This is a genomic window from Actinomadura rudentiformis, from assembly GCF_008923185.1.
In the GTDB taxonomy this organism is placed as follows: domain Bacteria; phylum Actinomycetota; class Actinomycetes; order Streptosporangiales; family Streptosporangiaceae; genus Spirillospora; species Spirillospora rudentiformis.
In genome coordinates, this window is the sequence record NZ_WBMT01000012.1 from 1 (window position 1) to 56,218 (window position 56,218).

58 protein-coding genes and 1 tRNA gene (1 of these 59 cut by a window edge) are annotated in these 56,218 nt (G+C 68.1%); 34 read left to right on the forward strand and 25 right to left on the reverse strand.

The features are described 5' to 3' along the window. Both F8566_RS24510 and F8566_RS24515 read right to left on the reverse strand, forming a co-directional pair. Positions 1 to 634: SRPBCC family protein (locus F8566_RS24510; protein WP_318836438.1), on the reverse strand; the 634-nt coding region annotated here is incomplete at its 3' end. A gap of 38 nt (positions 635 to 672) precedes the next feature. After that, on the reverse strand, positions 673 to 1,476 hold the full coding sequence (locus F8566_RS24515; RefSeq protein ID WP_151563812.1) for an SRPBCC family protein: 804 nt from the start codon (positions 1,474 to 1,476) through the stop codon (positions 673 to 675). A gap of 382 nt (positions 1,477 to 1,858) precedes the next feature. Here F8566_RS24515 and F8566_RS24520 point away from each other — a divergent pair, with 382 nt between their 5' ends. Together F8566_RS24520 and F8566_RS24525 are read left to right on the forward strand one after the other, a co-directional pair. Continuing rightward, a complete protein-coding gene (locus F8566_RS24520) occupies positions 1,859 to 2,662 on the forward strand; it encodes an SAM-dependent methyltransferase (protein ID WP_225993486.1) in 804 nt (267 codons plus the stop codon). Between the two features lie 64 nt (positions 2,663 to 2,726). Further along, on the forward strand, positions 2,727 to 4,322 hold the full coding sequence (locus F8566_RS24525; protein WP_151563814.1) for a class I adenylate-forming enzyme family protein: 1,596 nt from the start codon (positions 2,727 to 2,729) through the stop codon (positions 4,320 to 4,322). A 91-nt stretch (positions 4,323 to 4,413) separates the two neighbouring features. Here F8566_RS24525 and F8566_RS24530 read toward each other — a convergent pair whose 3' ends face one another. Further along, entirely contained in the window at positions 4,414 to 5,586 is a 1,173-nt protein-coding gene (locus tag F8566_RS24530) for a serine hydrolase domain-containing protein (protein WP_151563816.1), read from the reverse strand. 179 nt (positions 5,587 to 5,765) lie between these two features. On the opposite strand from F8566_RS24530, the gene F8566_RS24535 reads away from it, so the two are divergent. Further along, a complete protein-coding gene (locus F8566_RS24535; protein WP_151563818.1) occupies positions 5,766 to 6,392 on the forward strand; it encodes a TetR/AcrR family transcriptional regulator in 627 nt (208 codons plus the stop codon). A 62-nt stretch (positions 6,393 to 6,454) separates the two neighbouring features. Here F8566_RS24535 and F8566_RS24540 read toward each other — a convergent pair whose 3' ends face one another. Next, positions 6,455 to 7,864: an LVIVD repeat-containing protein gene (locus tag F8566_RS24540; protein ID WP_151564347.1), complete on the reverse strand. Its 1,410-nt coding sequence runs from the start codon at positions 7,862 to 7,864 to the stop codon at positions 6,455 to 6,457. Positions 7,865 to 8,065: 201 nt separating this feature from the next. Here F8566_RS24540 and F8566_RS24545 point away from each other — a divergent pair, with 201 nt between their 5' ends. After that, the gene (locus F8566_RS24545; RefSeq protein ID WP_192809841.1) at positions 8,066 to 8,974 is read left to right on the forward strand and encodes an ABC transporter permease subunit; all 909 of its coding nucleotides are present in this window, start codon (positions 8,066 to 8,068) and stop codon (positions 8,972 to 8,974) included. A gap of 228 nt (positions 8,975 to 9,202) precedes the next feature. On the opposite strand, the gene F8566_RS24550 is transcribed toward F8566_RS24545, so the two are convergent. Continuing rightward, a complete protein-coding gene (locus tag F8566_RS24550) occupies positions 9,203 to 11,404 on the reverse strand; it encodes an LLM class flavin-dependent oxidoreductase (RefSeq protein WP_151563820.1) in 2,202 nt (733 codons plus the stop codon). 78 nt (positions 11,405 to 11,482) lie between these two features. On the opposite strand from F8566_RS24550, the gene F8566_RS24555 reads away from it, so the two are divergent. Further along, positions 11,483 to 11,860, forward strand: coding sequence for a winged helix-turn-helix transcriptional regulator (locus F8566_RS24555; RefSeq protein WP_151563822.1), 378 nt, complete (start codon positions 11,483 to 11,485; stop codon positions 11,858 to 11,860). Between the two features lie 132 nt (positions 11,861 to 11,992). Here F8566_RS24555 and F8566_RS50100 read toward each other — a convergent pair whose 3' ends face one another. The 8 genes from F8566_RS50100 to F8566_RS24595 all read right to left on the reverse strand — a co-directional run bounded on the left by F8566_RS50100 (position 11,993) and on the right by F8566_RS24595 (position 19,890). Continuing rightward, a complete protein-coding gene (locus F8566_RS50100; protein WP_192809842.1) occupies positions 11,993 to 12,133 on the reverse strand; it encodes a hypothetical protein in 141 nt (46 codons plus the stop codon). Positions 12,134 to 12,277: 144 nt separating this feature from the next. Next, a complete protein-coding gene (locus F8566_RS24560; protein WP_151563824.1) occupies positions 12,278 to 13,009 on the reverse strand; it encodes a choice-of-anchor P family protein in 732 nt (243 codons plus the stop codon). A gap of 82 nt (positions 13,010 to 13,091) precedes the next feature. Next, positions 13,092 to 13,865 carry a L,D-transpeptidase gene (locus F8566_RS24565; protein WP_151563826.1) on the reverse strand — a complete coding sequence of 258 codons (774 nt, stop codon included), beginning with the start codon at positions 13,863 to 13,865 and terminating at the stop codon, positions 13,092 to 13,094. Positions 13,866 to 14,528: 663 nt separating this feature from the next. Next, on the reverse strand, positions 14,529 to 15,737 hold the full coding sequence (locus F8566_RS24570; RefSeq protein WP_151563828.1) for a hypothetical protein: 1,209 nt from the start codon (positions 15,735 to 15,737) through the stop codon (positions 14,529 to 14,531). 401 nt (positions 15,738 to 16,138) lie between these two features. Next, on the reverse strand, positions 16,139 to 16,975 hold the full coding sequence (locus F8566_RS24580; protein ID WP_151563830.1) for an aldo/keto reductase: 837 nt from the start codon (positions 16,973 to 16,975) through the stop codon (positions 16,139 to 16,141). Then, positions 16,963 to 18,000, reverse strand: coding sequence for a GDP-mannose 4,6-dehydratase (gmd, locus tag F8566_RS24585; protein ID WP_151563833.1), 1,038 nt, complete (start codon positions 17,998 to 18,000; stop codon positions 16,963 to 16,965). The genes F8566_RS24580 and gmd overlap by 13 nt, the downstream gene beginning before the upstream one ends. Positions 18,001 to 18,014: 14 nt before the next feature. Further along, positions 18,015 to 19,226, reverse strand: coding sequence for a class I SAM-dependent methyltransferase (locus tag F8566_RS24590; RefSeq protein WP_151563835.1), 1,212 nt, complete (start codon positions 19,224 to 19,226; stop codon positions 18,015 to 18,017). Positions 19,227 to 19,338: 112 nt separating this feature from the next. Then, a complete protein-coding gene (locus tag F8566_RS24595) occupies positions 19,339 to 19,890 on the reverse strand; it encodes an NUDIX domain-containing protein (RefSeq protein WP_151563837.1) in 552 nt (183 codons plus the stop codon). Between the two features lie 336 nt (positions 19,891 to 20,226). Here F8566_RS24595 and F8566_RS24600 point away from each other — a divergent pair, with 336 nt between their 5' ends. After that, positions 20,227 to 21,432, forward strand: a complete 1,206-nt coding sequence (locus F8566_RS24600; protein ID WP_225993487.1) for an ROK family transcriptional regulator — start codon at positions 20,227 to 20,229, stop codon at positions 21,430 to 21,432. 116 nt (positions 21,433 to 21,548) lie between these two features. Here the strand turns inward: F8566_RS24600 and F8566_RS24605 are convergent, their stop codons facing one another. Next, a complete protein-coding gene (locus F8566_RS24605; RefSeq protein ID WP_151563840.1) occupies positions 21,549 to 21,959 on the reverse strand; it encodes a VOC family protein in 411 nt (136 codons plus the stop codon). Positions 21,960 to 22,011: 52 nt separating this feature from the next. Then, positions 22,012 to 22,860 (reverse strand): alpha/beta hydrolase, encoded by an 849-nt coding sequence (locus F8566_RS24610; RefSeq protein WP_151563842.1) that lies wholly within the window; start codon positions 22,858 to 22,860, stop codon positions 22,012 to 22,014. Positions 22,861 to 22,965: 105 nt separating this feature from the next. Between F8566_RS24610 and F8566_RS24615 the strand changes: the two genes are divergently transcribed. Next, the gene (locus tag F8566_RS24615; protein WP_151563844.1) at positions 22,966 to 23,448 is read left to right on the forward strand and encodes a MarR family winged helix-turn-helix transcriptional regulator; all 483 of its coding nucleotides are present in this window, start codon (positions 22,966 to 22,968) and stop codon (positions 23,446 to 23,448) included. Here F8566_RS24615 and F8566_RS24620 read toward each other — a convergent pair. Next, the gene (locus tag F8566_RS24620) at positions 23,405 to 23,701 is read right to left on the reverse strand and encodes an IS110 family transposase (protein ID WP_225993488.1); all 297 of its coding nucleotides are present in this window, start codon (positions 23,699 to 23,701) and stop codon (positions 23,405 to 23,407) included. The genes F8566_RS24615 and F8566_RS24620 overlap by 44 nt on opposite strands. A 302-nt stretch (positions 23,702 to 24,003) precedes the next feature. Next, complete coding sequence (locus F8566_RS24625) at positions 24,004 to 24,657, reverse strand: class I SAM-dependent methyltransferase (RefSeq protein ID WP_151563849.1); 654 nt, start codon at positions 24,655 to 24,657, stop codon at positions 24,004 to 24,006. A 58-nt stretch (positions 24,658 to 24,715) separates the two neighbouring features. Between F8566_RS24625 and F8566_RS24630 the strand changes: the two genes are divergently transcribed. The 3 genes from F8566_RS24630 (at position 24,716) to F8566_RS24640 (ending at position 27,885) form a co-directional block, all read left to right on the forward strand. Continuing rightward, the gene (locus F8566_RS24630; RefSeq protein ID WP_151563852.1) at positions 24,716 to 25,366 is read left to right on the forward strand and encodes a TetR/AcrR family transcriptional regulator; all 651 of its coding nucleotides are present in this window, start codon (positions 24,716 to 24,718) and stop codon (positions 25,364 to 25,366) included. A 324-nt stretch (positions 25,367 to 25,690) separates the two neighbouring features. Next, complete coding sequence (locus F8566_RS24635; protein WP_225993489.1) at positions 25,691 to 27,124, forward strand: alpha/beta fold hydrolase; 1,434 nt, start codon at positions 25,691 to 25,693, stop codon at positions 27,122 to 27,124. A gap of 2 nt (positions 27,125 to 27,126) precedes the next feature. Then, positions 27,127 to 27,885, forward strand: a complete 759-nt coding sequence (locus tag F8566_RS24640) for a LuxR C-terminal-related transcriptional regulator (protein ID WP_151563855.1) — start codon at positions 27,127 to 27,129, stop codon at positions 27,883 to 27,885. A gap of 698 nt (positions 27,886 to 28,583) precedes the next feature. On the opposite strand, the gene F8566_RS24645 is transcribed toward F8566_RS24640, so the two are convergent. Next, positions 28,584 to 29,267 (reverse strand): LysR substrate-binding domain-containing protein, encoded by a 684-nt coding sequence (locus F8566_RS24645; RefSeq protein WP_225993490.1) that lies wholly within the window; start codon positions 29,265 to 29,267, stop codon positions 28,584 to 28,586. A gap of 55 nt (positions 29,268 to 29,322) precedes the next feature. Between F8566_RS24645 and F8566_RS24650 the strand changes: the two genes are divergently transcribed. Continuing rightward, on the forward strand, positions 29,323 to 29,706 hold the full coding sequence (locus F8566_RS24650; RefSeq protein WP_151563858.1) for a DUF5997 family protein: 384 nt from the start codon (positions 29,323 to 29,325) through the stop codon (positions 29,704 to 29,706). Positions 29,707 to 30,278: 572 nt separating this feature from the next. Here the strand turns inward: F8566_RS24650 and F8566_RS24655 are convergent. Both F8566_RS24655 and F8566_RS24660 read right to left on the reverse strand, forming a co-directional pair. Next, the gene (locus F8566_RS24655; RefSeq protein WP_151563860.1) at positions 30,279 to 30,596 is read right to left on the reverse strand and encodes a hypothetical protein; all 318 of its coding nucleotides are present in this window, start codon (positions 30,594 to 30,596) and stop codon (positions 30,279 to 30,281) included. 143 nt (positions 30,597 to 30,739) lie between these two features. Then, positions 30,740 to 31,615, reverse strand: coding sequence for an imine reductase family protein (locus F8566_RS24660; RefSeq protein WP_151563862.1), 876 nt, complete (start codon positions 31,613 to 31,615; stop codon positions 30,740 to 30,742). Between the two features lie 95 nt (positions 31,616 to 31,710). On the opposite strand from F8566_RS24660, the gene F8566_RS24665 reads away from it, so the two are divergent. After that, entirely contained in the window at positions 31,711 to 32,064 is a 354-nt protein-coding gene (locus F8566_RS24665; RefSeq protein WP_151563865.1) for a MerR family transcriptional regulator, read from the forward strand. A gap of 195 nt (positions 32,065 to 32,259) precedes the next feature. On the opposite strand, the gene F8566_RS24670 is transcribed toward F8566_RS24665, so the two are convergent. Further along, the gene (locus F8566_RS24670; RefSeq protein WP_151563867.1) at positions 32,260 to 32,523 is read right to left on the reverse strand and encodes a hypothetical protein; all 264 of its coding nucleotides are present in this window, start codon (positions 32,521 to 32,523) and stop codon (positions 32,260 to 32,262) included. Between the two features lie 244 nt (positions 32,524 to 32,767). Further along, positions 32,768 to 33,082, reverse strand: a complete 315-nt coding sequence (locus tag F8566_RS24675; protein ID WP_151563869.1) for a hypothetical protein — start codon at positions 33,080 to 33,082, stop codon at positions 32,768 to 32,770. A 241-nt stretch (positions 33,083 to 33,323) separates the two neighbouring features. Between F8566_RS24675 and F8566_RS24680 the strand changes: the two genes are divergently transcribed. The 4 genes from F8566_RS24680 to F8566_RS24695 all read left to right on the forward strand — a co-directional run bounded on the left by F8566_RS24680 (position 33,324) and on the right by F8566_RS24695 (position 36,141). Continuing rightward, positions 33,324 to 33,758, forward strand: a complete 435-nt coding sequence (locus F8566_RS24680; RefSeq protein ID WP_151563871.1) for a nitroreductase family deazaflavin-dependent oxidoreductase — start codon at positions 33,324 to 33,326, stop codon at positions 33,756 to 33,758. 642 nt (positions 33,759 to 34,400) lie between these two features. Further along, on the forward strand, positions 34,401 to 34,955 hold the full coding sequence (locus F8566_RS24685) for a hypothetical protein (RefSeq protein ID WP_151563873.1): 555 nt from the start codon (positions 34,401 to 34,403) through the stop codon (positions 34,953 to 34,955). A gap of 228 nt (positions 34,956 to 35,183) precedes the next feature. Next, positions 35,184 to 35,387, forward strand: a complete 204-nt coding sequence (locus F8566_RS24690; protein WP_151563875.1) for a hypothetical protein — start codon at positions 35,184 to 35,186, stop codon at positions 35,385 to 35,387. 493 nt (positions 35,388 to 35,880) lie between these two features. Further along, positions 35,881 to 36,141: a hypothetical protein gene (locus F8566_RS24695; protein ID WP_151563878.1), complete on the forward strand. Its 261-nt coding sequence runs from the start codon at positions 35,881 to 35,883 to the stop codon at positions 36,139 to 36,141. Positions 36,142 to 36,229: 88 nt separating this feature from the next. Here F8566_RS24695 and F8566_RS24700 read toward each other — a convergent pair. Further along, a tRNA-Arg gene (locus tag F8566_RS24700) sits at positions 36,230 to 36,301 on the reverse strand. Positions 36,302 to 36,432: 131 nt separating this feature from the next. On the opposite strand from F8566_RS24700, the gene F8566_RS24705 reads away from it, so the two are divergent. From F8566_RS24705 to F8566_RS24770, 14 genes are all read left to right on the forward strand, one after another. After that, on the forward strand, positions 36,433 to 36,795 hold the full coding sequence (locus F8566_RS24705) for a response regulator transcription factor (protein ID WP_151564351.1): 363 nt from the start codon (positions 36,433 to 36,435) through the stop codon (positions 36,793 to 36,795). A 21-nt stretch (positions 36,796 to 36,816) separates the two neighbouring features. Further along, entirely contained in the window at positions 36,817 to 37,497 is a 681-nt protein-coding gene (locus F8566_RS24710; RefSeq protein WP_151563880.1) for a DALR anticodon-binding domain-containing protein, read from the forward strand. Then, the gene (gene lysA, locus F8566_RS24715; protein WP_151563882.1) at positions 37,494 to 38,885 is read left to right on the forward strand and encodes a diaminopimelate decarboxylase; all 1,392 of its coding nucleotides are present in this window, start codon (positions 37,494 to 37,496) and stop codon (positions 38,883 to 38,885) included. Before F8566_RS24710 ends, lysA begins: the two co-directional genes overlap by 4 nt. Before the next feature lie 206 nt (positions 38,886 to 39,091). Then, a complete protein-coding gene (locus F8566_RS24720; RefSeq protein ID WP_192809863.1) occupies positions 39,092 to 40,378 on the forward strand; it encodes a homoserine dehydrogenase in 1,287 nt (428 codons plus the stop codon). 128 nt (positions 40,379 to 40,506) lie between these two features. Continuing rightward, on the forward strand, positions 40,507 to 41,577 hold the full coding sequence (thrC, locus tag F8566_RS24725; protein ID WP_151563886.1) for a threonine synthase: 1,071 nt from the start codon (positions 40,507 to 40,509) through the stop codon (positions 41,575 to 41,577). After that, the gene (thrB, locus tag F8566_RS24730) at positions 41,574 to 42,611 is read left to right on the forward strand and encodes a homoserine kinase (protein WP_151563888.1); all 1,038 of its coding nucleotides are present in this window, start codon (positions 41,574 to 41,576) and stop codon (positions 42,609 to 42,611) included. The genes thrC and thrB overlap by 4 nt, the downstream gene beginning before the upstream one ends. 458 nt (positions 42,612 to 43,069) lie before the next feature. Continuing rightward, a complete protein-coding gene (gene rho / locus F8566_RS24735; protein ID WP_151563890.1) occupies positions 43,070 to 45,136 on the forward strand; it encodes a transcription termination factor Rho in 2,067 nt (688 codons plus the stop codon). 378 nt (positions 45,137 to 45,514) lie between these two features. Then, the gene (locus tag F8566_RS24740) at positions 45,515 to 46,858 is read left to right on the forward strand and encodes a sensor histidine kinase (RefSeq protein ID WP_225993491.1); all 1,344 of its coding nucleotides are present in this window, start codon (positions 45,515 to 45,517) and stop codon (positions 46,856 to 46,858) included. Between the two features lie 70 nt (positions 46,859 to 46,928). After that, positions 46,929 to 47,576: a response regulator transcription factor gene (locus F8566_RS24745; protein ID WP_151563892.1), complete on the forward strand. Its 648-nt coding sequence runs from the start codon at positions 46,929 to 46,931 to the stop codon at positions 47,574 to 47,576. A 212-nt stretch (positions 47,577 to 47,788) separates the two neighbouring features. After that, the gene (gene rpmE / locus F8566_RS24750) at positions 47,789 to 48,013 is read left to right on the forward strand and encodes a 50S ribosomal protein L31 (RefSeq protein WP_151563894.1); all 225 of its coding nucleotides are present in this window, start codon (positions 47,789 to 47,791) and stop codon (positions 48,011 to 48,013) included. A gap of 126 nt (positions 48,014 to 48,139) precedes the next feature. After that, positions 48,140 to 49,207 carry a peptide chain release factor 1 gene (gene prfA / locus F8566_RS24755; RefSeq protein ID WP_151563896.1) on the forward strand — a complete coding sequence of 356 codons (1,068 nt, stop codon included), beginning with the start codon at positions 48,140 to 48,142 and terminating at the stop codon, positions 49,205 to 49,207. After that, positions 49,204 to 50,064: a peptide chain release factor N(5)-glutamine methyltransferase gene (prmC, locus tag F8566_RS24760; RefSeq protein WP_151563898.1), complete on the forward strand. Its 861-nt coding sequence runs from the start codon at positions 49,204 to 49,206 to the stop codon at positions 50,062 to 50,064. Before prfA ends, prmC begins: the two co-directional genes overlap by 4 nt. A 20-nt stretch (positions 50,065 to 50,084) precedes the next feature. Then, positions 50,085 to 50,870, forward strand: coding sequence for an L-threonylcarbamoyladenylate synthase (locus F8566_RS24765; protein WP_151563900.1), 786 nt, complete (start codon positions 50,085 to 50,087; stop codon positions 50,868 to 50,870). 542 nt (positions 50,871 to 51,412) lie between these two features. After that, positions 51,413 to 52,114, forward strand: coding sequence for a hypothetical protein (locus tag F8566_RS24770; RefSeq protein WP_151563902.1), 702 nt, complete (start codon positions 51,413 to 51,415; stop codon positions 52,112 to 52,114). Between the two features lie 33 nt (positions 52,115 to 52,147). Here F8566_RS24770 and F8566_RS24775 read toward each other — a convergent pair whose 3' ends face one another. Next, positions 52,148 to 52,654, reverse strand: coding sequence for a hypothetical protein (locus tag F8566_RS24775; protein WP_151563905.1), 507 nt, complete (start codon positions 52,652 to 52,654; stop codon positions 52,148 to 52,150). Between the two features lie 735 nt (positions 52,655 to 53,389). Beyond that, complete coding sequence (locus tag F8566_RS50105; RefSeq protein ID WP_192809845.1) at positions 53,390 to 53,548, reverse strand: hypothetical protein; 159 nt, start codon at positions 53,546 to 53,548, stop codon at positions 53,390 to 53,392. 468 nt (positions 53,549 to 54,016) lie between these two features. On the opposite strand from F8566_RS50105, the gene F8566_RS52350 reads away from it, so the two are divergent. The 4 genes from F8566_RS52350 to F8566_RS24790 form a co-directional block, all read left to right on the forward strand. Beyond that, positions 54,017 to 54,151: a hypothetical protein gene (locus F8566_RS52350; protein ID WP_264159413.1), complete on the forward strand. Its 135-nt coding sequence runs from the start codon at positions 54,017 to 54,019 to the stop codon at positions 54,149 to 54,151. A 237-nt stretch (positions 54,152 to 54,388) separates the two neighbouring features. Continuing rightward, positions 54,389 to 55,078 (forward strand): AfsR/SARP family transcriptional regulator, encoded by a 690-nt coding sequence (locus F8566_RS24780; RefSeq protein WP_192809846.1) that lies wholly within the window; start codon positions 54,389 to 54,391, stop codon positions 55,076 to 55,078. 175 nt (positions 55,079 to 55,253) lie between these two features. Beyond that, the gene (locus F8566_RS24785) at positions 55,254 to 55,763 is read left to right on the forward strand and encodes an RNA polymerase sigma factor (protein ID WP_225993492.1); all 510 of its coding nucleotides are present in this window, start codon (positions 55,254 to 55,256) and stop codon (positions 55,761 to 55,763) included. Beyond that, on the forward strand, positions 55,760 to 56,218 hold the start of the coding sequence (locus tag F8566_RS24790; RefSeq protein ID WP_151563912.1) for a hypothetical protein. Its footprint extends 750 nt past the window's final position; the window shows 459 of its 1,209 coding nt (coding positions 1-459); the start codon lies at positions 55,760 to 55,762; its stop codon lies beyond the right edge, outside the window. Before F8566_RS24785 ends, F8566_RS24790 begins: the two co-directional genes overlap by 4 nt.

The following is a 56,218-nucleotide window of genomic DNA, read 5'->3' on the forward strand; positions in this document are numbered from 1 at the left end:
GTTGTTCGATGATGGTGGACTCCCAGGTCCGGCTGGACCAGAAGATCTTGGCCTTCCAGTTGAGCTTCTCCTCGGAGGGCTGCTCGACGCTGATGACCTTCTTCATGAACGTGGGGAAGTCCTGGAACTGCGTCCACTGGTCGTACACCAGCCGCCGGGGCGCACCGATGTCGATCTCCTCGACGATGTTGGTGGACTTGATCTTCTTGCCGCCGGCGCCGCCACCCCCGCCACCGCCGCGGTTGAACAGATTGGCGAGGACACCCTTCTTCTCGCCACCGCTCTCCTCCGGCTGGTCGCTCTGCTGCTTCGAGGTCTCCGCGGCCTCGCTGCTGGACGACTTGGACGCGGACGACTTGGGCCCGGATGACTTGGACGCGGATGACTTGGACGCGGATGACTTGGGCTCGGACGAGGACTTGTCGTCCGACGACGAGTCGCGCCGCCCGTTCTTGATGCGGCTGACGGCCTGGGTCGCCGCGACGGCCGCCCCGGCGCCGACCAGTGCGCCGCCCGCAGCACCGGTGGCGCGGCCACCCGGCAGGCGCTTGAGCGCGCCGGTGGGCATGTTCTTCGTGATGCGGCTCAGGGTCGACTGTTTCCGACCCGGCAACCGCTTTGCGATGTCTCCCACTGGGAGTCTCATTTGGTGTACCTCCGCCTCTCTAGGCGTCATGAAGTGTTCTGGGGGGCCGTGACGACCCGGCTGTCACGGATCTCGCCGCGCCAGCCCTGGATTTCTTCGGGATGTGACAGGGATTCGGTCATCACGTGGCGCCTGAAGTTCTTGAGCTCCAGCCGGGCGCGGCGTCCCTGCGCCCGCCACAGATTTCCGGTGCGCTCGAAAAGGCCCTTCGGGTGGTACTCGAGAACGAGCAGCACGCGGGTCATGTCCGGGGCCACTTCGTGGAAGCTCACGGATCCGTCGACGTGGCCTTTGGGCGCTTTGGATCGCCACACGATGTGCTCGTCGGGCCGTTGTTCGATGATGGTGGACTCCCAGGTCCGGCTGGACCAGAAGATCTTGGCCTTCCAGTTGAGCTTCTCCTCGGAGGGCTGCTCGACGCTGATGACCTTCTTCATGAACGTGGGGAAGTCCTGGAACCGCGTCCACTGGTCGTACACCAGCCGCCGGGGCGCGCCGATGTCGATCTCCTCGACGATGGCGGTTTGCTTGATCTTCTTTCGCCTGCCGAAGATGCCGGCGAGCACGGCCTTGAAGGCCGCCCACGCCGCGCTCAGCACCGCGCGGACCGGCGACTTGCCCTCCGCGAGCGCCCGTGCACCCGCGAGAGCACCCTTGATCAGTGGCCCGCCGGTCTCCGCCTTGGCGGTGAGCCGTCGCACCACCTGATCGAGCTTCGCCTCGTACCGGGCGACGAGTGCCGCGAGCAGACGCCCGCGCAGCCGCTGCACGGCGGCCCGGGCGGTCAGGTAACCGGTGGCGCCGACGACCACGCCGGTTCTGAATCTCATCGGTCCTTCACCTCGTCGTAACCGCTGGTCTAGCGCGGGTTACCCGCACAAACAGGGACAAAACGAAGGGCCGAACCCGGCCACCACCCGATCCGCGAGATCACCCATGGCATTTCCGGCAAGGCCGTCCGCCACATCCGCGACCGCACGCCTACTCAGTTGGCGGTAGGTCTTTCTGGGATTTCTGGGATTCCTGGGAAAGATGTGGCCGGCGATCACGTGCACACCTGCTTGGCTGAATAGCGGGGTGGACGACGGCTTCGTCAGCGTTCGCACTAGGGTTTCACCACGGGCTGATCGTGCGGTTTGGAATGTTCCGCACCGGGGTGCGGCGTACGCTGTGATGCCCGGACTCAGTAGGCGTGGCTGGTGAGGAGCAAGGGTGACAGGGGAACGGCCGCGGCCGAGCGAGTTCGACCCGAGCGTCCCGAATGTCGCCCGGATGTACGACTACTACCTCGGCGGTAAGGATCATTACCAGGTCGACCGCGCCCGCGCCGATGAGGCGATCCTGGCCGATCCCACGCTGCTGACCCTCATCAAGGAAAACCGGGCCTTCCTCGGACGTGCGGTCCGGTACCTGTCCCAGCAGGGCATCGACCAGTTCCTCGACATCGGCACCGGCCTGCCCACCCAGCAGAACGTGCACCAGATCGCGCACTCGGTGAACCCCGACGCCCGGGTGGTCTACGTCGACTACGACGAGCAGGTGGTCGCGCACGGGCGGGCGCTGCTCGCCGACGTGGGCGAGACCAGGATGGTCCAAGCCGACCTGCGCCGCCCCCAGGAGATCCTCGACCACCCCGACGTCAAGCGGACGCTCGACTTCAGCAAGCCGGTGGCGCTGCTGCTGGTGGCCACCCTCCACTTCGTGCCCGACGAGGACGACCCGGCCGGCGTCATGGCCGAGCTGCGCGACGCGCTCGCGCCGGGCAGCCATCTGGCGCTGACCCACGCCTCGGCCGACGGCGTCCCCGACGTGGTCGCCAAGGTCGTGGAGGTCTACAAGAGGACGTCCGCGCCCGGCACGCCGCGTACCGGAGACCAGGTGATGGGCCTGTTCGGCGACTTCGAACTGCTCGACCCCGGTCTGGTGTGGGCGCCGCTGTGGCGTCCCGAGCGCCCGGTGAGCCTGGAGGAGGCCCTGCGGGTCTGGTTCTACGCGGGTGTCGGGCGAAAGCCCTGAAGGTATTGGCAGGCCGTCCCGGATCAGTGATCGTTATGGGATCACCGGGGTGAGGGAGGGCCACATGAGGGCGATGACGGTCGGGGCCGCGCTTGACGACGCGGTCGCGCGGGACACGGTGTTCCTGCACGACGGGGACGACACCATCACGTTCAGGGAGTTCGGCGAGCTGGCCGACCGGGTCGCGGGCGGGCTGCTGGCCCGCGGGATCCGGCGGGGCGACCGGATCGGGCTGCTGGGCCTCAACACGCCGCAGTGGCTGGCCGCCTTCTTCGGCGCGGCGCGGATCGGCGCCGTCATCGTCCCGCTCAACGTGCGCTACCGGGAGCGGGAGCTGTCCCACATGCTCGGGCAGAGCGGCGCCCGGATGGTCATCAGCGTCGACGCCACGCCTGACTTCGACTTCGCGGCGTTCTTCAAGGAGTTCCAGGCTCAGGTCCCAGGGGTGAGCGACTACGTGTTCTTCGGCGGCGGCGACGCTGGCGGCGGCGATGCCGGTGGCGGTGGCGGGGGCCAGGCGGGCTCGTTCGACGCGCTGACCGCGACGCCGGCCGACCCCACGGCACTGGCGGCGGCGAGCCGTGCGGTGGGCCCGGCCGACCCGCTGGTGATCCTTTACACCTCGGGAACGACCGGGCGGCCCAAGGGGGCGACGATCACCCACCGCAGCATTCTGGCCTCGGCGTCGGCGCAGGCGGACCACCTGGGGATGAACGACGGCGACGTGCTGCTCGGGCACCTGCCGTTCAACCACGTCGGCGGCATCACCTGCACCGTCATGGCCGCGCTGGTCTGCGGCGGGTCGGTGGCACTGCTGCCCGCGTTCAGCCCGGACGCCGCGCTGCGCGCCATCGAGCGCCACAAGGTGACCTTCCTCGGGGCGGTGCCGACGATGTACGTGCTGATGCTCGGCCGGAAGGACTTCGCCGACCACGACGTCTCGTCGGTGCGGATGTGCACGGCGGGCGGGTCCAACGTCGAGCCGGCGCTGGCCGACGCGATCCGGCGAGGCTTCCCGGGAGCGCCGCTCTACGGGCTGTACGGGTTGTCGGAGTGCTCAGGGGCGTGCGTGCTGTCGAGGACGGACGACGACCCGGAGACGGTGTCCCGCACGCTGGGCGTGATGATCGGCGACTTCGAGGCCCGGGTGGTCGGGCCGGACGGGACCGTCCTGCCGCCGGGCGAGACCGGCGAGCTCCAGGTCCGCGGCGACTGCGTGGTCGCCGGCTACTGGGAGCTGCCGGCGGAGACCGCCGAGGTCTTCCTGCCGGACGGCTGGCTGGCCACCGGCGACATGGTCACCATGGAGAAGGACGGGCACCTCGTGCTGCGCGGCCGCAAGAAGGAGATGTACATCCAGGGCGGCTTCAACGTCTACCCGGTGGAGATCGAGAACGTGCTGGCCACCCACCCGAAGGTCGCCATGGCCGCCGGCATCGGCGTTCCCGACGAGGTGCTGGGCGAGGTCGGCCGGTTCTACGTGGTGCCGCGCCCGGAGGCCGAGCCCCCGACCGCCGAGGAGCTCACCGCCTACTGCCGGGACCGGCTGGCCGACTACAAGGTCCCCCGGCAGTTCGTCATCACCGTCGAGGTACCTCTGACGCCGGTTGGAAAGATCCACAAAGCCCTGCTGAAAGAACGCTACGAGTCAGACCGCTAGCAATCTCGGCCTCGACTCCGCACCCGGCTGAGGGCCGGCAGCCCTCAGCCGGGCATGGGCTGCCGGCCCTCAGCCGGGCATGGGCTGCCGGTCAGCGGTTGCCGCAGAGGGCGTGGTCGGTGAGGTCGTTGGCGGCGGTCAGCTGCGCCAGCTTGGCCTTCTCCTCACCGGGCTGGGTGGGCAGCATGATCTCCACGCTGGTCCGGCCGTCGGTGGAGACGGAGTTGACACTGGCGACGCCGAACATGCTGCCGCCGTGATACCAGGCCCACGTTCCGCACGCGGTCCGCCGTTTGGCCAGGCCGAGCCCGTAGCCGGCCTCCTTGTAGAGGATCTGCCATTCCTTGGCTTCCACGGTGTCCTTCATCTGCGCCATCAGAGCCGGGGACAGCAGCTTGCCGCCGAGGAGGGCCCTCAGGAACCGGTTCATGTCGTCCGTGGTGCTGATCAGCGCGCCGTCGGCATGGCCGTCGGAGAAGATCGACACGTCCACCAGGGGCCCGCCGGGCTTGAAGCGTTCGTAGAAGACGGGGCGCGGCTGCGGCACATAGGCGGAAGTGCCGGGACTGTAGGTGTGCCGAAGGCCGAGCGGCGCGATGATCCGCTCATGGACCTCGTGCTCCCAGGGGTTGCCGGTCGCCTTCGCAATGATCATCCCGGCGAGGACGTAGTTGGTGTTGGAGTAGTTCCAGCGCCGCTCGTCCGGTGGGAACAGCGGCGCGTGCCGCATCGCCATCCTGACCAGTTGCTGGGGCGGGTAGGACCGGAACCGCACCTTGCGGTAGGTCTCAGGCGTGTGGGACACGTCCTGCGGCAGGTAGTAGCTGTAGTCGTACAGGCCGCTGGTCTGCCGTAGCAGATGCCGCACCGTGATCTTGCTGCCGTCGTTCCCGTTGCCCTTGACCAGGCCGGGCAGCCAGCGCTCCACGGTGTCGGTCAGCTTGACCTTCCCCTCGCCGACCAGTTGCAGCATGACGGTGGCGACGAAGGTCTTGGTGTTGCTGCCGACCCGGTAGTAGCTGTCCCAGGGCACAGGTTGCCGGGTGCGAAGGTCCGCGACACCGCTACGCGCCTTCAGGCTCCGCCCATTGTGGACGACCTGCGCCAGCACTCCGGTTGTTCCCGTGTCCCTGATGGCGTCGACGTCGCGCTGCAACTGTGCCCGCGAATAGGTCGGCGCGCCGGAGGCAGGGGAGACGAAGGTCGGTGCGAAAAGCGCCGCCGCGCTGATCCCGACGGCGCAGAAGGCAAGTCTCTTGACCATGTGGACTCCGCATCTTGGATGATCGTCCACGCTAGGAATCCGCGCCGCTCGGGTCGATCGGGGCACCTCCAGAAACGCCGGTAGGGATAGCCTCACCCCGGCTCCGAGCACCCCGCGAATGCCGGATCCACTCGCTCGACCGCCGTCGCGATCACTCCGGTGACATCACTTAGAGTGACATGGTGAATGCAGAAACCAACGCGGACGGCGAGCGCGACAGGATCGTCGAGGCCGCGATGCAGCTGTTCTCGGCGCTGGGCTTCGACGCGACCACGACAGAGTTGATCGCCGATTCGGCCGGTGTCGACACCGCCACGGTACGGACGTCGTTCCGCAGCAATGCCGAGTTGTACCGGGCGGTGATGCGGCGAGCCGCCAAGGCCGAGCAAGCAGCGCTCAGAGAGGCCGTGGAGGACTTCACCCCGACCCGCCAGGCGATGAACCGGCTCCTGGACGACTACCTGGACCTCTACGCCGCCCGGCCCGACCTGCTGGGCCTGTGGCTGCATCGGCGCACCGGTGACGCCGCCGACACGGCCGACATCGACGAGCACCACGTCCAACCCCGCCTGAGCTGGCTCGTGGACTCTCTCAGAGAGCACGTCCTCGATCCCGGCCAGCTGGATTACGCGCTCTGGAGCTTCCCCTGGGTCGTCTCGGGCTTCCTGGGGCACGGCATGATCCACACCGACGAAAAGCGTTCGCGGGGCCCGGGCCAGCCCGTCACCGACCGCGAGCTGGAGGCCTTCCGCACGTACCTGCACACCATGGCGGACCGTCTGCTGGGCCTGCCCGACGCTCAATAGGTCCGGCATGCAACAGGGGCCCCCGCACGGGAGGCCCCTGTCACTTACGTCACTTACAGAAACTAATGGCGATCGAAGTAATCCGGCTGAGTCTGCGTGTTCAGCTCACGCAGCCGGACCTTCTTGCCCTTGTCGGTACGCGGGTCCCTGATGTCGACGACGTCAAGGCCCTTCTGGATGTCGCTGGAGTAGATGTAGCCGTTGTAGTAGTACGCCGACCAGGTGCCACCGATGGGGAAGCCGGCCGGGAGCGGCCCACGCTCAAAGAAGCCGATCTCCTTCGGCTTGCGCGAGTGGGTGAAGTCCCACACCGAGATGCCGCCCTGGTACCAGGACTGCACCATGATGTCCTTGCCCTTGACCGGGATCAGCGAGCCGTTGTGCGCGACGCAGTTCTCGGTGTCGGCGTTCGCCCGCGAGATCTTGTAGTAGCTGCGGAAGCGCAGCTTGCGCTTGTCGCCCTTGCCGACGATGTCGTAGATCGCGTTGGCGCCCTTGTTCGGGCCGACGGTCGGGTTGCAGGTCGCGGCCGAGCCGCCGCCGAGCTCGTCGGTGAAGACGACCTTGTTGGCGCGCTGGTTGAACGTGGCCGAGTGCCAGAACGCGAAGTTCTTGGTGTCCCGGACAGTCGTGATCACCTTCGGCTTCTCCGGGTTGCGGATGTCGAAGAGCGCACCGTCGCCCATGCAGGCACCCGCGGCGATGCCCTTGTCCGGGTAGGCCGTGATGTCGTGGCAGCCGGTGGTCGGCACCCAGGTGTCGTCACCCGGAACGGGGTTGTTCGGCTGGCCGGGGTTGCCCGGGTTGCCGCCGTCGGGGAACAGCACGGGGGTGGCCACCACGGCGGCCGTCGTGGGCGCCTTCAGCGGGACCTTGACAATCGAGATCTTGTCGAACGGGGCCTTGCAGTTGGGGCCCTCGTTGGGCGTTCCGACAAGCCAGGTGGGCAGGATGTACGACGACACGTAGATGTACATCGAGCCGCGCTTGCCCGGCACCAGCGTGTGGGTGTGCGAGCCGCACTGGGTCTGGACGGACTTGATGTAGCGCGGGCTGGCCTTGTCGCTGATGTCGAAGATCTTGATGCCCTCCCACGCGGTCGGGTCCGACACCGGCTTGGACGTGCTCTGGCACGAGTCGTCGCTGCGCGACGAGTCGGTCGACAGGAACAGCAGGTTCCCGTTGGCCGCCACGGACACGTCGTTCTGCGACCCGGGACAGTTCACCATGCTGACGATCTTGGGCGCCTTGGGCTTGCTGATGTCGTAGATCGTGAAGCCCAGGTAGTTGCCGGAGATCGCGTACTTTCCGGTGAACGCGATGTCGGTGCCGAGCGCGTTCGGCCCGGCGAACGGCCCCTGCTTGGGGACGTTCGCGAGGTGCTTGACGTTCGAGCTGGTCACGACTTCGTCGGTCCCGGGAATGTCCGCGGACGCAGCCGGCGCGGCGAACAGCGCCGACGCGACCATCATGAGGCCGGCCAGCGATCCCAGCAGTGTCCGCCTGTTCGATCTCTGTTTGAGGCTAGGGGCCACGTTCGCTCCTTCTCGTCACCTATGACGCTCCCCCGAAGATTTCGGTCATCGGAGTATTGCGTTGATATGTCGAGTAAGGCCAGACCTATGACCTCTTGCGGCGATTTTGCAACCGAAACCGGCCCCTGAACAGCGGTCATGGCGACGCAGCGTGACGGCGGCAACGCTCACGATCATGAAACCGCGGACCGGTGCGCCTCGGGCAACGAGCCGCGACTCGGGCACGAGCGCGGTGCGGCTCGGGCAAACGAGTACGGTGCGGCTCGGCTGCTCGGCGCGCTCTTCCAGACCGACGTCGACTACGCCTGGCTCGGCGACACGACCTGGACGCTCGTCGTCGCGGCGATCCACGCCTGGAAGTGGATGGGCCTGTCCATGCTGATCTACCTGGCGGGACTCAAGACGATCCCGGACGACATCATCGAGGCGGCCCGGATCGACGGGGCCTCCCGCATGCGGATCTTCTGGACCGTCAAGTGGCCGCTGCTCGCCCCGGCGGCCACGTTCAGCGTCGCGTCATCGTTGCTGGGCTCCATGAACGGGTTCGAGGCCGTCACCATCGGAGTGCCGTTGTGGCTGGTCGTGGCCACCGCCTCCAAGTCACGCGGTGAGGCGCTCAACCCGAACCTGACCCTCCCCACCGACTGGCAATTGCTCGACAATCTGCGCGAGGTCTGGAGGGACGGCGAGGTCGCCGCCGCCTTCTTCGGCAGCCTGCTCATCGTGATTCCGGCCGTGACCGGCGCCCTGATCGTCGGCTCCATGGCGTCCTGGATCCTCGCCCGCCGCTCCACCCGGCTCAGCGCCGTCCTGTACGCCCTCGCCATCAGCGGGATCGTGCTGCCCCCGGCGGTCGTCACGGTCGTCCTGCTCCTGCGCCAGCTGGGCCTGGCCGGCACCGCCGTGGGCATGATCGGCGTCTACATGGGCATCTACATGTCCACGGTGATCTTCTTCTACGCCTTCTTCGTCATCGGCGGCCGGATCGACACCCTTCCCCTCAACCTCTTCCACGTCGCCAGCGCCGGCCTCTACCTCAACAACTGACATCTCATCTTCGCCTACGTCATCCTGATGAGCCTGCCCTTGATCGTCGTCTTCGCGATGGCCCAACGAAGAATCATCTCCGGCATAACCAGCGGCGCAGTCAAGTAACGCACTCGAACGGCGGCGGCTGCGCAGGTGCTCTGACACCGGGTGCCCGGGCCGGGGCGGCACTGTGATGCGGTCGCGTGGCCGCCCCGAAGCGATCGCCTGATCTGGCAGACGCGAGGCTCAAGCGCGGGCCGACGTGATCGGGAAATTCTGGTTGAAGACGTTATCGGGGTCATAGCGGGCCTTGAGCTCGCGCAGTCTTGCCAGAGCCGGGAAGGCGTCGCCGAGCCGCTCGGGGCGGGTATCGGTCTCGAAGCTCAGGTACAGGCCGTCCAGGTGAGGGCGCAGCTCGTCCCAGTGCTTGCGGAACCGGCTCGGGTCGAAGCCCACCGACGAGACGTTGAAGTTCTGGTGCCGGTGCGCGTAGGCGGTCGCCGCCGGGTCCACGTCGTTGACCGCGCCGCCGACCGCGCGGATCGCGATCCAAGGGGCGGCGCCACGCAGACCGTCCGCGACGATCTCGTTGATCTCCTCATCGAGGTGCTCGGCGAAGCCGTTGCTGACCAGCGGTTGTCCCTGTCCGCCGTGATGCGTGGCGTCCGCGGGCGGGACGATCGCGGCGTACGGCACGAGCTGCGCCTGCTGCTGGAGCACGGGTGCGATCGACAGCAGCGGGGTCAGCGCGGCGACCGCCGCGTCGGCGTCGTCGGAAGCGTAGACCGAGAGTGCGCGCGCGAGCGGCGGCTGACCGCGCCGGGCCGCGGACAGGTACAGGAAACCGGTCAGCTCGCGGGGCGCGGCCTCGACGAGTTTGCCCCAGCGGCCGAGCAGGCCCACGGCATCCGTCGCGTCGAACAGCATCTGCGCGAAGACGACATCGGGAACGTGGTAAGCCTCCAGCTCGAAAGAGGTCACGATCCCGAAGTTGCCGCCGGCCCCGCGCAGCGCCCAGAACAGGTCTGGGTTCTCGCTCGCGTCCGCGCGGACGAGCCGGCCGTCGGCCAGCACGACGTCCACCGAACGCACATGGTCGATCGTCAGCCCGAACTTGCGGCCGAGGAATCCGATGCCGCCCGCCGTGGCCAGCCCTCCGACCCCTACGTCGCCGTAGTCGCCGCTGCTCATGGCCAGGCCGAAGGGCGCGAGCGACTCCGCCACGTGACCCCAGTTCGTCCCGGGTCCGACCCGGACGGTGGTGCCGGTGACGTCGATACCGTTGAGCCTGCCGAGGTCGATGACGACGCCGCCGTCGTTCGTGGAGCGGCCGCTGATGCCATGACCACCGGAGCGGACGGCCAGGGGCCCTTCCTGCGCCCTGGCGTAGCTCAGCGCCTCCGCGACCTCGGCCGCCGTGCCCGGGCGAAGCACGAGGCCGGGCGACCCGGCTCGGAAATAGGTCGAACGCACCTTGGGGTAGGCCTTGTCGCCTGGTTCGACCGCATGGGCCTTCAGCGCGGACGGCACCGCGTCGTAGTCGATGCCGTCACGACGCTGAGCCAGGGCTTTTGGGCCCCGGACCACCGCCTGCGGTGTGTCGCGCTCTTCGGCTACCGCTTCTCGTAGCGCCGGGGCGATCTCCTGACCCCAGGCCTGGATGGTCCCAGGATCGTCGGTGGCGAGGATGAAGGTGGAGATGCCCTGTTCGATGACCAGCGGAACGAGTGTGTCGAGCGTGGCGTCCTGCGGTCCGATGTTGAGCAGGCGGCGGATCTCGCGCGGGTCGCGGCCCGCCTGCGCCGCCGCCTCATCGATGATCGCGTTGCCGCGTTCCAGGTCGCCCGGCTTCAGGTAGGCCAGGCTGGGCAGCCAGCCGTCGGCTTTGTTCCCGATGAGTCGCAACATCCGTGGCTTGAGGGCGCCGAGCCAGATGCCGATGTCGTGGGCCGGCTCGGGGCCCCGTTTACCGCCTCTGACCTTGTAGTGGACGCCGCTGCTGAAGACACCGCCGCGGGTGGAGGCGTCCCAGGTGGCGCGGATGACGTCGATCGCCTCGGCCAGCGCGTCGACCGCCTCGGCCGGGGTACGGCGCGGCCCGCCCATCGCCTCGATCGCGTCCCAGAACCCGCCTGCGCCGAGCCCCAACTCGAACCGGCCGCCGGACAGCAGGTCCAGGCTGGCCGCCTGCCTGGCCAGATGTGCGGGCACGCGGAGCGGAAGGTTGATCACGTTACCCGACAGCCTCACCTTGGAGGTCTGTGCCGCGACGTAGGACAGCAGGGTCCAGGTGTCGAGGAACGCGGGCTGGTACGGATGGTCCTGGAAGGTCACCAGGTCGAGGTCCGCCTGTTCGGAGAGCCTGGCCAGCGTCACCGGGGCGTGGGGATCTGCGTTCTGGGGAGTAAGAAACGTGCCGAAGACAAGTTCGTGTCCGTAATCAGCCATGACCGACCTCTCGCCGTTGACTACACTTGTACTAGTAACTTCTAAAGTAGAAGCCACTATTCCTTGAGGAGGTGACGGATGAGCTCGGTTTTCGACGCCGCGGCGGCTCCTGGCGAGACGGCCGACGGAGCCGTGCCGGCCGATGCCTGCGGACCGGCGGCTGAGGATCTGGCGCGCGCGTTCCGCTTCCTCGGCAAGCGCTGGACCGCGATGATCCTCGGCCACCTCTCCCACGGGGCAACGGGCTTTCGTGACCTGTCGCGCGGGATCGGAGGCATCAGCGACTCGGTGCTGTCCGCACGGCTGGCCGACCTGACCGACGGGGGACTGATCGCGCGTTCGGTCAGCGAGGGCCCTCCCGTGACCGTCACCTACACCCTGACCGAACGCGGCCAAGCCCTCATGCCCGCCCTCGGCCTCATCGCCGCCTGGGCACGCGACCACCTCGACTGCTGACCGGAGTACGCGTGACCTCGACCGTGTCGAGTTCGTCGCGATCAACACCCGGCCGCACATCATCGAGCAGAGCCTGCGGCCGCAGCCGGTCGGCGAGCGGGCGCTGCATGCCCTCCCCCTCGTAGGTGTTCATCAGCCGGTCATGCCGCCGTACGCGATGACCTTGGTGGGATGCAGGCGGACGACGAGTTCGCCGGGGTCCTCGCTGAACGTCACGTCGCCGCGCACCTCGACGCGCGCCGCCTCCTCGGCCACTCCCAGTGGGCCGCCCACGCGGTCGCCGCCCACCTCGGCTTCACCGACGCGGCCCCCGATTCCTGACTCGCGCCGGAAGGAGCCCGTGGATGAGGGCCGCGCCGGACGGGTGAGGGGCCCGCGCCGGACGGCGCGGGCCCCTCAGATGGGTGGAACCGGACGTCAGCCGGTCACCGGCAGGTCACTCGGAACGGGGGTCGGCGCCGGGGCCTGGCCGGGCGGGGGAGTCGAGGGCGGGGTGGTCGGCGACGGCCCCGGCTGCTCGGGCTTGCCCGGGTCCGACGGGCCGTCGGTGCCCTTGCCGCAGGTGGCCGAGGCGATGCTGATGGTCTCGGTCTTGCCCGGGCCGAGCGGCAGGGTCAGCTCGATCGCGGTCACGTTGAGGCGGCCGTCGGGGGTGCGGGTCTGCTTGTTCAGCACCAGCGAGGCCGTGCCCAGCGTGTCCAGGTTCACCGACACGGCGCTGTTGGGCCGCGCCGCCGCCTTGATCGTCTTGCCGTTCAGCTGCACCTTGACCAGCTGGGACCGGCCCTGGCCCTTCACGCACTTGGCGGTGACCAGGCTGGCCGTCAGGTGCGCCTTGGGCACCTTCAGGTCGACGACCGAGGCGCGGGCGTGCGCTTTGCCGGCGGCGGCGTTCAGCACCCGGGCCTGCAGCACCGGGTTGGCCGGCAGCTCGGCGACGCTGCGGCTGACGGTGGACGGGCCCGAGGAGGTCACCGACGGCGTCGCCGGGACGGCCACCGGACCGGACGCCGACACGGCGAACGCCTGGCTGGGCGGCGTGGTGGCCTGGGCGGACGGCAGCGTCCCCGCCAGTGGCAGGGTGCCGGCCAGCGGCAGGGCGGCGGCGCCGGCGATCACGGCGGCACGGGCTAGATGCTTCACGCGCATGCTTGTCTCCTTTGACAGGGGGGCGTCGCCCCCGGGGGGTGGGAAATGCGGGGCAACAGAGCGGGGAGGGCAGGGAGTCCCGTCAGTCGACGATCTCGACGGGGGTGCCGAGCGGAGCCTTGGACAGGCGGGCCAGCGCATCTGCGGGCACGCGGACGCACCCGTGCGTGACGGCCTTGCCGAACACGTCCTTGCGGGGCCAGCCGTGGAAGGCGACGGTCCCGGGGCCGCCGCCGAAGGTGTCCAGGGTCTCCGAGTGGGCGCCGACCGGAAGGATCAGCGGGCTGTAGGTGGCCTTCGGGGGAGCCAGCGACGCCAGCAGGAACGTCCGCCCCGTCGGGGTGGGCGTCTTGGCCTCGCCGACCGCGACCGTCCACGAGCCGACCTTGCGGCCCGACTCGGTGAGCGTCAGACGGCGGTCGCTCACGTCCACCGTGACCGCGTGCGTGCTGCGCGCGGTCTCCACCTTGTCGGTCGCGCCGGGGATCCAGCCGGTGACCCGGTTGGGCCGGCTCGGGAGCAGCACCCGGTTCCATCCGGGCCTGCTCTCCACCACCGGCACCCACGTGGGCCCGCCCAGCTGCTTGTCCGGCAGCATCGCCAGCGCGGGGCCGCCCGGCTGTGCCGACACCGGGAGCGGCGCCTTGGGCCGGACGACGGTGCCGTCGGCCTTGAACGGGGCCTGGTCCTGCGGCAGACCCTTCAATGTCGTGTACGTGGTGGCCTCCGGCAGTTTGCCGTCCCCTTGGGGGCCGCCGCCGGACGCGGTGGTCGACTTCTCACCCCCGCCGCCGCATCCGGCCGCGAGCACGGCCGCGGCCGTGGCGGCCACCGTGATCCTGCGTCCAGGCGTCATCTACAGTCCTTTCTCTCCCGCCGAGCCTTTCTGTGCCCAACACATACGCACGAGGTGTGACGGAGGTTGCACGCTTTTCAAGAACCTTTTTAGAGGCGCCCGGATCTCCAGCCTTCGGCCGTGGATACTCGCAACCGCGGCCATGAATGGTCCATAAAAAGCAGCCCTGGCCGGCGAGCAATAACAAACCAGCAGGAATTCGCGCCAGGGCGGTGATCTTGGCCTGCTCGTCGGGGCGGGCAACGCCCACACCACCGGGCACCAGCGGAGAAAGAGCGGAAGACGCAGACCCACGGCATCCCAGAGCCCTGTCGGCGCCGACGCCAAGACCGCTCGCGGGCCGTCCACAAGGACAACGGGTGTCTAGGCGATCAGCAACAAAATCCTCACCGTACGGTGACGCAGCCGATGCGCAACCAAACCCACCATGGCCATTTCCTGATATCAACCGCTCAATGGCCATAAAGCGTGCACACTGGCTCATTAACGCGCCCATTCACACAGGAGCTGCATGGGCCAACAAGGCGCTCACGGGTCGCGTTCAGATTGCCGATGAGACCCCCGGCTGCGCGCCGCCAGGCCGCAGCAGAAGCGTTCGCGGAACCAGCTCATCCTTGGCTGCTGCGGCCGCAATAAGCGCAGGGGAGCGGCCGAGCGGGTGGTTCATGTTGCGGTGTCGCCGGCTGCGCCGTGTGGCCCTTGGGGGGTGGCGCGTATGGCCAGGTAGACGGCCCGTACGGCGAGTATGCGCTCGATTCTGTCGATGATCGGAGCGAAGAACTGGCGCCGGTGGTCGGCGTCGCTCATCGAGGTGACCGCGAAGTACATGCTGCCGAACCCGGCGAAGAGTGTGGCGATGCGGAGCAACGCGACCGGCACCGCGGGAAGGAGGCCGGAGGGGGCGGGTTTGGCGCCGATCCACTGCTCGGCTGTCTCGGGCGTGACCACGAGCAGGCCGAGGATGAGGAAGAACGCGAACAGCGCCGCGCCGGCCACCGCTGCCTGGACCAGCTGGCGGGTGGCCAGCATCAGCAGGAGGTTGCGTGCCTGGCGCCCGTTGAGCGGCACCGCACGGAGCCGGCCACCGGGCACCAGGTCGCCGATCGGTACCTCGGCCAGCGGCGTTCCCATGCACGCCGACGCCAGCCGGTCCGGGCTGAGATCCTGTTCGACCCGCCCGATCTCCTCGCGCAGGCGGGAGGCCGCGGCGAGCACGGTGATCGCTGCGAACAGCCCGACGACCAGCGCGATCCGCCACCACGTCAGCCGGTTCACCGCCTGCCACAGCTCGCCGGTGAAGAACAGGAAGAGCGTGACGAACAGCAACATGGGCAGCGCACGGCCCAGCAGGTGCACGTTGGTGCCCAGGTCGGAGAAGGCCCGCCGGATCGCTCGGCGCAGCAGCGCCCCCAGGCCGTAGGTGGTGCCCAGCAGCGTCGCCACGAAGACGGCGGCGAAGAAGATGACGAAGCCCACCAGTCCCACCACCGGTCCGCCAGGCGGCGTGACCGCATCGTCGACCGCGAGCTGCAGCAAAGGGACGGCGACCGGCATCGCCGCGTACCCGGCGAGTATCGCGACGGTGGCCGTACGCGACAAGCGAGGCCGCCGCCGGACGAGCACCCTCATCGCTCCCCACACGGCCACCGTCACCACGATGACCCCGCCGAGCAGGACCATGCTCCCCGAACCTGCGGCTCTGGGCGGCACCAGCCATGCCAGGCTCGCCAGCGTCACCAATGCCAGCGACGGGACCATTCGGGGAAGCACATGCGTGACGAAGCCGTACCCGGCGATCATCGTGGGCGCCCCACGCTGGGTGAACCATTGTTCGGTCTGGCGCACCACGATCTGCGATGCGGTGAACGGCACCGGTCGACCATCCCCCACAAGCGGCTCCCACGTGACTTCCCGATGGCACGCACAAGCCAATGGCGGCTGGCAAGCCGGGTATGGGATGTGCCTGCATCCCAGCTGACCGTACCTTCCGGCAGCTATCGACAGGACGACAGCCTGCCGAATCCTAATTAAGGGGACTTCAACGCCGTCCGCTCGGGTCCAGCAGCCGTAGATCGAACACAACTGTCGAGGTCGGCTTCATCAAGCCGCTGCCGGCGGCAGAGCTGCTAGACCGGCTGAATCTCATGATCTTCCCCGAGATCGCCGGGGCGGGCGGCGACTGTTCGATCCCCAACTATCAGCGGCGTCTGTCATAGGGCACCAGCTGCGGAGATCACCATCTGCGGCTGAGTACCAGGACGGGCCTGCCGGGTTCAGTCCACTTCCGTGGTCTCGGGGTCGGCGGGTTCCTCGGTTCCGTCGAGAGCGGAGATGCCCTCGATCTCTGCTGCGGAGAGCTGGAAGTCGAATACGTCGATGTTGGCGGCCAAGCGTTGCTCGTTCAGGGACTTGGGCAGCGGGACGAGATCGTGTTGCAGATGCCAACGCAGGATGATCTGCGCTGGCGTTCTGCGGTGGCGGGCGGCGATCTCGCGTACCACCGGTTCGACGAGGAGGGATTCGCCGCGGTTCAACGGCTGCCATGACTGCAAGGTGATTCCGTGCTCCCGCGCGTAGGCGCGCCAAGCATGCCGTGCCACTCTCGGGTTGAGCTGGATCTGATTCACCGCAGGGGGCGTCCCCACCTCGGCGATGATGCGGTCGATGTGGGCGGGTGTGAAGTTGGAGACTCCGATGGCCCTGGTGCGCCCCTCGGCCAGGAGCCGGGCGAAGGCGCGCCACGTTTCGACGTAACGGTCGCGCATGGGCATCGGCCAGTGGATGAGGTACAGGTCGAGATGGTCCAGGGCCAGCCGGGCCAGGCTCTTGTCGAACGCTTTGAGTGTGTTGTCGTATCCGTGGTCACGGCCGTTCACCTTGGAGATGATGAAGAACTCCTCGCGAGGCACGCCCGAACGGGCGATGCCCTCGCCCACCCCGTTCTCGTTCTCGTAGTACGCCGCCGTGTCGATCATCCGGTATCCGAGCCGTGCGGCCGTCGGGATGACGGAGGCGACGTCCGCGGCGGTCATCATCCAGGTGCCGAGCCCCAGGCGCGGCATGGCGACGCCGGTGTTCAGCATGGTCATGGGGACGTTCACCGCGCCCATCGCGGGTCCTCCCAGTCCGATGTCCGACCCGCGCTCGCGGGATCGTGGGGGTGACGTGCCAGGTCGGCCAGGTCAGCGTCGACCATCATCTCGATGAGATCGCGGAAGTTGCCGCGTGGCTTCCAGCCGAGCTCCTCGCGGGCCCGCGAGGAGTCCCCGACCAGCAGGTCCACCTCGGCCGGGCGAAACAGCCGGGGTTCCTGCCGCACGTGGCGTTCCCAGGCCTCGATGCCGACCCGGTGGAAGGCGATGTCGAGCAGGTCCCGGACCGTGTGCGTCTCCCCGGTAGCGATCACATAGTCCCCGGGCTCGTCCTGCTGGAGCATCAGCCACATCGCCTCGACGTAGTCGCCGGCGTATCCCCAGTCCCGGTACGCGTCGATGTTGCCGAGGAAGAGGGTGTCTTGCAGCCCGAGCGCGATGCGCGCGGCACCACGGGTGACCTTGCGGGTGACGAACTCCTGGCCCCGGCGCGGGCTCTCGTGGTTGAACAGGATCCCCGAACACGCGTACGCCCCATAGGACTCGCGGTAGTTGACGGTGATGTAGTGGCCGAACGCCTTCGCGATGCCGTAAGGGGACCGGGGGTGGAACGGGGTGCTCTCGTTCTGCGGCACCTCGCGGACCTTGCCGAACATCTCCGAGCTGGACGCCTGGTAAAAGCGCACCTTCGACATGTCACCCTGGGTGTGGATCCGCAGCGCCTCAAGGATCCGCAGCACGCCCAGCCCGGTGATCTCGCTGGTGAGCTCGGCCTGCCGCCAGGACATGCCGACGAAGCTGATCGCGCCCAGGTTGTAGACCTCGTCCGGACGGGCGATGTCCAGGGCTCCCACCAGGCTCGGCAGGTCCCTCAGGTCGCCGCTGAGCAGCCGGCTGGAGGGGACGGCCTCCGCGACCAGCTGGGCCCGCGGGTTGTTCTGCCCTCGGACCAGGCCGAAGACCTCGTAGCCCTTCCCTGACAGGAGCTCGGCGAGGTACATGCCGTCCTGCCCGGTGATCCCCGTGATCAGCGCACGTGGCACTGGAACTCCTCGTCTCAGGCGCCCACGATCTCCAGGTCGGGCAGCGGGAAGATGAGTTTGCCGCCGGCGCGCAGGTAGTCGCGCTCCCGTTCGACGAACACCTCGCGAAAGAACCACGGTGCGACGAGCATGTACTCCGGATGATCGGCGCGGGCCTGCTCCTCGGAGATGATCGGCACCCCGATCGAGGCGATGGTGCGGCCGATCTTCGCCGCCTGCCGGTCCACCGCGAACGGCAGATCCCGCACGGTCAGGCCCGCGGCCTGCCAGATCGTCCCGCCCCGGGTGCTCGCGCCGTAGATGTAGCAGCGTTCTCCGGCCGCGTTGATCTCGTCGATGAGGCGGTGCAGGTCATCGAATGCCTGGCGAACGCGGTCGGCGAACCGGTACCAGGTGTCGGGTTCGTGCAGGCGGGCCCTCGCTTCGAGGTCGCGTTGCGCGGCGACGGACGGGCTGACCGGCCGAGCACCGCGATGCGACACCACGGTTCGGAAGGAGCCGCCGTTCACCTCCGACAGCAGGACGTCGTTGACCTCCAGGCCGTGCCGGCCCAGCAGGTCTTCCAATGCGGCCACCGACCAGTAGGTGATGTGCTCGTGGCACACGTTGTCGACCGCGCACAACTCCAGCATGGTCAGCAGGTAGTTCTGCTGGATGACCCACACGCCGTCCGGTGCCAGAACCTTGGCGACGTCGGCGACGAATGCGTTCGGGTCGTCCAGGTCGTAGAACATGGAGACGCACGTGATGATGTCGAACCGCTCGTGGTCCTGACCGTCTGGGCCGGGGGCGAACCAGCGCGGGTGGAAGAAGTCGACGATGATCCGGTCGGCGTGCTGACGCGACTCGGGTTCGAACGTCGTCACCGGGTCGACGCCGACCCGGTGAATCTCCTGCGGGACGAACGACAGAAGCGTGCCGTCGTTGCAGGCGATGTCCAGCCATCGCCGCGCGTCGGGGTGCGTCGTCAGGGCGTGCTCCACGATGGAACGCAGGTCGGTGCGGATCGCCTCGTTGACGCCCGACCGAAACCCGTACCGATCGTGGTACATCAACTCTCGCGGGGTGGTGTCCCGCAATTGCAGAAGCCCGCACGCCCGGCACAGCATCAGGGTCAACGGCCACTGCGGTGGACGGCGATCGTCGTCCCGGAAATCGCTGAGATACTGGTTGCCGAGATCGAGGACTTCGGTCAGGTCGACGGTGCGGCAGGAACGACAGTTCACGCGCGTCTCCAGAAGTGAGATGACTCCTGCCGGCTTCCCGTCTCGGGATGCCGACAAGGCGGCTGGGAATGCGGAAATGCCGATCGTCCAAGCGGGCCGGGCGTCTAATCAGTCAGTACAGTCCCGCGTTCTGTAGGACGATGGGAAGAAATGGGTGGATCAACTCGGACCCGGAGGTGTGGAGCTCACGGATTTCGGTGGTGGAGTGCCAGCGCACCGACTGGTGCGTGTTGTCGGCAACGGCGACGGATTCGGCCTCTTCCTCGGTGCACCGGTACTTCATCAGGGTGAGGAGGGTCTGGAATCCGCGCTCCTCGGGCGGCGCGCTTCTGGTTCCCCACATCACGTTGTAGATGTTCGCAAAACCAAGCCGGCCCCGGTCCACGTTGAGTCCGAGTTCGCGGACGAGGGCACGCGCGCCGGCGTCGGCCATGGTCTCACCCACCTTCATCCGGCCGCCGAACACCCAGAACATGTCCCGTAGTGGCAGGTCCTTGCGGTACCCGAGAAGGATCTGGTCGTCGCCGGTGTGAACGATCACGTCCACGTTGGCCTGAACCAGGTTGTCCAGCGCCTGTGCGTAGACCGGTTCAGGAAGCCCGAAATCGGGGACGTCCCGTGGCGTGAAATGGTCCTCCGTGAGTTCGTGCACAATGACGTCCAACACCTCTCCCAACGATCCATTAATCGCGTCGAAACATTTCGTGACACAGCGTCAGCCTTATGTTGCGGAATCCCGTTCGACCGGGGGCGACCAGCACATTCAGTGTCGCAAGAGGAATCCGCACCCACAATCCCCTTGAATCGTAAAATTGTTGCAAAGTAGTTCTTTGTGGCAGTGGGGGCAGCGGATGGTTTCGAATCGCAGGTGTATCCGCGCTCGACGTTGCACAGCTGACGGGATCTCCATCTATGATTCCGAATCATTCGCTGTGGCGTACGCAGTAAGAACATTCCGTCGATCCGGGCAGTGTTCTCAACATGTGGCACCATTAGTGCGGTGAAAGGCGGCACTCCGCAGGAGATCCGCAGACACCATCTCGGGGCCGTTCTGCGGCAGGTGCATCTGACCGGCCCGATCTCGCGCGCGGCGCTGGCAAACCGGCTGGGCCTGAACCGCAGCACGATCCTGGCGCTGACCACGCAGCTCACGGCGGCGGGCCTGGTGTACGAGGGGGCCTCAGGGTCGACGGGGCGGGCGGGTCGACCGTCGCTGGTGGTGCGGCCCGAGAGCGACCGGTGGTACGTGCTGGCGTTCGATGTGGCGGTGGATCGGCTGGTGGCCGCCAGGGTCGTGCTCGGCGGTGCGGTGCTGGAGCGAAGGGAGGCGGCCCGGCGGCGCAGCAGGTATGCAGATCTCGACGAGGTGGTCGGTGTCCTGGCCGGGTTCGGCCGCGCGCTTGTGGATGCCGCACCCCGGAGCGCGAGGTGCGTCGGGGTCGGCGTGTCGTACTGCGGCTTGATCAGGGCCGCAGACGGGATGGTGCGCCTGGCTCCCAACATGGGCTGGACCGACCTGGATTTCGCGCCCGCGCTCAGCGGGCAGCTGGGGCTGGGCCTACCTGTGACCGTCGGCAACGAGGCCCATCTGAGCGCGCTTGCCGAGCATGAACGCGGGGCTGGCGTCGGCCATCGGAACCTTGTCTACCTGCACGGAGATGTCGGGGTGGGCGGCGGCATCATCGTCGGCGGCAAGCTGCTGGACGGCGATGACGGCTACGGTGCCGAGCTCGGGCACATGATCGTCAATCCTCATGACGGCCGCCCTTGCAACTGCGGTTCGCAGGGCTGTCTGGAGGCGGAGGTGGGCGAAGCGGCGCTGCTGGAGGCGGCCGGGCGCGTCGGCGGGCCGGTCGGGCGGGACGGCGTGCGAGCCATCGTGGAGGCGGCTGAGAACGGTGACGCCGCCGCCCGCAAGGCCCTGGACCGGGTCGGCGACTGGCTCGGGATCGGCGTGGCCAATCTGATCAATCTCTTCAATCCCGGCGCCGTCGTCTTCGGCGGCACGCTCGGCGAGATCTATCAGGGCGCGGCACCCCGGATCCACGCGCGCGTGGCGGCCAGTGTCCTCCCCGTCTCCCAGGAGCGGGCGCAGCTGCGCACCTCGGCGCTGCACGACGACGCCACCCTGGTCGGCGCGGCGGAACTCGCGTTCCGCTGCCTCCTGGCAGACCCGTTGGACGCACTCGCCCGCATCACAGCGTGAGAACCGCCCGAGCCTCTGAAAGACGTCCCACGAGCTTGGATGTCAAGCCGCCCGGCGGGGCCGTACTTGCGGGCGGTGTCTCCCAGGAGTCTGCCGACCACACTTCTCAGCAGGCCCTAGTCGCGCTTGGGCCAGATCGGGCCCTGGTCGGTCCAGATGACCCCCTTGTTATGGCACAGGCAGAAAGGGTGGCCGATCGGGTCGGTGTAGACCCGCCAGCCGTAGCCGTCGGAGTCGATGAAGTCCCGCTGGAGCGTCGCGCCGAGGTCGAGGACGCGGCGCTGCTCGGACTCGATATCGTCCACTTCGAAGTCGAGGTGGAACTGTTTGGGGTGCTCGCTGTCGGGCCACTGCGGAGCGCGGTAGTCGTCCACCCGGATGAAGGCCAGCTCGATCTCGCCGAACGTGATGCCGGCCCAGTTCTCGTGGCTGCCTTCCTTGACCGGGCGGCCCGTCACCGCGGAGTAGAAGGCTGCCAGCTTCATCGTGTCCGGGCAGTCGATGATGAAATCGGTGAGTTGCAGCATCCTGCGATCTTGCCACCGAGTATCGGCTTCATCACCTGATCGGCCAGCCGGTTCATGATTCCCACTTCTCGCCGCCGAGCCGGGTGGCCAGGAACCGGCCGGCACGCTCCAGCGCCGCTGCCGCCTCGGCCGACTCGTCATCGAGCTGGAACACGTGCGGTTGCCGCGGAACCACCTCCAACGTCACCGCGACCTCGTCGGCCCCGGCGCGTCCGGCCAGCCGTACGGCGTCGTCCAGCAGGAGCTCATTCGAGCCGACCTGGATCAGCAGGGGCGGCAGCCCGGTGAGATCGGCGAAGACCGGGCTCGCCTCGGGTGCCGCACTGTCACCGCCGGCGAGGTACTGATCGAAGAGCCACTCGAGATCGGCCGGAGCGAAGAACGGGTCCACCCCGTTCTTGGACTGCATGCTCGCGCCGCTGAGGGTCAGATCGACCGCCGGCGAGAACAGGACCGCCGCCGCCGGCATCGGCAGGCCCGCGTCCCGGGCGCGCATCATGGTGACGACGGCCAGCGCGGCCCCGGCCGAGTCGCCCGCGATCACCAGCCGCTGCGGATCGACACCGGAGTCCAGCAGCTCGCGGTAGGCCGCCAGGCAGTCATCGGGCGCGGCCGGGAACGCATGCTCGGGCGCCAGCCGGTAGTCGAGCGAGACCGCCCGGCCGTCCAGGTGCCGCAGCAGCGCGGCGGTGAGGTGGGCGGTGACACGCGCCGATCCGACCACGAACCCACCGCCGTGGAGATACAGCAGCACGTCCTCGCCCGCCGTGCCGGGCGCCGCGGTCCGCAGCTCCAGTGCCGGCCGCCCGCCGAGCGTCGTCGCCGACGAGCCGACCTCCGCAGGCAAGGGCCGGGTGAACATCGCAGCGAACTGCTCGCGCTGTTGGGCAATGTTGGACATTCCGTCCTCCAGAAATTAGTCAAGCCGCCTGACAGTCAGGTGACCTTACCACGTGGGCTGATATCGTCAAGCCGCCTGACGAACTCGCCTGGAAGAAGGACCCCGATGACGACGCGTTCAGGAACGCGCGAGCGGCAACACGAGGCCAAGCTGCCGCTCCCCACCCTGCTCACGCAGGTCAGGGACATCGCGCTCAGGGGACTTCACCAGCAGCTGGCCGACGAAGGGTTCGAGGGGATCCGGTACGTCCACGGATCGGTGTTCCGGTTCATCGACGCCGAAGGTTCGCGGCTGACCACGCTCGCCGAACGCTCCGGACTCACCAAGCAGGCGATCGGCGAACTGGTCGGCGAACTAGAGGATCACGGATACCTCGAACGAGTGGCCGACAAGGCCGACCGCCGCGCAAAAATCATCCGGCTCACCGACCAAGGCAGGATGGCCCAGGTCGCAGCCGCCCGGATCCTCGCGGACCTCGAGCAGCGATGGTCGCGGCATCTCGGCAAGGACCAGGTCACCATGCTGCGGAGCGCCCTGGAACAGGTCATCGCCCTCGAAGCGGACAGCACTCCGACCGGCCCGCAGTAGGCGTCGCAGCGCCGACGGCAGGCCGCAGCGCGGCGGGTGTCCGGTAGCCGGTCAGCAGCTGGCCGCGCAGCCGGTTGACGACCCGGACACGGTCGGCGCTCAGGTCCTCGCGGTGGGCGGTGAGGATCTTCAGCTCGACAGCGGCCTCATCGGCAGCCGGGATCTGCTGCCGGTCGCGGCGAATGCGCGCTTGGTCAGCGATGACGAAGGTGTCGCGTCCGTCGGTCTTGGCCACGCCGCGATATCCGCCCACTGCCTCGTGACCAGACGGCCGGGCATGTCGGCCGGGCAGCGGGACTTCTATGGCGCGTGAGACCCGAAGCGCCCCCAGGCGATGGTCACCGCTGCCTGCTGAACGTTGACAACGGTGCTCATCAGATCTCCTTCGCCGGGGTGTGGCTGGACCACGATCGGGACAGCGGGTACGGGCTCAGGGCGGCACGTAGCGATCAGCCATCCGGCCGTTCACCGTTCGGCTGCTTACGCGCCAGTGATGGCGGCCGGTGTCTGCTCCGGAGCACACCGTGTTCGGCACCCCGGAGGACGCCGGTCGGCTCATGCTTTTCCCGTGGTGCGGCGCAGCGTGAACCAGAAGGTGGGGACCGGATTCGTGCCGGGTGTGACGTCGACCAGCTCCCAGCCGGCGAACCTGGCGCGCAACTCGTCGGCGGTGACGCCGGAGATCGGGTCGTCGAACGCCTCGGGACCGTATCCGAACATCAAGAGCCGTGCGCCGGGAGCGGCGCGGTGGGTGAGTCCGGCGGCGTAGGCGTCGCGGCGGTGCGGCGGAATGCCGCAGTGACAGCTCAGGTCGAAGAACAGATCGTAGGGGCCGGGCACGTCCAACTCGTCGAGGCGGGTCGCGTCTCCGCACAGCACCCGTACTGCCACCCCGGCCGCGTCCGCCTTCTCGCGAGCCTTCCGGACGGCGCGGTCGATCAGATCGACGGCCACGACCTCCCAGCCGTGCCGGGCCAGATAGGTGGCGTTGGTTCCGGTGCCGCAGCCGAGTTCCAAAGCGCGGCCGGGCGGCATCGCACCGCGCCCCTCTACCAGGGCGACCAGCTCGGGCGGTGTCACGCCGGTGTCCCACGGCGGTTTGCCGGCGCGGTAGTAGTCCTCCAGTTCGCGGTGTACGGCCTCCTCCAGGCGCCGTTCGGCATCGACCCGCTCTGCGTCCGTTCCCCATGCAGTCTTCGGCTGATCCATGAACCCTCCATTTTTAGAGTTGAACTCTAGTGATGAACTCTAGAGATATACTCCCACCATGGACACCGTCAAGCGGCCGGACAAACGGGCCGAGCGCTCGCGCCGCACCCGCGAGAAGGTCATCCAGGCAGCGCGGGAGCTGTTCGTCGCGCAGGGTTACGGGGCGACGAGCCTGCAGGAGGTCGCGGACCGGGCAGGCGTGGCCGTTCAGACGGTCTACTTCGTCTTCGGCAACAAGCGCGCGCTGTTCAAGGACGTCGTCGACACGTCCATCGCCGGCGACGCCGAGCCGGTGGCCACCATGGACCGTGAATGGTTCCGCGCCGCGTGCGCCGCGCCCACCGCAGCCGGCCAACTGCGCGCGCACGTGCGCGGTACGAGCGAGATCCTGGGCCGGGTCGCCCCGATCATGCCGTTGATCGCAGCCGCCGCGGCCACCGACCCGCAGATCGCCGCGCAATGGCCCGACGGCCCCGATCCGCGTTACACCGTGCAGCACGTTGCGGCCGAAGCGCTGGTCGGCAAGCCCGACGTCCGTCCTGACGTCTCCGTCGCGATGGCCGCGGACGTGCTGTTCGGACTGCTCAGCCCGCAGCTGTACCTGCTCTTCGTCCAAGACCGCGGCTGGTCACCGGACAGGTGGGAAGAATGGGCCTACGCCACGTTGATCGCCCAGCTCTGCAGCGACCCCGCGAGGGTCACGGGCTGACCAGAGGTCTGCCATGTCAGAGGGTGCGGCTCAGGACGGCCCCGGGATCGGCTGGGCTCCACTTTGCGGCGGGGCCACGTTCTGGGAGAAAGCACGTTCTGGGAGAAAGAGGGCCGGACCGGCTTCGCGCACGTGCTGATCAGCCGATGAGCGGGACCCGGGGCGGCTTGCGCGTTCGGCTGTCGTAGGACGGATGTCTCGTCCGATTTGCGGCAGTCGGCCGACGCGCCGTGGGCAGCCGCGAGGCCAGCCTTTTGTGCAGGCCTCCGGATCAGAGAAGGGACGTGGGGACACGTGACCTCGACCCGGCTCATGCTGCCTCGGTTGATCGTTGCCGTGGTGTTCAACCTTGGTGCCGTCCTGGTGCCATGGCCGGCGTCGGCCGGCGCCACGCCGCCCATCGCGTGGGCTCCGTGCGATGGGGATCCGACCGCGCAATGCGGCACGCTGTCGGTGCCGGTGGACTGGGCTCGTCCGCGCGGAGCGAGGCTGGACCTCGCCCTGGTCCGGCTGCCGGCCACCGAGCCGGCGGCCCGTATCGGCTCGCTGGTGGACGTCCCGGGCGGGCCGGGCGACTCCGGTGTCGACCGCGTACTGTCCAACCGGGGCCGGTTCATCACGAGCCTCAACCGCCGGTTCGACATCGTGGGTTATGACGCTCGCGGTATCGGTCGCAGTCACCCAGTGCTGTGCTCGGCAGAGCTGCTAGCCCAGGAACCGCCACCGGTCTTGACCAGCCAGGCCGACTTCGATGCGCGCCTGGCCTACAACCGGCGGTTGCGCGCGGACTGCAGGGCACGCACCGGACCGGTGTTCGACCACGTGGACACCCGCAGCGGGGTGCACGATCTCGACGCCATCCGGGAGGCGCTGGGGGAGGACGCCCTGACCTTCCGGGGGCGTTCCTACGGCACTCTGCTCGGCGAGCAGTACGCCGAGTCGTACCCGCGGCGGGTCCGCGCACTGGTCCTGGACAGCGTCACCGACCACAGCCTGGGTACTCGGGCCCACCTGGAGGCGCAAGCCGCCAACCTCCAGGATTCGTTCGAGGAGTTCGTCTCCTGGTGCCGGCGTGCCCCCGAGTGCGCCTTGGCTCGGCGCGATGTCCGGGCCGTGTGGGCCCGCCTGCTCGCCCGGGCGCAGCGTGGTGAGCTGCGTCATCCGGACGACCCGACGGCCTTGCTGAGCCAGTTCTTCCTCATCGACCTCGCCGAGCAGGGGTTCCGCGGCCCGCAGTGGGCGCTGCTGGCGCAGGTCCTCGCCGATCTGGACAACAGCCCGGCGCCCGCGCCGGCGAGGTCGGTGCCGTGGGCAGAGCCCGTCCCATACCCGCCGGTGGCGATCTTCTGCTCTGACTACGACCTGCCGGTGCGCGACTATCGCGAGTACGCCGCCCTGCTGCACCGCAGCCGCGCGGTCGCCCCCGACATGCGGTACGGCACCTTCGCGGTCTACGGCACCGCCGCATGTCTCGGCTCCCCCAAACCGGTCGCCAACCCGCAGCATCGGCTGCGGGTGCACGGCGCCGCGACACCGTTGCTGCTGGTCAACGGCCTGCATGATCCCGCGACCGGATACAACGCGGCCGCCAACGTCGCCCGTCAACTCGGCGACGAGGCGATCTTGCTCACCTATCGGGGGTGGGGCCACATCGTCTATGGCCGCAGTGATTGCGTCGACGCCATCGTCGACCGGTATCTGTTCTTCCGGACCCCACCACCGCCCGGCACCGACTGCCCGGCCGCAGAGGGACATTGACGATGTTGGACGATCGTGACAACCGCGAGAATGATGGCGATATGGACGGCAACCAGCGGGCCGGCGACGTGGACCGGCAGCGAACCGTGGACCTGTTGCAGGCCCATCTCACCGCGGGCCGGCTGACCATGGAGGAGTTCCTCGACCGGAATGAGGCGGCCGCAGCCGCTCGCACGCAGGCACAACTGGCCGAGGCGCTGCGCGATCTGCCGGACGAACCCCGACCGCGGCCGCGCGACACCTCCGCGCGCGACCACGCCATGGTCGCGGCGAGTGTCAGCGGTGTCCTGATCGGGTTGTGGCAGCTGACCCGGGACCCCTCACCGGCTCCCAAGGATTACGGTGCGGACTACTGGTGGCCGTTGTGGTTCAGCTTCTTCTGGAGCTTGGCCGTCCTCCTGCACTACCTGCTCGCGTCCGGCCGGCTGAGCATCCCGGCATGGCGGCGACCAGCCGATGAGCCGCCCGCGGCGCGATCGGACCCACCTGGCGAGCAGGCCGCGCGAACCGCCCCTGCTGTGGCATTGGACGTACTCACCAAACGGGAGCGGGAAATCCTGGCGCTGGTGGCCGAAGGGTGTACGAACAAGGAGATCGCCCGTCGACTGTTCATCAGCGAACGGACCGCGCGCACCCACGTCAGCAGCATCCTTCGCAAACTCGAACTGCCCTCGCGGACCCAGGCGGCGCTGGTCGCAGTACGGGGAGCCTGGCCGACTCCCTCGATCAAGTCCCGGGATGACACACGCACAGCGGACTGACCCCTGCCGACCGGCGCAGGACACGGACTATTAGCGACTTTCAAAGGCCGGGCCCACTGCCGCGGGCGCCTTGGAATCAACTGGCGTCGACCACATCAGCCCCTGTGGAGCGGCGGCATGGGGACCGCCCGGACCTCCGATGGCGGTCGGTCAACGCACTCTTCTGCCGCATTCGGCGAAAACGACACCAGGGTGTGTTAGCCAGAGATGGTTGGCGCCGAGCCGCGTCCCGCAGCGGGGGACCCCCGTAGCTCGATGTCCCGCTCTGCGGCCTCGATCGGCAGCTCGGTTGTCGCCCGGTCGTCGTGTGGTGGCTCCAGTATCTCGTGCTCGATATGTCACATGCTGGCGATGGGGTAGCCCCGGTGCCTGCCGGTGATCGGGGTTGAGTGAAGTGAAGGAGCCGCCGGTGGCCCGGGCTTCGAGGGTGGCGGTGGTCGGCGGGGGTCACGGGGTCGCCAACTGGCGCATCAGGTCCTCAGTACCGGTGTAGGCGCCGTGCCGGTGGCGTTCGGCGGCGATCACGTTAGCGGTGTCGGGGGTTGAGATGCCGTACCGCCGACGGAGGCCGCAGCCGGATCACCGGCGGCGGGTTGGCGGGGAAGTGCCTGTGGCGGGGCCGCCAGACCGCAGCTTCTACGTCAGTGAGGAGTTCCAGGGTGGTGGCAGGAATGCGATGTCGGTAGGCATGACCCTCGTCACGTCCGGCGGCGCGTTTGGCGGCGACGTTTGGGGGTGGAGCGCTTTTGCGGCGGCTTCTTGCGGGTGGGCTGCTGTTGGGGGTTGCGGCCACGGGAGCTGTTGGGGGTGCGGCCGCGGACGATGCCGATCAGTTCCTCCATGAGGTCGGTCGTCTCGGCCTCGAGCCAGGCCAGGCCGATCTGGGACTGAGGGGCGTCGGTCACGGTGCGGTAGGTGAGGTCTTTGCGGTGGTGGAGACGGGCCAAAGACTGCGGGAGCAGCAGGACGCCGGCCCCCGACGCCACCAACTCGATCGCCTCAGCGGTGCTCTCAGGTCGGGTGAAGGCAGGCTGCCCGGGGCGGTGGTCCCAGGCCAAGACGTTGTCGAGCGGCTCGAACACGTCCTCGTCGGCGAGATCGGCGACCTCCACCTCCTCCACCGCGGCCACCGCGTGATCCTTCGGCACCACCACCACGGTCGTCTCCAGGTACAGCGGGATCACATGAAGGGCCTCCCGGTCGACGGGCAGGCGTACGAACGCCGCGTCCACACCACCGTCCCGCAGCACGGGGACGATCTCGGCGGCGGGCATCTGCACCAGCCGAAGCGGCACCTCCCGCACCCGCTCGGCCCACACCCCAGCCCACTTCCCGGGCGTCACCCCCGGCACGTAGGCCAGCCGGAACTCAGCATTGGTCACTTCTTCAGCCTAGTCACGTCCAGGTAGCTCGCTTCCGCTAGCTACCCTTGAGGTCATGAGCACGTCCAAGGCAAAGACGCCGCAGACCATGAAGTCCGCGACCGCGGCCAAGAAGCTGGGGATCCTGCTGTCCGCAGCGCCTGCCGAGTTTCAGGAAGGCCCTGTCTCCCGAGACGAGTTGAACGCGCTCCAAGCCGACCCGCCCTCTTGGCTCGCGGACCTGCGCCGCGAGGGCCCCCATCCCCGCCAGGTCGTCGCCGCCAAGCTCCGCGTCTCCGCCTCAGGTCTGGCCCGCGCCGGCATCACGGGCCCCCTCACCACAGCCGAGATCGAGAACCTGAAGGCCGAAAACCCTGACTGGCTCCAACGCGAGCAAGCCATCCAAGCCGAAGTCCGCAAAGAGGAGCTCCGCCTCAAGCAGCAGCGCGCCAAGGCCTGACTCAGGCTATGCCCCCGACCACAGGCCGGCAGGAGCGCGTTGATTGCGAGAGCGACAGCTGGTGGCGGTCTTAGGTGTCACAGCTCCAGCAGGGAGTTGCCTGGTCTGACCGCCTGCGGGGCGGTCGCGTTCGAGCGGGACGCCGGCCTCGTTCTCAAGCTCGAGAAGGCGCCTGCCACACCGCGAGCGTATGCGGCGGGCGCCCAGTTGGCAGTCCCGAAACCTCTGTCCAGCTCCCGTGCACTAGCTGTGAAAGACCGGTCGACAGCCATCCTGCTCGGTGACGCAGCCGATGATCGGTTCTCCGGTCACGCCGCCGACGGGCTCGCGATCGGTGGGTGCCGCGCGCAGATCGTCCTCGGCGAACCGGCTCCCTTGTCACCCGAACCCAGGAGCGACTGTCTGCGCGGTGACGTCTTCGCGCTCCCAGCCCCGACCACGAAGGCTGATCAAAGCGCGGACGACCGCTAGCGCCAGCATCTCCAACGCCCTCTTCTGCCGCCGACGTGGCGCCGCCGCCCCCTGGCAGCGTAACTCTCCGTCAACATCGCACCAGCTCGCCCGCGCCCCGCCTAAAAGGGCCGGGATCCTGTACGAACTCCATCTCGCTCTGCCGTGGTCCCGGTCGAGCACTCCAGGCGATCAGGATCGGAGTGCTGCAGCATGAAGGAGCTGAACGACAGGCCTTGCGAATACAGCACCGAGGCCGATTCCGGGTCTCCGGGGAAGGTCACCACCACGGGCCAGCGATGTGCGTTCAGGTCGCTGGGAAGCCAGCTGAGAGTGGTGATCGGCCCGTCCGGGCTGAGGATTCCGGAATGAATCTGGCCCCATGAGTCGGTGACCGGTCGGGATGGACGAGCAGCCGACGGCCGGATCCGGGCCTTCATGGACCGCACGGTCGGCTCCCACAAACGTCCATGACCGCGCGGCCCGTCAGCGTCCACGACCGTGCGGTCCGGTGGTCATCTGCGCTGATAGGCGCAGTCATGTGCGACTTCGGGCAGAACGATGGAGCTGGTGCGGGGGACGATCAACGGCGGATGATCTCAACCAGGCTGGCGAAGCTGTCCTTGCCGTGGCCGGCGTCGATGCCCTGGTCGGTCAGCGACTTGATGAGTTCGGGCAGGGCGGTGTCAAGGCCGCGGGTCCGGGTGGCCTCGATGAGGTGGACCATGAGCGGGGCATCCAGCTCCAGCCATTCCTCGTCGCCCGGGTAGTGACGTTCGTCGACCTGCCGGGCGTAGTCGTTGATCACATCGGTGACGGTGGTGGACAACCAGTGGGTCAGCAGTGGTGTCACGGTGGTGGCCGGGATCTGGGCGGTGCCGAGCAGGGTGGCGGTCTGCAGGAAGCCGATCAGGGTGGCCCAGGCGAAATTGAGCATCGCCACGTCGTACAGGGCCGCGGCGCCGGGGGCGGCACCCAGGTAGGTGGCGCCGCCCAGGAGCTTGAGCGAGGACTCATGACGCTCGAACACCTGGGGGGAACCGCTGTAGACCAGTACCGTGTCCGGCTTGCCGACATGCTCGGGATGGGCCATCAACGCGCCGTCGAGGTAGCGGCCGCCCCTGGCATCCATCCAGGCGGCGACCTGTTCGGCCTGCGCGCTGGTTCCCGAGGTCAGGTTGACCACATCTGTGGAGCCGACGTGCCGCTCGGCTTGGTCGAGAATGCGCTGGGCACTGTCGTAGTCGTCAACGCACAGCAGGATCAGCGACGCGGCTGTGAATGCTGCCTGCAGCGAATCGGCCCGAGAGGCACCATCGATGGGCGGGGCCTCGGCCAGTGGGCCAGGCTCGTCCCAGACCGTGACGGCGACGCCCGCCGCCGCGCTGGCCCGGGCAAGTGCCGCGCCGCGTGCGTTCAGTCCGATCACTGCCACACGGCCGTCCGTGGGGTGGCTCATGAGGTCCTCCTGCGATTCTGAATCAGCACGGTTGCGTCATCTCGTGCGGCTAAGCTAAACCTTCACATTCATGTGAGAGTCAAGCGGAGGCGTCCATGCGCATCGGGGAACTGGCTCAGCGCACCGGCGTCAGCCAGCGGCTGCTGCGCTACTACGAGGAGCAGGGCCTACTGCGGCCTGCGCGGCGGCCGAGTGGATACCGCGAGTACAGCGACGCCGATGTGGAGCGGGTACGGCGCATTCGCATCCTGCTGGCCGCCGGGCTCGGCACCACCACCATCGCCGACGTGCTGCCGTGCACGGTCGATACCGGTGACGGCCTGGCTGCGGCATGCCCTGGCCTCCTGGGCGACCTGCAGCGCGAACGCGATCGGATCAGCAGTTCCATCACCGAGTTGCACGCCGCACAGACGATGCTCGATGCCATCATCGGCGCCACCTCGCGCTGAGGCCGCCACGCACACCACCACCTCACACCAGCGCCGCCGGGACATGCCGGTGCCCGCATGGTGGGTGGAGTCCCATCCGCGCCGTCGCCACCGCACCCGCTGGCAGATGCCCCATCTCTCGTTTGCGGCGGGTGACACGTGCGTCAACGGCACCCGAAGTAGGCTCCTGGCCGACCCTGGGGGACTTCCTCTGCGTCATAGCTCATCTCGGCCTTCAGGTGACTGGCGCACGAAAGGCCAGGCGCTTACGGCTCGACCGGCGGTGGCGGTTCCCACGGCCGGACCCGTGCCATCGGCGTGGAGCTGCAGCCGCTTGACGTTCGCAAACGCCGCCAGCTGCTGCACACTCTTGGCGCGGACGTCGACCAGCATTTGCTCGGGCGGCGCGTCGCCTTCCTGCTTCATCCAGGTGACGATCGCCCGCCACTCGCCGGGAAGTTCCAGTCGCACCCAGGCCATCAGGTACCAGCATGCGGCGGATCGCCCGCGACCCTCACCAGCGGCCCACAAAGTCTTCCCAGCGCACGCCGGGCACCGTACGGCACACCGCCGACGACCAGCCGACAATGCCCCGCGGCACGACGCGTTGAAACGAGCCGAGGCCAGAACGATCGTTCACCCATGAGGTCCTCTTTAGGGAGCAGCCCTTGAAGGACGTCCAGGATGGTCTCGGCTCTGTCTCGGAGGGCGGGCTCGAGATCGGTCAGGGCGATGGCGCGGATCCTAACGAGGTATTGGAGCCAGGGTCGAATAGGTGGTCGCCCACATCGCCGGACGCGCGGGCCGGGATGCTGCATGCCGGCATCGATCCTTGTGAAGACCTCCGGCTATGGAGCCAGGTCAGCGTCGAAAGCTGCGCAGCGACCTGATTCACGTTGCTGCCGACGTAGAGGTAGCGCAGCCGGGAGGTGAAGTCCTCCATGTACTGGACCGTGGTGCCCAGGACAGCGGTGAACACCAGGCGGTAGCTCTGGCCCTGCTCAGGGTCTCCCTCTTCACTGCTCTTGGCCGAGCCCATGTCGGTGGCGTAGCGCAGGACGTGGTTCCTCGATGTCTGCTGTCGCAGCAGCCTCCGCCAGGCCGGAGTACCTCATCTCTACCAACGTTCACTCGCCCGTACCATCCGCGCTCACAAGGCGATCTCGGCACGGCTGTGGTGAGCTTCGGCTGGCCAGTATCCCAGCGGTAACCACGGCATCCGCTAGCGTCCGGGACCGACCGGGCGTACAGGTTCCGGCCCTGGTGAGAGGTGGTTCGTCATGAACATCGCAGGCGGCGGCCCCGAGGTCCACGACAGCCCGAACGCCTGGGTCGCCGAGCACATCCGCCGTTTCCAGGAGACCGGCGGCCGGCCACGTCCAGGCGTGAACGACCTGCTGCTGACGACCCGAGGCCGCAAGACCGGCCGGCTGCGCCGCACCGCGCTCGTCTACGAACGCGACGGCGAACGCTACGTCCTGGCGGCCTCCAACCAGGGCGGGGACCACCACCCGGCCTGGTACCTCAACCTGATCGCCGACCCGCACGTCACCGTCCAGGTCGGCAGCGAGACCTTCACGGCACGAGCGCGTCCGGCCTCTGCCGCAGAGCGTCCACAGCTGTGGTCCCTGATGGTGTCGGCCATGCCGCAGTACGCGGCCTACCAGGAGAAGACCACCCGCCAGATCCCGGTGGTTCTCCTCGAACGCGTCTAACCCCTGGGATTCGTTCACCCGGCCTTGCGCGTGAGGCAACGGTGGGGGTCAGTGCAAGCTCACGGCCCAGCAACCAGAGGGACCGCGCGCCGATGATCCGTCCCTGCTGGAGGAGCTACCGACGTAGGCCCGGACCATTACGCTCTGGACGCTCCCAGAAGGGAGTTCTTCGACAGCTTCAATCTCGAGATCCGCTATAGCTTCGAACTGCATGACGTTCTCATCCGGATCACAGTCAGAGAGAGTGCGTTGCCAGCCATCCAGGCCGCGACAAACAAGATCGCCGAATCGCCAGATGGCTGAATAGCTCAAGCGGCCGTTCCCTTGTTTTGGGTGCCCCTGCAGGATTCGAACCTGCGCTCGAACGCTCCATCGTGGTGTCGGCCTCGCGTGCCGCTCCGCATATGTTCCGGATCTTGGGGTTTGTGTGATCACCGGCCCGCAAAGCCGATCACACCCATGGTCGCTGACCAGGCGATCCCCTGGCCTCCGCTCCCCCCCGGCCGATCTTCCGGCAAGCAACCGTGAGCCCCGGTAGATCCCCCTGCCAACGGGCACGATTCCGGATCTTGTTCTCCAGGCTTGAAGTCACTGGCAAGATGCCGAACCACCAGATCATCACGCCACACGGAGAGGGCTTCCATGAGCAACGCGTACTCGCCCGTTCGTGAGCTGAACCTCCTCAAAGAGCTCCAGGATCGGTCCCCGGGTTACTACTCGGGCGGGTTCGAGTTGCGGGACTTCGGCTACGATCCCGGGCTAGCCGAGTGGCTCGACCTGAAAGATCCTCACGACTTGGAGTTCCTCGACCGGCTGATCCCTTTCGCTCAGGCCAGCACTTCAGGATCCTTCTTCGCGCTGTGGAAGTGCGACGACCGGGAAGATCTCGCCACGCTGCCTGTGATCCGGTTCGGCGACGAGGGCGACCTCGACGTCGTTGCGCAGGGCCTGCGGGAGCTGTTCGAACTCCTTGCTCTCGACAGTGAGAGCTTCGACCTTGAAGGTCCCGACGAGGGTTATTACGACACCGAGGACGGCCACACAGATGGCCACAGCGCGTACCTCGAATGGTTGGAGGAGAACTTCGGGCTTGCGCCGCCGGAAGACCCGGACAGTATGCTCGACCGCGCTGAACAGGAGTACGGTGCCCGATTCCGCGATTGGTTGCGACAGTTCGCGCCCGGTGACTGGACCTGAGGAAATGACGACCCTGGCGTCCATAGGAGCGACCTCCCGCACAGTCCTCCACCTGAGCTTCCCAGAGTCGGAGGCCCCGCCGGAAGCATTGTGTGGACTCCGGCTATGACCCACGTGAGAGGGCTGCCGTCCAATGCCGTAGGCACCCGGAGGGCGAGAAACGCGAGTTGGCCGGCGGCCTGCGCCCATCATCGTTGGCAGGAGAATCGCCCATGCCACAATCACCCGGTGACCCTCACAACCTGGGAACATGACGGTGACCACTGGTGCATGCTCGTCACGCTTAATGCAGAAGGCCGCTATTTCGAGCTAAGTGAAGCCCGTGCCATGACAGCCATGGCCGAAGATGGCGTGCTCATGCCGGGCCCCACCGCCGTGACCGTCCACGTCTACACCCCGGCCGAAGAGAAGCCGTCCATGGCCTCCTTTTGACGAGCGCCAGGAAGTGCCGTTCGAAGTTCTCAGGCAATTCGTCGAGCGTGTCAGCGAAGCACTCGACGCCGAGACCTGACCGGGCGGTGGCGCGGCCTGGTGACTGCCGTCCGGCCAGGCGACAAGGCGGGCGTCGCCGATGCGCGGCCGGGCGCGCGCCGCTGGTGACCGGCGCCCACGCCGCACGCTCCGGCGGCGCCGGCGGCGGGCCGCGCCAACGGCGCGAGCGCCGCCGCCCTTGATGCGGTCCGCCAGGTCGGTAGGACGCAGGGTCCTCGCCTCGTGGCTGTGTTCGCGTGCATGTACTACGGCATGCTGCGGCCGTCTGAGGCGATCAACCTCCGTAGGAGCGACTGCACCTTGCCTCCGGAGGGCTGGGGCCTGCTGGAATTGGACCAAGTGAAGTCGGCGGCGGGCAAGCGGTGGACGGATGACGGAGCGGTTCATGAGACGCGCGGGCTCAAGGGCCGTCCCCAAGGACACCGTACGGCGTGTGCCAATTCCGCCTGAGCTGGTCAAAGTGCTCCGCGAGCATCTCGACGAATACGGGGCTGGCCCCGATGGTCGGCTGTTCCGCACCTACCGGGGCGGGGTCTACCAGCCTTCGACGCTGTGGCAGGTTCTCGGCAAGGCGCGGCCAAAGGCGCTGACGGCTGCCCAGGTGAAGACTCCGCAGGGTTGGAGCCCCGGTTCTCTCGCGGGGGCTTGGGTAGACGCCCTCGGGGCCATTCCGCGTATGTTCCGGGAATGGTGACGAACGGCGGCACATGGCTGCACATGTGCGAAACCCCGGTGACTGCTGTCGAGGCAGGTCAACCGGGGTTTTTGCTGATCTTGTGGGGTGCCCCCTGCAGGATTCGAACCTGCGCTCACGGCTCCGGAGGCCGTTGCTCTATCCCCTGAGCTAAGGGGGCGTTGCGCTGAGGTCGCTCGGCGCGGAATGAAGGCTACCAGGGTTCGGGAGCTTGCGTGCACCTGGGCGTTCCAGGTGCGTTGCTCTGTGGAGTCGACTAACTTCGAGGCCGTGACCAAGCCACTGGGACGCGTGCTGGTTGTCGACGATGACGAGGTGATCAGGCAGCTCATCGCCGTCAACCTGCAGCTTGAGGGGTTCGAGGTGGCGACGGCGGTGGACGGGCAGGACTGCCTCGAGAAGGTGCGGGACATCCAGCCCGATGTGATCACGTTGGACGTGATGATGCCGCGGCTGGACGGGTGGGTGACGGCGGTGCGGCTGCGGGAGGACCCGGAGACCGAGCATGTGAAGGTCGTCATGATCACGGCGCGGGCGCAGGAGCATGATGTGCGGCGGGGGCATGAGATCGGCGTCGACGCCTATGTGACCAAGCCCTTCGACCCCAACCAGCTGATCCAGACGGTGCGCAAGCTGGCTGCGTTGTCCAGATAGTGGTCGGATAGTCTCACGAGCGTGACCCCAGCCGATGTCAGCAGTGCCATCGCGCGCGCCGTCGGCGTGCGCGAGGTGCCGTTGACCTGTGTGGGGGCGGGACTTTATGGCAGTCCGGTGGCCTTGCGGATGGGGCTCGATCCCGAGGGTGTCGCGGAGCGGGTGCGGGAAGAGCCGGGGATCTTGGGGGTTGAGACCTCCGGGGGCTTTCTGACGGTCTCGGTGGGGGTCGCGGAGACCGTTCAGAGCGTGCTGGACGAGGGCGACGCGTACGGGCGCGCTGAGGTGCCGCGGGGTGGTTGGGCCGACAGGCCACGGATCTTTGAGAACCCTGGATTCCGGGTGCGTTATGCCTATGCGCGGGCCGTTGCGGTGGGGCGGCGCGCCAGGGATCTTGGGCTGCGCGGGGGAACGGCTGAGGGGCTTCGCGGCGAGGAGCTTGCGGTGGTGGGTGCTCTGGGTGACTTCCCGGGGCGGGCCGCGCAGGCCGAACGGGAGCGGGACGCCTCGGCGTTGATGAAGTGCCTGGAGCGACTGGCCGACGCTTTTCATGGTGTCTATGAGCGGTGCCCGGCGTTGCCCCAGGGCGACGAGAAACCCGGGGCGGTGCACGAGGCCCGAGTCACTCTGGCAAAGGCTGCGCGCATCGCCCTCGGCAATGGCCTGAAGATGATCGGTGAGACCCCTAGAGAGCGGATATGAGCAGAGTTCACCCGGCCGGGCCCCGGCACGCGGACGTGTTGACCGAAGACCACCCGATGCCGCCGGCGGAGGATCTGAACGCCCTGGACCCGGCTGTGTGGCCGCATGGCGCAAGGCGGGAGGAGGGCGTTCTCAACCTCGGCGGGATCGATGTGCGGGATCTCGCGGCGGAGTACGGGACGCCCTTGTACGTCTATGACGAGCACGACGTACGGGCACGGGCGCGGGAGTACGCGGCGGCGTTCCACGACGGCGACGTCCACTATGCGGGCAAGGCGTTCCTCTGCACGGCGGTGGCCAAGTGGCTGAACGAGGAGGGCCTCGGCCTGGACGTGTGCAGTGGGGGAGAGCTGGCCGTGGCCCTCGCCGCGGGCTTCCCGGTGGAGCGGATCACGCTGCACGGCAACAACAAGGCGCCCTGGGAGCTTGAGCGCGCCCTGGAGGCCGGCGTCGGGCGGATCGTCCTCGACTCGTTCGAGGAGATCGCGCGGCTGGCCTTCCTGGCGGGGGAGCGCGGCGTCCGGCCGAAGGTCATGATCCGCGTGACCACGGGCGTCGAGGCGCACACGCACGAGTTCATCGCGACCGCCCATGATGATCAGAAGTTCGGGTTCTCGCGGAGTTCGGGTGCGGCCCTGGAGGCGGTACGGCGGGTGCTGGATCTTGATCAGCTGGAGCTGATCGGGCTGCATTCCCACATCGGATCGCAGATCTTCGACACCGACGGCTTCGAGGTCGCGGCGCACCGGCTGGCCGAACTGCTCGTCGCCATCCGCGACGAGCACGGGATCGAGCTGCCCGAGCTCGACCTCGGCGGCGGCTACGGCATCGCGTACGTGCCGGGGGACGAGCCGCACGACCCCAAGGCGATGGCCGACGGGCTGCGGGCGATCGTGGCCCGCGAGTGCAAGGCGTACGAGCTGAGGATGCCGCGCCTGACGGTCGAGCCGGGGCGCGCGATCACAGGACCCGGCGGGGTCACCCTGTACGAGGTCGGCACCGTCAAGGACGTCGAGGGCCTGCGGACGTACGTCTCGGTGAACGGCGGGATGAGCGACAACCTGCGCACCGCCCTCTACGGCGCCGAGTACACCTGCGTACTGGCCAGCCGGACCTCCGACGCTCCTCCCATGCTCAGCAGACTTGTCGGTAAGCACTGCGAAAGTGGCGACATTATCGTGCGTGACCTGTGGTTGCCCGCAGATCTTGCGCCGGGGGACCTGGTGGCGGTCGCGGCGACCGGTGCGTACTGTCGGTCGATGGCCAGCAACTACAACTACGTCCCCAAGCCCGCCGTGGTGGCGGTCAAGGACGGCACGTCCCGGGTCATCGTCCGCCGTGAGACCGACGACGACCTGCTCCGGCTCGACGCGGAGGCCAACGCCTGAAGCAGATGGGCGCAGGCAGGGACGTGAAAGTGGAGGCGAGCGCGCGGAAGCAGAGCGCGGGCGCGTGAAAGTGGAGGCGGGCGCGTGAAAGCGGAGCGCGGGCGCAGAGAAGTGGTGGCAGGCGCTGAAATCGGAGGCAGGCGCGTGAAGACGGAGGTAGGACCGTGAAACCCGAACGGGCGCCGAAACCTGGAAAGGCGCTGCGGGTGGCGCTGCTGGGCTGCGGCGTCGTCGGCACCGAGGTCGTACGGCTGCTGAGCGAGCAGGCGGACGATCTCGCGGCGCGTGTCGGCGCCCCGCTGGAGCTGGCCGGGATCGCGGTGCGGCGCCTGGACCGGCAGCGCGAGGGCGTGGATCCGGCGCTGGTCACCACCGACGCGCACACCCTGGTCACCCGGGACGACGTCGACCTCGTCATCGAGGTGATCGGCGGGATCGAGCCCGCCCGCACGCTCCTCCTGGAGGCGATGAAGGCCGGCAAGTCGGTGATCAGCGCGAACAAGGCGCTGCTGGCCGAGGACGGCGAGACGCTCTTCGCGGCCGCCCGCGAGTACGGCGCCGACATCTACTACGAGGCCGCCGTGGCCGGGGCGATCCCGCTGCTCCGGCCGCTGCGCGAGTCGCTGGTCGGCGATCATGTGCACCGGGTGCTCGGCATCGTGAACGGCACCACCAACTACATCCTCGACCAGATGGACACCCACGGCGCGGGCTTCAACGACGCGCTGGAGGACGCCCAGGCGCTCGGGTACGCCGAGGCCGACCCGACGGCCGACGTCGAGGGCTTCGACGCGGCGGCCAAGGCGGCGATCTTGGCGCAGCTCGCGTTCCACACCCGTGTGACCGCCGCCGACGTCCATCGCGAGGGCATCACCGAGGTCACCGCCGCCGACGTGTCCGGCGCCCAGGAGATGGACAGCGTGGTCAAGCTGCTGGCCATCTGCGAACGCGTGCCGGCGGAGGACGGCCGGAACGGGCGCGGCGTCTCCGTACGCGTCCATCCGGCCATGATCCCCCGGTCGCATCCCCTGGCGAGCGTCCGCGAGGCGTACAACGCGGTGTTCGTCGAGGCCGAGTCGGCGGGCTCGCTCATGTTCTACGGCGCGGGCGCGGGAGGCGCGCCCACCGCGTCGGCCGTCCTGGGCGACCTGGTCGCCGTGGCCCGCAACCTGGTCGGCGGTACGTCCGGCCCGGTCGAGGTGACGTACGCGCAGTTGCCCGTCCTCCCCATGGGTGAGACGGTGACGCGCTACTACATCCAGCTTGACGTGGCCGACCGCCCCGGTGTCCTGGCCACGGTCGCCGAAGAGTTCGCACGCCACGGCGTGTCCATCCGTTCCGTACGCCAGGAGGGTCTGGGGGAGGACGCCCAGCTCGTGGTGGTGACGCACCGGGCCTCGGACGCGGCGCTGTCGGCGACGGTCGAGGGCCTCCGCAACCTTGAGATGGTCCGCGAGGTGGCGAGCGTCATGCGCGTCGAGGGCGACGAATAATCCCGCGGGCGATCCCACTGATCCCGTGGGTGATCCCACAAAGTGAGATCGCGGGTGCGCGGGACGGTATCGGCCCCGGTGACACCGGTAGAATCCGCACAACATCGCAGGTCATCGAGGAGACGACTGTGAACGCGACCGCTCGCCGTGCCTGGCGTGGACTGATCGAGGAGTACCGCGACCGGCTTCCGGTGACGGACCAGACCCCCGTGGTGACGCTGCTGGAGGGCGGCACGCCGCTGGTGCCCGCCGGCCGGTTGTCCCAGCTCACCGGCTGCGAGGTCTACCTCAAGGTCGAGGGCGCCAACCCCACCGGTTCGTTCAAGGACCGCGGGATGACGATGGCCATCAGCAAGGCCGCCGAGGACGGCGCCAAGGCCGTGATCTGCGCCTCCACCGGCAACACCTCCGCCTCGGCCGCCGCCTACGCGGTACGGGCCGGGATGACCTGCGCGGTGCTCGTACCCCAAGGCAAGATCGCGATGGGCAAGCTCGCGCAGGCTCTGGTGCACGGCGCGCGGCTGCTGCAGGTGGACGGCAACTTCGACGACTGCCTTGAGTTGGCCCGCAAGCTGTCCGTGGACTACCCGGTGGCGCTGGTCAACTCGGTCAACAAGTACCGGCTCCAGGGCCAGAAGACCGCCGCGTTCGAGATCGTCGACGCCCTCGGCGACGCGCCGGACGTGCACTGCCTGCCGGTCGGCAACGCGGGCAACATCTCCGCGTACTGGATGGGTTACAAGGAGTACGCGGCCGACGACATGTCGTCTCGGACGCCGCGAATGCTGGGCTTCCAGGCCAGCGGGGCCGCCCCGTTCGTCAAGGGCGAGCCGGTGCTCAAGCCGCAGACCATCGCCACCGCCATCCGCATCGGCAACCCGGCCTCGTGGGACCTGGCGATCGCCGCGCGCGACGAGTCCGGCGGCGCCATCGACTCGGTCACCGACCGGCAGATCCTGCGCGCCTACCGGATGCTGGCCTCCGAAGAGGGCGTGTTCGTGGAGCCGGCCTCCGCCGCGAGCGTGGCAGGTCTGCTCCAGGCCCACGAGCAGGGAGTCGTGCAGTCCGGCTCCAAGGTCGTCTGCACCGTGACCGGAAACGGCCTCAAGGATCCCGATTGGGCGATCTCCGGCGCGCCCGCTCCCACCACGGTCAAGGTCGACGCGCACGCCGCCGCCTCCGCCCTGGGTCTCACATGAGCCCAGGGCACGCCGAGCAAGGCGGGCACGCCAGGCCTGCCGGGCACGCCGAGCGAGCCGGCTGGCCTACGGAGCCCGTGATCGTCCAGGCGCCGGCCACCAGCGCCAATCTGGGGCCGGGATTCGACACGCTGGGGCTCGCGCTCACCCTGTACGACGACGTCGAGGTCGCGGTGACCGATGGCGGCCTGTCCATCGAGGTCGAGGGCGAGGGCGTCGAGGTCGCCGACCGCGGCGAGCGTCATCTGATCGTCAAGGTGCTGCGGCGCGCGTTCGACCGCATCGACCAATTGGCCGGGTCCGGCCTCGAACGCCCCGCACTTGGACACCCTCTCGGAGAGCCGCTCGGACGCCCTCTCGGGCAGCCCCCTGGGCTCCGCCTGCGGTGTACGAACCGCATCCCGCACAGCCGTGGCCTGGGTTCCTCCTCGGCGGCGATCGTCGCCGGGATCACCGCGGCCCGCGCCCTGCACCCGTACGGGAAGCTCCTTGACGACGAGGGCGCGCTGCGGCTCGCCACCGAGATCGAGGGGCACCCGGACAACGTCGCGCCCTGTCTCGCCGGCGGGCTGACCATTGCCTGGACCACCCCGACAGGGCCCGAGCTCGTACGGCTCGACCTGGATCGCCAGGTCGTGGCCTTCGTACCGGACCAGCGCCTCGCCACCGAGCAGGCGCGCGGGCTGCTGCCGGAGGCCGTCCCCCACAAGGACGCGGCCGCCAACGCGGGCAGGGCCGCGCTCCTGATCGCGGCGCTGACAGGGGACCTGCCGCAGGACATCTTGCTGGACGCGACCGAGGACCGGCTGCACCAGGACTACCGAGCGCCCGCCATGCCCGAATCCGCTGCGCTGGTCGCCCGCCTGCGCGCGAAGGGGGTGCCGGCGGTGGTTTCCGGGGCAGGTCCTACTGTCCTGGCCTTCACAACCGCATCACAAGTTGATTCGATAGGCGCGGAAGTGGGTAATGGGTGGCACATACACCCGCTGAACGTTGCCCCCCACGGCGCCTGCGTTCGGCTTGACGGTGCGTAGGTCCGTCCTTGAGATGTCCCGCGTGAGCGGGGGTTGGTGGAGTGCTCCGGCCAGGTGCAATGATCCAGCTAGGTAAAATGCGAAGACATCGACCTCTGGGGAATAGCAGTGCGCCCTGGTGATGTTAGGCTGAATGCCGCACCAGATGCCCCGCTCGGGGCTGTGTGCTCGTCAGCCACGCGTCACCTGTTCGACCCTTCGGTCGTGTCGGTCCCGCGTACTAGGCTCCCCGACACCGTGACATCCCGTTGTCAGGCACTCCAGCGAAACTTCGGAAGTAGCGGTACGGGGGACACGCACGAGCGAACCGTCCCGACCACCATCTGGCTGTGCCCAGAAAACGCAGATCGCGGCACCATCGTGATCAGCGGAGCCCGACTCGGCGCCCCCGCCGGGCCGCATCACCGGGTTGCTTGGCCGACCGCCGGCCTACGCCCGCTCCCTGGGAAGGACCCTTAGTGAGCGAATCCAGCGAACTCCTTACGGACGCATCCAGCACGGCACCAGCCGCCGAGGCCACGGAGGCCGGTGGCGCGCAGGCTGCCACCCCCCGGCGCCGCCGGTCCGGCACCGGCCTGTCGGCCATGGTGCTGCCCGAGCTCAAGGCGCTCGCGTCCAGCCTCGGCATCACCGGTACGACCGGGATGCGTAAGAGCCAGCTCATCGCAGCCATTCAGGAGAAGCAGGGTGGCGCGGGGCAGGGCTCGGCCGGAGGCGAGCAAGGAGCCGCTGCCACCGTCAAGGCGGAGCGCCCGCGCCGCACCACCCGTACGGCAGCGGCCAAGCGGGACGCCGCCGAAGACCAAGTGACCATTGCCGACGCCGCACCGGCCGTCGAGAAGCCCGCCAAGGCCGACAAGCCTGAGAAGGCCGAGAAGCCTGAGAAGGCCGAGAAGGCAGGCAAGGGCGCCACCGACAAGGCGACCGACCGGCCCGAGCGCGGCGAGCGGCAGTCCGACCGTGCTGAGCGGGGCGAACGCGGCGGCAAGTCCGACGGAGCCGGCGACGACGGTGAGGCCCAGGGCGGCCGCGACGGCGGAGGCCGTGACGGTGGCCGTCAGCGCAGCCGCAATGGCCGCGAGCGCGGCGACGGACGCGGTGAGCGCGGCGACCGTGGAGAGCGCGGCGACCGCGGTGAACGCGGTGAACGCGGTGAACGCGGCGAGGGTCGTGGTGACCGTGGCGACCGCGGTGAGCGTGGCGACCGTGGCGATCAGCAGAGCGGCCGCCAGCGCGGCCAGGGTGGTCAGGGCGGCGGCCAAGGTGGCGGCCAGTCCGACGACGACGGCGAGGGCGGCGGCAGGGGCCGGCGCGGGCGCCGGTTCCGCGAGCGCAACCGCGGCCGCGGCGGGGGCCGTGACCGTTACGAGGAGCCGGTGATCAGCGAGGACGACGTCCTCATCCCGGTCGCGGGCATCCTCGACATCCTCGACAACTACGCGTTCGTCCGCACCACGGGCTACCTGCCCGGCCCGAACGACGTGTACGTCTCGCTGGCCCAGGTCCGCAAGAACGGCCTGCGCAAGGGCGACGTGATCACTGGCGCGGTCCGCCAGGCCCGCGATGGCGAGCGGCGCGAGAAGTTCAACGCCCTCGTCCGCCTCGACACCGTGAACGGCATGGAGCCCGACCAGGCCAAGGGCCGTGTCGAGTTCTCCAAGCTGACCCCGCTGTACCCGCAGGATCGGCTGCGCCTGGAGTCCGACCCGGGCATCCTGACCACGCGGATCATCGACCTCGTGTCGCCGATCGGCAAGGGCCAGCGCGGCCTGATCGTGTCGCCGCCCAAGGCCGGCAAGACGATGGTGCTCCAGGCGATCGCCAACGCGATCACCAAGAACAACCCCGAGTGCCACCTGATGGTCGTCCTGGTCGACGAGCGTCCGGAAGAGGTCACGGACATGCAGCGGACGGTGAAGGGCGAGGTCATCCACTCGACCTTCGACCGCCCGGCCGAGGACCACACCACGGTCGCCGAGCTGGCCATCGAGCGGGCCAAGCGGCTGGTCGAGCTGGGCCACGACGTGGTCGTGCTGCTCGACTCGATCACCCGTCTGGGCCGTGCCTACAACCTGGCGGCGCCGGCGTCCGGGCGCATCCTGTCCGGTGGTGTCGACTCGACCGCGCTCTACCCGCCCAAGCGGTTCTTCGGCGCGGCGCGCAACATCGAGAACGGCGGCTCGCTGACCATCCTCGCCACCGCGCTGGTGGAGACCGGATCCCGTATGGACGAGGTCATCTTCGAGGAGTTCAAGGGCACCGGCAACATGGAGCTCAAGCTCAACCGGAGTCTCGCCGACAAGCGGATCTTCCCGGCCGTGGACGTGGACGCCTCCAGCACCCGTAAGGAAGAGATCCTCATGGCTCCGGAGGAGCTGCGGGTCGTATGGCAGCTGCGCCGCGTCCTGCACGCCCTCGACACCCAGCAGGCCCTGGAGCTCCTCATCGAGAAGATGAAGGAGACCAAGTCCAACGCCGAGTTCCTCCTCCAGGTCCAGAAGACCACGGTCTCCGACGACCGCTGAGTTCATGGCGAGCGCGCTCGCGTGCGCGCTGAAGTTGTTGGGTGGTGACACCCCCGACGCCCCTGCCCCGGCCCCCCGGCGGCAGGGGCGTCGTTTTACGTCCGCTCGTGTCAGCGGGCCGTTCGTCTCAGCGGGTTCGTCTCAGCGGGCCGTCCATCCCAGCGGGCCGCCCGTCCCAGCGGCCCGTCCGTCCCAGCGGCCCGTCCGTCCCAGCGGCCCGTCCGTCTCAGCGGGCCCTCCGTCGGGCTTGGCGGTGACCCTCGGGTCGCAATAAAGGGGGGTTAGCCCTACCCAGGGGTCGGCGGTGGGCCGGATGGTTGAGGGGAGGCGGCTGGATCAGGCTGGGATCGTACGGTGGACTCGGCATGGAGGGACGATGTGGGCGAGCTGAAAAGTGCCGCCTCGGGCGGCGGGGCGACCGCCGCGCGTGAGCGGAACGTGGCGGACGGGTCGTGGCGGCCGCTGGCGATGGTCCGGTCGTCGCTGTCCTGGCGTTCGGCGATCTACCTGGCGGTGAGCCTGGCGTTCGGGCTGAGCTGGTTCATCGTGCTCACCGTGGGCACGGCGCTCTCGCTCGGCCTGCTGATCATCTGGGTGGGCATCCCGCTGGGGTTGCTGCTGATGATCGCTTGGCGTGGCGGGGCGATGCTGGAACGGCTGCTGGCCAAGGCCGCGTTCGGTGTTGACATCCCGACCCCCTACCGGCAGATGCCGAAGGGCGGGAATCCGCTGCGGAAGCTGCGGGTGCTGGCCGCCGACCCCGCGACCTGGAAGGACTTCGCCTACCTGGTGTTGCTGTTCCCGATCTCGCTGGTCGAGTTCGTGGTGTCGATGGTGGTGTGGGCGGCCACCGCGACATTCCTCTTCCTGCCGGTCTGGGTCCTGGTCGACGGGGGCGTGGAGATCAACTTCGGGGTCTGGGCTTACTGGGCGGGCAATCCGCTGACCGCGTTGCCGTGGTCGGTCGTCGGCTTCGGGCTCATGCTGCTCGCGTTGTACGTGACGCGGGCGATCGCCATCGGGCACGCGTTCTACGCGCGCCTGCTGCTCGGCCCGAGCCGTTCCCAGATCGAGAACCGGGAGCTGCGGGCGCGCACCGAGCACCTCCAGGCCAGCCGGGCCAGGGGCGTGGACGCGGTGGAGGCGGAACGGCGCCGCATCGAGCGCGATCTGCACGACGGCGCCCAGCAGCGGCTGCTGGCCGTGGCCATGGACATCGGCCGCGCGCGGGCCAAGCTGGAAGATGACCCCGACGGCGCGCGGACGCTGATCGAGCAGGCGCACGCGGGCACCAAGGAGGCCATCTCGGAGCTGCGCGACCTCGCGCGCGGCATCTACCCGGCGATCCTCACCGATCGCGGGCTGGACCCGGCGCTCTCAGGGCTGGCGGGCCGCGCTCCGGTGCCCGTCGAGGTGGAGGTCGACCTGCCGGAACGCCCGCCGGCGGCGGTGGAGAGCATCGCGTACTTCATCGTGGCCGAGTCGCTGGCCAACATCGCCAAGTACGCCCGGGCCACGCGCGCCTCCGTACGGGTCGTGCAGGAAGAGGGCTGGGTGGTCGTCGAAGTGATCGACAACGGGGTGGGCGGCGCGGTCGCGCAGCCCGACGGCGGGCTGGCAGGCCTGGCCGACCGCGCGGCCACCATCGACGGGATGCTCATCGTGGACAGCCCGCCCGGCGGGCCCACGATCATCCGCGCTGACCTGCCCTGCAGCTGGTAGCCCCACAGAATGATCACGGCTCGTCCGGCAGACGGAGGACTGCGGGCCGGACGAGCCCGATAATGGTGGGATGCGGGTGGTGATCGCCGAAGACTCGGTGCTGTTGCGCGAAGGGCTCGTCCGGCTGCTCGGGGACGCCGGGATCGAGACGGTGGCCACGGTGGGGGACGGGCCGAGCCTGCTCGGGATCGTCAAGGAGCACAACCCGGATCTGGCGATCGTGGACGTCCGGATGCCGCCGTCGTTCACCGACGAGGGCCTTCGGGCGGCGCTGGCGGTGCGGGAGAGCAGGCCGGGCACGCCGATCCTGGTCCTCTCGCAGTACGTGGAGGAACGGTACGCCACCGATCTCATCGGCGGCGGCACCGAGGGCGTCGGCTACCTGCTCAAGGAACGTGTCTCCGACGTCGAGGAGTTCATCGACGCCGTCCGGCGGATCGCCGAGGGCGGCACGGTGATCGACCCCGAGGTGATCGGCCAGTTGCTGGGGCGGCGGCGCGCGGGAGACCCGCTCGCGTCGCTGACGCCGCGCGAACGCGAGGTGCTGGGCCTCATGGCCGAGGGCCGCTCGAACGCCGCCATTGCGCGGCGGCTGGTCGTCTCGGACGGGGCCGTGGAGAAGCACATCTCCAACATCTTCTCCAAGCTCACTCTCCCGCCCACCGGGGATGACCATCGCCGTGTGATGGCCGTTCTGGCCTACCTGCGGGCGGGCTGACCTCGCCGATCACGGGGTCGTGGATCCACCCGGCGGGGTCATGGATCTACACCGGACAAGATCGGGAATGCCCGATGACCTCGGCACGTTCGGGTATCTGGCACACTTGGAGTGCAACCGCTGCGGTACCGGTTCACGCTTCCCACACCTCCCACGCGTCGTCGTGTGAGCTCCGGGGCGCCCGGCGACCGCCAAACGGCGAGGAGAAACCCATGAAGCCCGACATTCACCCGACCTACGTCGTCACGACCGTGACGTGTACGTGCGGCAACACCTTCGAGACCCGCAGCACCGCCGAGAACGGCGTGATCCACGCCGACGTGTGCTCGAACTGCCACCCGTTCTACACGGGCAAGCAGAAGATCCTCGACACCGGTGGCCGCGTGGCCCGCTTCGAGCAGCGCTTCGGCAAGGGCAAGAAGGCCGACAGCAAGTAAGACCTCCGCTTTGCAGCGTTCGAGGCCGGCCCGGGGACCGAGGTCTCCGGGCCGCTCGAAGTTGACGAAGCGGCCGCCGCAGTGGCGGCCGGAGCCGCACCGCGGATACCGGAGCAGGGAAAAGACGTGAATCTCGACGATCTGATCAGCGAATACGCCGACATCGAGGGCAGGCTCGCCGACCCGGCCGTGCATGCCGACCAGGCACTGGCGCGACGGCTGGGCAAGCGCTATGCCGCGTTGCGGCCGATCGTCGAGACGTACCGTGAGCTGGGCTCCACCGAGGACGACCTGGCGACCGCGCGAGAGCTGGCCGGTGAGGACGAGACGTTCGCCGCCGAGGCCACCGAGCTCGACAAGCGCCGCGAGGAGCTCGAAGAACGGCTGCACCGCCTGCTGATCCCGCGTGACCCGTCCGACGACAAGGACGTGATCCTGGAGATCAAGGCGGGCGAGGGCGGCGAGGAGTCGGCGCTCTTCGCGGGCGACCTGCTGCGCATGTATCTCCGCTATGCCGAACGCGTCGGCTGGAAGACCGAGGTCATCGACGCGCACCACTCCGACCTGGGCGGATACAAGGACGTCACCGTCGCCGTCAAGGCGAAGGCCTCCCAGGAAGAAGGGGTCTGGACGCGCCTCAAGTACGAGGGCGGCGTGCACCGCGTCCAGCGTGTGCCCGCCACCGAGTCGCAGGGCCGCATCCACACCAGCGCCGTGGGCGTCCTCGTCACCCCCGAGGCCGAGGACGTCGACGTCCAGATCGACCCCAACGACCTGCGCATCGACGTCTACAGGTCGTCCGGCCCCGGCGGCCAGAGCGTCAACACCACCGACTCGGCGGTCCGCATCACCCACGTGCCGAGCGGCGTGGTCGTCTCGTGCCAGAACGAGAAGAGCCAGCTCCAAAACAAGGAGCAGGCGCTGCGCATCCTGCGGTCCCGCCTGCTGGCGATGGCGCAGGAGGAGGCCGAGGCCGCCGCCTCCGCCGAGCGCAAGAGCCAGGTCCGCACGGTCGACCGCTCCGAGCGCGTGCGCACCTACAACTACCCGGAAAACCGGATCTCCGACCACCGCGTGGGCTACAAGGCGTACAACCTCGACCAGGTCCTCGACGGCGACCTGCACAACGTGACGCAGTCGCTGGTGGACGCCGACATGGAACGACGCCTGGCGGAGGCCCAGCAGTCGTCATGAACCTGCTGCTCGACGAGATCGCCCGGGCCACCGCGCGGCTGGCCGACGCCGGGGCCGCGTCTCCCCGTGCCGACGCCGAGGAGCTGGCGGCCGCCGTGCACGGCGTGAAACGGGCAGAGCTGCACACCGTCTGCGACAGCGCGTTCGACGCCCGCTTCTGGGAGTACGTGGCGCGCCGGGAGGCAGGCGAGCCCCTCCAGCACATCACCGGCCGGGCGTTCTTCCGCTACCTGGAGCTCAAGGTGGGCCCGGGTGTCTTCGTGCCCCGCCCTGAGACCGAGGTCATGGTCGGCTGGGTCCTCGACACCCTGCGCGACATGGACGTCCAGGATCCGCTGGTCGTCGACCTCGGCACCGGATCGGCGGCGATCGCGCTCTCCATCGCCCAGGAGTCGCCCCGCGCGCGGGTGCACGCGGTCGAGAAGGATCCGACCGCGTTCGTGCACGCCACCCGCAACGTCGAGGACCTGGACGAACGCGGCCAAGTCCGCCTACGGCTCGACGACTTCGGCGCCGCCCTGAACGAGCTGAACGGTACCGTCGACCTCGTCGTCAGCAACCCCCCGTACATCCCCATGAGCGAGTGGGAGTACGTGCCGCGCGACGTCCGCGACCACGACCCCGGCGACGCGCTCTGGGGCGGCGGTGACGACGGCCTGGACGCCATCCGCGTGGTCGAGCGGACCGCCCGGCGGCTCCTGCGCCCCGGCGGCTACGTCGCGGTCGAGCACAGCGATCTGCAGGGCAACGCCGTCTACTGGGTGTTCGCCGAAGAGAACGGCTGGCGCGACGTCCGCAACCGCCGTGACCTGACCAACCGGGACCGCTTCGTCACGGCCCGCCTGGGGACGGACTGATCCGTGGAAGGATGCTCAACGTGAGCCGACGTTACGACTGCTCCGAGCCGATGGAGCGCACCCGCGGGATCGCCGAGTCCGTCTCGGCCGTACGGCGCGGTGAGCTCATCGTGCTCCCCACGGACACCGTCTACGGCGTCGGCGCGGACGCCTTCACCCCGCCCGCCGTCAACGCCCTCCTCGAAGCCAAGGGCCGCGGCCGCGAGATGCCGCCGCCCGTCCTCGTGGGCTCCGTACGCGCCGCGACCGCCCTCATCGAGGACCTCGGCACGTACGGCCAGGACCTGATCGACGAGTTCTGGCCCGGCGCCCTCACCCTCGTCTGCCGCGCCAACCAGAACCTCCTCTGGGATCTGGGCGAGACCAAGGGCACCGTCGCCGTCCGCATGCCCATGCACGAGCTGGCCGTAGAGCTCCTCAAGGAGACCGGCCCGCTGGCGGTCAGCAGCGCCAACGCCACCGGCAAGCCCGCCGCCCGCACCATCGACGAGGCCGAGGAGATGCTGGGCGACGCGGTCTCGGTCTACCTGGACGCAGGCCCCTCCGGCCACGCCGAAGCCTCCACGATCGTCGACCTGACAGGCTCCATCCCCCGCCTCCTCCGCGCCGGCGCCATCCCCGAGGACAAAATCCGCTCCGTAGTAGGCGTCCTCCTGACCGACGAGGACGAGGACGAGGACCTGCCGACGGAGGAGCCCGAGAAGCCGTCCCTGACCAAGGACGAGGAGCCCGAGAAGCCGTCCCTGACCAAGGACGAGCCTGCGGAAGAGCCAGGCTTCTCCCTCCGCAAAGACGACAACGCCTGATCCGGCACTTCGCGCCCACTGCAATGTTGACCTGGGCCGGAGACAGGGCGGAGACGAGGGACTGATTTCATCCCCGCTCGAAGAGTTCAAGTCCTACAGCACTGGCATCTTCATGCCGAAGCGCTGGTATTGCGCCCGTTCAGGCTGATCAGGCGCCCCGGACCCAGCCTTCAGGCTAAAAGGGCAGGCCAGAACGGGAGTCAGCCTGTCCGGAGGCAGCCCAACTCCTGCCGTTGCCGTAGGCCGTCCCCAAGGTGCGCCGTAATTGAGTAGGCATTCAACTCGTGCACGGTAAATTGAAACGACGAAAGGCGCGGCCCAGGCGATAACGTTCCGGGTGATCGGTGGGCCAATCTTGAACCACAGCGGCTCATTGTGTTCCATTGGCCGCCCGACAGCGCCGCCATAGCCCGCCCGGCAATAACGTCCTTGGAGTGTCCATGAGATCAATGGACACGAAAGGGCCTGCGGGTCTGGGCTAGTATTCGCGTGGGGCTCTCGTTGCTGACAGGCGTTCCGCACGGTGTAAAGGCAGGTCTTCTATGGCTTACGCAGCCAAGTTCGGTCGAACTCATCCGACCCTGTTGATCGGCTTCAGCCTTGCGCCTCCTTTGTGGCTCCTGCTTTTGGCAATAGACCCACATGACCATGGTGGGCAGTTCGTCGTGGCGCTGCTTCTGCTGTTCTCTGCCACCCCCGCCCTCATTGTGATGGCGATTGTCTATATTAGGCGAGCGCGTAGGAGTGCGGGTTACGCCTTGAGAGTGGATGCTGATGGTGTTTACTTCGGTGCACATGAGGAGGCTGAGCCGAGGCTGTTCACTTGGGATGAGGTAAGCGCGTTGGTTCTGTTTACTCGGCGAACCCTGGTGCTACGCGGAATTGTGAGATGTGTAGGGCTGCGTCTTCATCCATATTCTCAGGATTCCCCGGAACGGCATCTTGCGGACTTGCGTGAGGCGCAGCAACGTGAAGACCTCGAAGAGGCTGAGCGGGCCGATATTCAACGACTCATCGATCAACTTTCCCAGGGACAGCTTGAGATGGCTGTAAGTTGCCATGCGGAGGCTCGTGGTTGGCGGTATCGCTCGGACGCCCTGCGTCGGTCTTTCGAGACCCATGCCCCAGGTGTTCCGGTCGCCGTCTACTCGGACAAGGCGTACTGGGATTTGGTTGGCTGGAGAGCCGGCCGGGACAAGCTGGCCGGGATATTGGAGACTGTGGAACTGCGGAAATGGCGATAGCGAAAGCCGCCGAAGCCACGCCAGTCATTTGGCTCACCAGTAGTTATAGGCCTTGACCTCCCATGGTGCTTTGACTGCTGGGAAGTTGTGGAGAGTTACACGGTACTTTTGACCTTTTCTGGCTTTCTTCCAGTGGACGGTCTTCCAATATCCATCGCATGCCGCGTAGGGTGTCTTGGCTCTGAGGTAGCCGTCCGTTCCGGTGATTCCAAGCCATGCCTTCGACGCGCCCCTCCAGCGCCAGCACCTGAAATTGATGCCAAGGATCTTGCTCTTTGACTTGAAGGGTTTGGAGGACCAGTTCCCGGGATATCTGGAATTCGGCCAGACGAAGGCCGGGCCCCAAATCCGATGCCAGCTTCCCCGTCGGGCCGTCATTTCATTGTTACTTAGTGAGAGAATCTCCGGAGTCGGGACGGTCGTTGAAACGTTCTCTGGGCTCGGCGGAGGTGTTGAGGCGTGGGCAGGCGCAGGGGCGGCGATGAGCGAGATGCCAATGAACGGAGCTGTGAGCATTGCCGCTGTACGGGTTCTTTTCACCGGGCTACTCCTTGGGGACGGAGCGGGCTCTGGACTGGGGTCACCACACCAGAGGTCCGTCTCCCGGCCGTCTCCGCATCGACTCCTTGCCTGATGCGGGGCCAGGAAAGCAGGGGCATCCACAAGTGCTGACGGACCTTGGTGCATCCCTGCTGGCGTCGGCATCCCGGTGTAGACCGCCACCGGTGCCCACCGAACTCTCGGACTGGTGACAAACGCCCGCCAAACAGGAGCTTCGGGTGTGCTGTTCTACGGCTGCTGTCGATTTGTCGCGTTCAGCGCTGGACTATGTCGCCGGGCTGATCTGGCGGCATCGCAAAGCGATCGAGTCGAGGTGGCCGCTGCTCAACCCGCGCCGGAGGCATTGTTGGTGCCGGTGTAGCTGCGAAAGGGCGAGACGTTCACCAAATCAGCGTGGGTTCCCGGTGTTGGCGACGACTGCCTGGCGGTGGTGGGGAGACCGTGCTGCTATCGCCGCTCGCCTAAGCCCGCCCACGCGGTATGCACGGCCAAAGGACGGGCTACCCACACGATCCTGCACGGCACGCTCATCTACACCGGCCGGGTCACGTGTTCACGGGATGAAGGTGCAAGTCGTCGCCCCGGACAAGGCGATCCTGTGCGCCTCGGGGCCCTGCCAGGCAAGACCCACGACCTGACTCCCGCAGGTCTGGGCATGCTGCGTGAACTGAAGGCGGGGAGCCTCGTCAAGGACGAGCCAGCTTTGCCTATGAGTCAGCTTTCTCCCTCGATCACGAGCACCCGGTCGTCGGGGTGCCGGTCGACGATGTCGTTCAGGCAGGCGGTGTAGCGCGCCGCCGCCGCAGCGGTGGGGTCCTCGCCCCGGGCCGCAAGGACGACGCCTCCTGAGGCGGCGCTCACGCCCTCGGTCATGTTGACCTGTGCTGGAGACAGGGCGGAGACGGGGGGCTGATTCCATTCCTGCTTGAAGAGCTAGATGCGTGCGCACGAGCAGCGGGTGAAAGGCACAGTGCGGCCGTCCGGCTCGAGCAGCGAGAACGAGGCGACGATGAAGACCATCACAAATGTCATCACACTTTCTCTTGGCCTGACCGTTGCGGGTGGCCTCATGGCTGCCACGCTGGCAGCAGCAGCGACGGCTGCCAAGCAGCGGGCCGCCAAGCCGAAGACCGTCTCCAAGCGCAGCTACTACGTCCACAACAGGTACGCCGACTCGTTCGGGACCGTGTCTGCACGCACGACAGGGGGTCTACCCGTCACCCCTTCCGGCTTCATATCTCAGGAAAGCTCAGGGAGTCTTGCGACATCAAGTCCACGAGCCACGTCTACCTGAGCTGGTCTCAGGGCCCCAAGGGCAAGGTGAAGAGGTACAACAAGCGCGTGGCAGGTATCGGTAGCTGCACGACCATCAATTTCCGCAAGAGTTACAGCACCGGCAACCTCAAGCCGAACAAGGTCTACGTCAAGGTCTGCACCAGCGCGAGGAAGCGCTGGAGCTGCAGCCGCCCAGGCTGATCGGTCACCCCGCAAAGAACCCGCGTAAGCCGCCCCCGGAGCCAGCCCCCAGGCTCCGGGGGCGCTGTGCGTCCGGCCTTGCTCGCCTGTCGGAAATTTCTTGAAGAATCTCGATTTCGGAAGCAGCAGGCGCGCGGCCTTGTGCATCTACCTTGCGTACGGGGTTCCAGAGGCCGGAGTGCTGCGGAGGAAACGATGGCGACGGGTCGTCAGAGTGACGGGGGTTCACTTGAGCTCATGCCGTCCGTGCGGTGTCATCTCGACGGGCTTGAGGTGCCGCTGACGGAAGGGATGCGCTCTCTGGTCATCACGGTGGCGTTGGAGGGGGATGGACTGTCCCGCCGGTCGCTGCAGGTTCGGATGTGGCCCGACCTGGAGAGCTACAGCGCGGCCAAGCGACTGCGTCAGCTGCTCTGGCGGGTGAAGCGCGAGACGGGCGATCGGCTGCTGAACGCCGCGTCGGGTTGTGTACGGCTGGCCGAGTCGGTCTCGGTGGACCTGCACTGGGCCGAACGGCGAGCGCGGGGGATCGTCAACGGGGAGGTGCCCGCGTCCATTGACACGGACGAATGGTCCTTTCTCGGGGAGGAGTTGCTCTCCGGGTGGCCGGACGAGAGCGTGTGGGAGGCGCAGGACCGCTGGAACCGGCTCCGGCTGCACGCGCTGGAGCGGCTGGCGGAGCGGGCGCTGGACGTGGGGGACATCCCGGCCGCCATCGAGTTCGCGAGCGCTGCGGTGAGCGTGGACGAGTTCAACGAGGTGCCGCACCGGGTCATGGCCGCCGCCTATCTTGCGCGGGGAGATATTGCGAGTTCCTGGCGGGTCTTCACCAAGTTCCAGCAGTTGCTCCGGCGGGAGATGGGGCTGGAGCCGAGCTCCTCGTTCCGCGATCTGGTCGGACGGAGACGAGCGGCGCGCAGTGCTTAGCCATCCCCTGCCCGGCTTCTTTACGCCGGGTCATTAGCCATGTGTGGACATAACGCGACTTGGGGTCTCGTGACCCCTATGATCCCCCCGTGGTCCGTGAGTCTGCCCGCCGTTTCCCGGCGGGCTTCCAAGGCAGATGCGGGCACGTCGTTTCCGACCTGGGGGTGTGGCCGCGGTGACGTCCGATGTCGTCGCGACGTCCGACCTGACCTCTCTTTACCAGGAACACCAGGTCGGGCTCATCCGCATGGCCGTGCTCCTCGTCGGTGATGAGGCGACGGCCGAGGACGTGGTCCAGGACGTCTTTCTGCGCATGCAGGACAAGCCTCCCCGGCTGGACGACGAGAAGAAGCTGCTGGCGTACGTCCGCGCCGCGGTGCTGAACGGCTGCCGGATGACCCTCCGGCGCCGCAAGAGGATGTGGCAGCGGACGGAACCGCATCAACCGCCGGTATGGTCTGCCGAGTCGGCGGCGATCCTCAGCGAAGACCGCCGTGAAGTGATGCGGGCGCTGTCGCGTCTGCCCCGCCGGCAACGCGAGGCGCTCGTTCTTCGTTTCTATCTTGAGCTCTCCGACGACGAGGTCTCCCAGGCGATGGGCATCCGGCCGGGAACCGTGCGTTCGACCATGACTCGGGCGCTCGCCGCGCTGGCTCGCGAGATGGGAGAGGAGGTCGGGACATGAGCATTGAGGACAGGCTCCGCGACGCGCTGCAGGCCACCGCGAACACGGTGGACGACCAGACGCACCGGCCTCTGCCCGAGCGGAGACCGCGGCCCTCGATGCTGAGACTCCGCCTCGTGCCCCTCGGTGCGGTTGCCGGTGTCCTGATCATCCTCGTCAGTTTCTTGACCGCACAGCGACTCTGGGACGATCCGGCGGAGCGCCTCCAGCGGACGCCGGTCATGCCCAAGTTCATCTTTGCGAGCACCGTAGACGGCGGTGACACCCCCAATGATTCGTCGTACAGCCTGGAGGTCCGCGAATCGGCGACGGGGCGGCTTGTGGACCGGTATAAGGCGCCCAAGGGCTTTGAGTTCGGCGGGGTGGCGGCTCTTAGCGACAACCGCACGTTCTACGTCACCTCGGAACTGAAATCGCAGAAACCATGCCGAACGACGATCCAGCGGGTGCGGGTC

Bases quoted from the DNA above. Each gene is read 5' to 3' on its own strand.
- F8566_RS24625 (WP_151563849.1), bottom strand. From the start codon at position 24,657: ATGGATCAGCCGAAGACTGCATGGGGAACGGACGCAGAGCGGGTCGAT.
- F8566_RS24685 (WP_151563873.1), top strand. From the start codon at position 34,401: ATGAGCAACGCGTACTCGCCCGTTCGTGAGCTGAACCTCCTCAAAGAG.
- F8566_RS24515 (WP_151563812.1), bottom strand. From the start codon at position 1,476: ATGAGATTCAGAACCGGCGTGGTCGTCGGCGCCACCGGTTACCTGACC.
- F8566_RS24550 (WP_151563820.1), bottom strand. From the start codon at position 11,404: ATGGCTGATTACGGACACGAACTTGTCTTCGGCACGTTTCTTACTCCC.
- F8566_RS24610 (WP_151563842.1), bottom strand. From the start codon at position 22,860: ATGTCCAACATTGCCCAACAGCGCGAGCAGTTCGCTGCGATGTTCACC.
- thrB (WP_151563888.1), top strand. From the start codon at position 41,574: ATGAGCCCAGGGCACGCCGAGCAAGGCGGGCACGCCAGGCCTGCCGGG.
- F8566_RS24675 (WP_151563869.1), bottom strand. From the start codon at position 33,082: ATGGGCTCGGCCAAGAGCAGTGAAGAGGGAGACCCTGAGCAGGGCCAG.
- F8566_RS24605 (WP_151563840.1), bottom strand. From the start codon at position 21,959: ATGCTGCAACTCACCGATTTCATCATCGACTGCCCGGACACGATGAAG.
- lysA (WP_151563882.1), top strand. From the start codon at position 37,494: ATGAGCAGAGTTCACCCGGCCGGGCCCCGGCACGCGGACGTGTTGACC.
- F8566_RS24770 (WP_151563902.1), top strand. From the start codon at position 51,413: ATGGCTTACGCAGCCAAGTTCGGTCGAACTCATCCGACCCTGTTGATC.
- F8566_RS24670 (WP_151563867.1), bottom strand. From the start codon at position 32,523: ATGGCCTGGGTGCGACTGGAACTTCCCGGCGAGTGGCGGGCGATCGTC.
- F8566_RS24780 (WP_192809846.1), top strand. From the start codon at position 54,389: ATGCCGTCCGTGCGGTGTCATCTCGACGGGCTTGAGGTGCCGCTGACG.
- F8566_RS24630 (WP_151563852.1), top strand. From the start codon at position 24,716: ATGGACACCGTCAAGCGGCCGGACAAACGGGCCGAGCGCTCGCGCCGC.
- F8566_RS24565 (WP_151563826.1), bottom strand. From the start codon at position 13,865: ATGACGCCTGGACGCAGGATCACGGTGGCCGCCACGGCCGCGGCCGTG.
- prmC (WP_151563898.1), top strand. From the start codon at position 49,204: ATGAACCTGCTGCTCGACGAGATCGCCCGGGCCACCGCGCGGCTGGCC.
- F8566_RS24615 (WP_151563844.1), top strand. From the start codon at position 22,966: ATGACGACGCGTTCAGGAACGCGCGAGCGGCAACACGAGGCCAAGCTG.
- F8566_RS24525 (WP_151563814.1), top strand. From the start codon at position 2,727: ATGAGGGCGATGACGGTCGGGGCCGCGCTTGACGACGCGGTCGCGCGG.
- F8566_RS24665 (WP_151563865.1), top strand. From the start codon at position 31,711: ATGCGCATCGGGGAACTGGCTCAGCGCACCGGCGTCAGCCAGCGGCTG.
- rpmE (WP_151563894.1), top strand. From the start codon at position 47,789: ATGAAGCCCGACATTCACCCGACCTACGTCGTCACGACCGTGACGTGT.
- F8566_RS24640 (WP_151563855.1), top strand. From the start codon at position 27,127: ATGTTGGACGATCGTGACAACCGCGAGAATGATGGCGATATGGACGGC.
- F8566_RS24555 (WP_151563822.1), top strand. From the start codon at position 11,483: ATGAGCTCGGTTTTCGACGCCGCGGCGGCTCCTGGCGAGACGGCCGAC.
- F8566_RS24560 (WP_151563824.1), bottom strand. From the start codon at position 13,009: ATGCGCGTGAAGCATCTAGCCCGTGCCGCCGTGATCGCCGGCGCCGCC.
- F8566_RS24660 (WP_151563862.1), bottom strand. From the start codon at position 31,615: ATGAGCCACCCCACGGACGGCCGTGTGGCAGTGATCGGACTGAACGCA.
- F8566_RS50105 (WP_192809845.1), bottom strand. From the start codon at position 53,548: ATGACCGAGGGCGTGAGCGCCGCCTCAGGAGGCGTCGTCCTTGCGGCC.
- F8566_RS24655 (WP_151563860.1), bottom strand. From the start codon at position 30,596: ATGAAGGCCCGGATCCGGCCGTCGGCTGCTCGTCCATCCCGACCGGTC.
- F8566_RS24680 (WP_151563871.1), top strand. From the start codon at position 33,324: ATGAACATCGCAGGCGGCGGCCCCGAGGTCCACGACAGCCCGAACGCC.
- F8566_RS24745 (WP_151563892.1), top strand. From the start codon at position 46,929: ATGCGGGTGGTGATCGCCGAAGACTCGGTGCTGTTGCGCGAAGGGCTC.
- F8566_RS24650 (WP_151563858.1), top strand. From the start codon at position 29,323: ATGAGCACGTCCAAGGCAAAGACGCCGCAGACCATGAAGTCCGCGACC.
- F8566_RS24545 (WP_192809841.1), top strand. From the start codon at position 8,066: ATGGCGACGCAGCGTGACGGCGGCAACGCTCACGATCATGAAACCGCG.
- F8566_RS24580 (WP_151563830.1), bottom strand. From the start codon at position 16,975: ATGGGCGCGGTGAACGTCCCCATGACCATGCTGAACACCGGCGTCGCC.
- F8566_RS24535 (WP_151563818.1), top strand. From the start codon at position 5,766: ATGGTGAATGCAGAAACCAACGCGGACGGCGAGCGCGACAGGATCGTC.
- F8566_RS24540 (WP_151564347.1), bottom strand. From the start codon at position 7,864: ATGATGGTCGCGTCGGCGCTGTTCGCCGCGCCGGCTGCGTCCGCGGAC.
- F8566_RS24530 (WP_151563816.1), bottom strand. From the start codon at position 5,586: ATGGTCAAGAGACTTGCCTTCTGCGCCGTCGGGATCAGCGCGGCGGCG.